Raw genomic sequence first — 53,063 nt, forward strand, 5'->3', positions numbered from 1 at the left:
AAGTTCGTTTCGCCAGAAAATCGCATCGGCCCAGAAAATCGCATCAGACATGTAGGATCGCCGCCGCCTCGTTCGTCCTAGGGTTCGCAAGGCCAACCAAGCGCCCAGACCAAACCCAAAGAGGAACAAGACATGACCGACCAGACCCCCATTCAGCCGGCCGCGAAAGTTCTCGGTGGATTGACCCCCTATCTGCAGCTGGACGGCGCCTTCAAGGCCGCCGAATTCTACAAGAAGGCTTTCGGCGCCGAACAGGTGTTCTTCTATCCGCCCGATGAGCAGGGCCGCACGATGCACATCCATCTCCACATCAACGGCTCGACGCTGATGATTTCCGATTTCTACCCCGAAAACGGCATGCCTGCCGTCAAGCCGCAGGGCTATACCATGCAGCTCCATCTCGGCGCCGACGAGATCGATGGCTGGTGGAAGCGCGCGGTCGGTGCCGGCTGCGAAGTCGCAGTGCCGCTGCAGCTGATGTTCTGGGGCGACCAGTGGGGCAACATGCGCGATCCCTTCGGGGTCGAATGGGCGATGAACGCGCCGGCGAAGAAAGACTGACCACCGCTGACAAAGCTCCTCACCGGCTGACGCCGGTAAGGAGCTTTGTGAGATACTCCAAGGAAAACCCAATGTCCTATGTCGATGGTTTCGTGCTCGCCGTGCCGAAGGCAAATATCGATGACTACAAGAAGCTGGCCAACCTCGCAGGCCCGATATGGAAGGAACACGGAGCGCTCGCCTATGTCGAATGTACCGCCGACGACGTGCCCTATGGTGAGTTGACCTCGTTTCCGCGTGCCGTTCAGGCAAAAGACGACGAGATCGTCGTCTTTGATTGGGCCGTCTATTCGTCCAGGCAAAGCCGCGACGCGGTAATGGCCAAGGTGATGGCCGATCCCCGTTTGACACCCGATTTGGGGCCCATGCCCTTCGATATGAAGCGCATGATCTTCGGCGGCTTCCAGCCCTTCATCGAGCTTTAGCCGCTGCTCAGGCCAGCTTGTCCAGCAGCGGCTTCAACCTGTCGCCATAGCGCTTCCAGAGATCGACCGAGCCCCGATACATCGGCTGGCGCACCTGCGCGGCCGAGGCCGTGCGCACCGGGCGGTCGGTCTCGTGGAACGACAGCGCCTTGTCGTCCCAGGACAGGCCGAGATGCCCGATCAGCGCCCGCGTCTGTCCCTCTTGGTCGGCCACGAAATCCTCGTAACGCACGTTATGCACGACGCCCGGCAGAACATCGTGCCAATGCGCCATGATGTCGGTGTAGATATTGTGGAAATCGGCGAGCTCGCCCAGATCATAGCCGTAGCGGTGGTTGTCGCCGCGGAAATGCACCTTGTAGATCGAAAGGCAGGTCGCCGCCGCATCGCGCGCGCAATGGATGATCTTGGCTTTCGGCAGCATCATATGGATGAAGCCGATGAGCAGGAAGTTGCCGGGCATCTTGTCGGTGACATGCCTGAAGTTGGGATAGCGCTCATGCAGCATGTCGAGATAGGCTTGGCCCGCCTCCGCAAACTCCGCGTCGGATACATCGACCAGTCCCCAGGGGAAACCTCCCGGCATGGTCAGCGGAAATTGCTTGCCGACCGCGGTTTTCAACATGCTGAGCTCGCCCGCGCCATAGACTTGTGGATGGCTGGCGATGATCTGTTCGACCAGCGTGGTGCCGGAGCGCGGCATGCCGACGACGAAAATCGGGGTGTCGTCGGAGATTGCACTTGGCTTGTGCTTTTCGAAAAAGCCGGCGTTGAACACCGTCTTCATCGCCTCGAATTCGGCCCGCGTCCTGACCGGATCATAATCGATGCCCTTGCGGCGGATCGCATTGCCTTCAGCGAAATAGTCGAAGGCCCTGTTGTAGTCCTTCAAATCGTCATTGGCCTTGCCGAGACCGAAGGACAGCTGCATGCGCGCCAGGCTGTCGGCCGGCGCCTTGGCATGCTGGGCCTCCATGCCGGCGAGTTCGGCGTCGCGCTCCTTCTGGCGCTTGACCTGCGTCAGCATCAGCCAGGCCTTTGCCATGCCTGGCGTGATCGCCAACGCCTGCCGAAACAGGTCTGCCGCTTCATCGAGCTTGCCTTTTTCCATCAGCCCGACGCCGAGCCCATGCAACAGGTCGGCATCCTTGGGCCGGATCGTCAGCGCCTCGCGAAAGGTCGCCAGCGCCTCATCCAGACGACCGGCTTCCTGCAACGTTTCGGCAAGCCCGATGCGGGCGCGGACATGGAAGGGATTGCGCCCGATTGTGCCGCGATAGATGTCCTCCGCAGCCTCGAACTGGCCGAGCTGTTTCAACGCCGAACCCAGATTGTCGCGTGCCGCGAGCTGGTCGGGCTTGAGATCGACCGCGCCGCGGAAGAAATCGGCGGACGCGGCAACGCGGCCGAGATCGCGCATCACCGTGCCGAGATTGTTGAGGAAATCGGGATTCTTCGGCTGCAGACGCACAGACTGCTCGATCAGCTCCAGCCCTTCGGGGCTGCGCCCGGTCTGGTGCAGCAACAGGCCCAGGAAATGCGCCGCTGCCGGGTGATTGGCCTTGCGCGCCAGCACCTGCCGGTACAGCGTCTCGGCCTCCTGCCGGCGCCCGGCCTGATGCAGCTGCAGCGCCTGCTGCACATATTGGTCGAGGCCCAGCGGCGGCTGTCCGCCAGCTCCAGCACCCGCCGCTCTTCTCTGATCTCTGTTGATGGGAAACCTGCCGTGTTTTGTCCGCTTGCCGCGATCTAGGCCATCGGCGCTGCAGGTTCAAGGGAAGAGTGGGCTCGCCAAGGGCGCGGACCTCTTCGAAACTCTAGAGGAATTCCAGGAAAATGTAGCGTTCAAATCAGCCGGTTGCTCTCGGCGAGCCGGCGCTCCCGCCGTTGCGTGCCGTCGGTGTCGGCAATCTTGCGCCGTGCCGCTTCGTCGCTTCTTATCGTCAGGCGCACTGACATTGCCTTGGGGAAGAGGACGATTGGCTCGATTGTTGCGGTCGGACGATCCGGCGTTTTCATGAATCTCATATATTTTTGCCTTTCGTAAAAAATAATCTTAGGGGCACCGGAATAATTATTCCGATGCGCTCTAAATAAGAAATTGGCTGATATTGTTCCACGATAGCAGATTTATTAGGGGTTTATACGAGAAATTTTTTATACCGGTCGAGCCGTGGCGGAAATCAGCTTGAATAGCCAACAATTTCGGATTATTGATCTGAGATCGTTTTTTGGGTCAAGCTTGGCATATAGCGGCGTCGGAGATACTCGACCCGCCAAACTCATTCCAATCGCCGATGGTTGAGTTCCCGGTTGATGCCGGAAAGCATCGACGAACCAGAGCCAAGCCAATGCCGGATCGCACCACCCGTTCCATCGCCCATTTCGCGGCACCCTTCGTGCTTAGCGGGCTGGAAGGGCAACTGCCGGCCGGCGACTATGACATCGATCACGACGAAGAGCTGATCGAGGGCATGTCGCGGCTTGCCTGGCGTCGCGTCGCCACCTTCATCCATTTGCCGGCAAGGGCGGTGAAGAACCCGGCCACCAGCCAGCTTGTCGCCATCGACTACCTCGAACTCGAAACAGCGCTGAGGCGCGACCAGGAGAACGCAGCATGATCCGCTTCCAGCAGAATGCGCGTCCGCGCACCGACACGCCCTCGCACCTCTTCGCCGTCGGCCAGACCGTGCGCATGAAGAGCCGCAGCGGGCTCGCCCAGAAGACCGCCGAGCTGTTTCAGATCAAGAGCAGATTGCCGGTCAAGGATGGCTCGCCGCAATATCGCATCCGCAGCGAGCAGGAGACCTATGAGCGGGTCACCACGGAAGACAACCTCGAAGTGGCGGACGCCCCGGCTGTCCCCGACAGCCCGGCCGTCTGACACCGCACCCACCCAGCACGTACGAAGGAGCAGACAGATGGCCAAGGGTCAGCAGCGCAGCAATCGCGAAACTCGCAAGCCCAAGAAAGACAAGGTGGTGGCCAAGGCCGCCTCCCCGTTCGGTTCCTCGGTCAAGCAAGCCGAGAGCAGCCTGAAGCCGAAGTCGAAGGGCTGACAAGGCAGGGACGCGCCTGGCGTACCTGCCAGCAATGGACTGACGATCTCGCGCAAAACTCTGCAACGGAGGCTTGCTTGACGTTCTTCGTCGAGCCGCTCGCGCGACGTCGACGAAGCCACGCTCGACAAGGTATCCTTCTTCCCTTGGAGGTGAGAAGCGGTCCGCGCAGCAGACGAAAAGCCAATTGTTGGCTTTTCGAGTTTCGAACGCCCTGAGCCTGCGAAGGACCAAGGGTGGTCCGGTCCACCCGCCCGGTCCCCGCTGCTTCGCAGGGTCCCGGCATTCGCCGCCTTTTTTATCGTGTCAGTGGGACGGTGAATTCGCCTCCGGCGGACTCACCCGACAGGGGAGAAGGAAAAATCAGCAGGGGCCGTCCTCGACGACGCGGTAGTCGGCGGCACGGGCCTCGCAGGCGTTGGGAAAGGTGCGCAGCTCGCCATGGCGGCGGGCGCAGACCGGGGCGTATTCGCGCGTGCAGAATGTCGGCTCTTCGCCACCACCGCCACCACCGCCGCCGTCGCGGCAAGGGCCGTCGCGAACGATGCGGTAGCCTTCCCGTTCGGCAAGGCAGGCATTGGCGAAGGTCTGGCGGTCACCGCCGCGCCGCGCGCAGACCGGCTCGTATTGCCTGGTGCAGAATTCCGGTTCCGGCCGTGGCGGGCGCGGACGTGGTCCCGGCCCGTCATCGACGACGACGGTGCAGGCCGCAAGAAGACCCGACAGGAAGAGAATAGTAAAACCCTGGCGCGAGAAGATCGTCGCAAGAAATCTCATGAATATGCCTCCCTCGAGACCCCCGTCCCCGGCGCAAAACGCGCCTGTCGATCCTCGCCATTGCCTTGCCAAATGCAACCCCCGTTTGCGGCGCGGGAGCCATGCGATGCCCGGCCCGCGCATTGGTTTGGCCCTGGACCAGACCGCTGGACCATGCGTGGCCGGGCTCTGGCTGATGAACTCTTAAGAACCCAGGTTTATCGAAGCGCCTTCGTTGGGATGCGTCGATGGACGCGGCCCGCGGCGCTATCTTGCAACGATCACGTTTCCGTGCGATAAATTTTGTGTTCGGGCATTTGCGACCCGGAGAGCGGAACGTTTTGGACGACCTTTCCCCGATACTGTGAATCTCTGACGGCCCCGTTTTCGGCGGGGGGTTTTACCATGCGCAAATGCAGGACTGCCGAAGCAACCACCGGGACTTGCCCACGATGCCAGGCGGCGGGCAAACCATAAGACTGACACGGGTGAAGGAGTTTCCCCAATGGCCCAGACCGGCACCGTTAAATTCTTCAACGCGACCAAAGGCTTCGGCTTCATCACGCCCGACGGCGGCGCCAAGGATGTGTTCGTCCACATTTCCGCGATCGAGGCCTCGGGCCTGCGTACCCTCGTCGACGGCCAGAAGGTCACCTTCGACGTTGAACCCGACCGCATGGGCAAGGGTCCGAAGGCGGTCAACCTCCGCGCGGCCTGAACCGGCGGTGCCCGCGCGCCCGTCGGGCGCTCGAAAAAGCACCTAAAGCGTGTTTGAACCGGCTTTGTCAGCCGTCCAGAGTTTCGAAGGCGCGACGTTTCCCGTTGCGCCTTTTTCATGACCGCCGTCGCCGGAGGCAAAGGACGCTTTATCGGTCAATGCCGTGGCTGATCGCCGGAGCAATCGTCTGGCGCGAATTGCCTTCGGTGCCACGATCTATTTGACCAGCCTTCAGCGTTGCCGCCGTCGCCAAAACTTTCTCTTGCCGATAGCGCTAAAATAAAGGACAAATTTCCCTTCGGGCATTTGCCGGCCCGAAACTGGACTTTATGGGATCAAAGGGAGCTTCCCATGCCGCAGACCGGCACCGTCAAATTCTTCAATCATGCCAAAGGCTTCGGCTTCATTACGCCCGACGACGGGCAGAAGGATGTCTTCGTTCATATTTCGGCCGTGCAGGCTTCGGGTCTTTCCGGTCTGGAGGATGGACAAAAAGTGACATTCGACACCGAGCCGGACAAGCGCGGCAAGGGTCCAAAGGCCGTCAACCTGTCGGTCGGCTAAGCCGGCTCAAGACAGTCCGGACGGAGATTGACGAGGCGGAGCGCCTTGCGTACGCGCTTGGTTTTGCCGCAAGAACTGGATCGTATCAGCCAATTCCGTTCAGCCCCCGTTCAGCCACGGTCTTCTATTAATCGTCCCCTAGGCTGGACCGCATCCCCGAAAACTATCCGGGCCGGCACGAAGGAGACCAAAATGAATCGCATTTTCAAGACCGCCATCCTGGGCGCCGCTCTCGCCGCGACCACCCTCGCCACCTTGCCTGCCGCCAATGCCAAGGACTGGAACCGCTGGCATCATGGCCATGGTCGTCATCATAATGGCGACGCGCTTGCGGCCGGTGTCGTCGGCCTTGCGGCCGGCGCTCTGATCGCCGGTGCGCTGAGCAACCCGCAGCCGCGCTACAGCAGCTATGATGACGATTACGACTACCGCGAAGTGCGGCCGGCGCCGGTGCGCCGTTACTATGCCGAACCGCGGGTCGTCTATGCCGACCGCTATGCCGAGCCGTGGACCCGCGACTGGTACGAATACTGCTCGGACCGCTACCGGAGCTTCAATGCCCGCAGCGGCACGTTCACCGGCAATGACGGTGAGCAGCATTTCTGCGTCGCGAATTGAGCTTCCCTGTCCCACAAAAAGCGCTGACCGCAAGGCCAGCGCTTTTTTTTGGCAGAAAGACATCGCTAAGTCAGGAAGGGATTGGTCCGCCTCTCCTCGCCAAAGCGGCCACCCGGGCCGTGGCCGCAGATGAAGCCGATCTCATCACCGAGCGGCAAAAGCTTGTTCTTAATCGAGGCGATCAGCGCCGCATGGTCGCCGCCCGGCAGGTCGGTGCGCCCGACCGAGCCGCGAAACAGCACGTCGCCGACATGAGCGAACTTCGCCGCGCGATTGTAGTATACGACATGGCCGGGCGCATGGCCGGGGCAGTGCAGCACCTCGAACATATGTGAGCCGAACGAAACCGTCTCGCCCTCTGCGAGAAACCGGTCGGGCACGCAGTTGCGCGCCCCGGCAATGCCGTAGCGCTGGCCCTGGTTCTCGAGATTGTCGAGCAATAGCTTGTCGGCTTCGTGCGGGCCGATGATCTCGATGCCGAGTGCTTCCTTCAGCTCCATGGCGCCGCCGGCGTGATCGATGTGGCCATGGGTGATCCAGATCGCAGCGGCGGTGATCGCATTGTCCTTCAGCACCGCCAGCACCTTGTCGATGTCGCCGCCCGGATCGACGACGACGCCATGCTTGTCATCCATGTCGAACAGGATGGTGCAGTTCTGCTGGAAAGGCGTGACCGGCACGATGCCGGCATTGAGCTGACCCATGATTGTCCTTTCGCTGTTCCAGCGTGATGTAGAGGCGCGGGCGAAGGCCGTCCACTGCTGAAAGGCAAACAGTCCGTCCTAAAACAGAAATGGGCGGCCCAACGGCCGCCCATTTGACGAAGCCTCAGTCTCAAGCAATTCCAGGAAAAGTGTAAAGCGGTTTTCCGTCCGGAATTGCGTAAAACAACAAACTAGATCATTCGCCGTGAAACGGTGAATGATCTAGTTGGCTTACTTCTTCATCGCGCCCATGACCGCACCGATGATGCCGGTCAGGATGGCGCCGCCGCCGGCGCCGCCGAGCAGGTTTTTGAGGTTCAGCGTATCGCCCAATCCGCCCGCTGCCGTTGCAGCCGCTGCCGGGTCGGCCGTGCCGCCGAGCAGGCTGCCGAGGATCGCCGCCCCGCCAACGCCGCCAACCGCGCCGCCGAGGATTTTGGTCAACTGGCCCATCGCCGCATTCTTCAGCGCAACGCCGACCGCCTGACCACCGACAACACCTGCAATTACCTGTACAACGAGCGCAATGAGCGTATTCGTATCCATGTACCTAGTCCCTCCATAGCTGCCAGCCTCCCGGGCCGACACCATCATGAGACGCTGAATTGTACGAAAGTCAAATGCACAGATGCTGAAATAAAGGGGCCGGCCTCAAAACCGCCCCTGCTTGCGAAAAAAGCTGTGACTTTCGTTATTCTGCGGCTATCGCATGCTTAGGTTGCACCGCAGCAGAATAGTCGTTCATCAAAGTCTTGTCGATCTCGCCGACCTCGAATCGGTACGGACCGATCTCGGAGACCGGCGTCACTTCCGCTGCCGTTCCGGTGAGGAAGCACTGTTCGAAGCCTTCGAGTTCCTCAGGCATGATGGCGCGCTCGACGACTTCAAGGCCGCGGTCCTTGGCGAGGCCGATGACGGTGCGGCGGGTGATGCCGTCGAGGAAGCAATCGGGCTTCGGCGTGTGGATCTTGCCATCCTTGACGAAGAAGATGTTGGCGCCCGTTGCTTCGGCGACCTGGCCGCGCCAGTCGAGCATCATGGCATCGGCATAGCCCTTGGCCTCGGCGGCATGCTTGGACATGGTGCAGATCATGTAGAGGCCGGCGGCCTTCGACTTCGACGGCGCGGTGCGCGGATCGGGCCGGCGCCATTCCGCCAGATCGAGACGGATGCCCTTGAGCTTCTGCGCCGGGTCGAAATAGCTCGGCCATTGCCAGATGGCGATGGCGCAGTTGATGCGGCTGTTCTGCGCCGACACCCCCATCTGTTCGCTGCCGCGCCAGGCGATCGGCCTGACATAGGCGTCCTGGAAACCCTGCTTCTTCAGAAGCGTGGTCGAGGCGTCATTGAGCTCGGCCACGGAATAGGGAATATTGAAGCCGAGCAGGCGCGCCGATTCATGCAGACGCTCGGTGTGCTCATTGAGCTTGAAGATGGCGCCGCCATAGGCGCGCTCGCCCTCGAAGACGGCGCTGGCATAGTGCAGGCCGTGGGTCAGCACGTGGATCTTGGCGTCGGCCCATTTGACGAACTCGCCGTTGATCCAGATGAAGCCGTCCAGTTGGTCGAAGGGAACGGATGCCATGGAAACCTCCCGCGGGCGGCGACCCGCACATCATTAGTGTTGTTTTTTGTTGCGCGACAGCCGCGTCGGGCGGCCCTTGAAGCGTAAGCGGAGAATCGAACTCTGGCAAACTCAGGAAGTTCCGGAAAAACCGCACTCCCTTGCCTTTTCGTTCGCATTCACCCGAAAAGCTTGTCAAAAATTACCATTGCGGGGAAATTACGTCAATAGTACTGACATAATTTCCCTCTATGGACGGAGAAATGATGACGGATCGAAGCCCAGCTGCCGGAAAACCGATCAAGACACCGATCACCGACGAGGACGGCATCGACTTCGCCATCATCGAACTGTTCTTCTTTGCGTATCGCGATTTCACTTCCGATCCGGACCAAATCCTGGCCGATTACGGCTTTGGCCGCGCCCATCACCGTGTGCTGCATTTCGTCAACCGCCGGCCGGGACTGACGGTCGCCGAACTGCTCGACGTGCTCAAGATCACCAAGCAGAGCCTGGCGCGGGTGCTCAAGCAGCTGATCGACACCGACCATGTCGTCCAATTGCAGGGTCCGCGCGACCGCCGCCAGCGGGAGCTCTATCCGACAGCCAAGGGCCGCGCCTTGGCGCTGGCCCTGGCGCGGCCACAGTCACGCCGCATCCGTGCTGCATTGGAAGATTCCGGAGCCAGCGAGCGTCCCTTGATCGAACGATTCCTGGAAGCCATGGTCAATCCGGAACTAAGGGCGCAGATCGACATTGTGCCTGCAAACATGTCAGGGAAAAGTCATGGAGACCATTGAGAGGGTGGACCAGCCGACGGCGCCGGACGATGACGCGCCGCATCTGCTTGTGGTCGACGACGACACCCGCATCCGCAATTTGCTCAAGCAGTATCTGACCGAAAATGGCTTTCGCGTCACTGTCGCCGGAAATGCCGGCGAGGCCAGGCGCAAGCTCGCCGGGCTCGACTTCGACCTCCTTGTCCTCGACGTCATGATGCCCGGAGAGACCGGCGTCGACCTCACCAAGGCGCTGCGGGCGGAGAAGAACGTGCCGATCCTGATGCTCACCGCGCTATCGGAAACCGACAGCCGCATCACCGGGCTCGAGGCCGGCGCCGACGACTATCTGCCCAAGCCCTTCGACCCGCGCGAACTGATCCTGCGCATCAACAACATCCTGCGCCGCGGCGGCCCGGCGACGACGCCCAAGGTCGAGCAGCTGGTCTTCGGCCCCTACACCTTCCAGATCGCCAGGCGCGAGCTGAAGCGGGGCGGCGAGGCTCTGAAGCTGACCGACCGCGAGCAGGAGATCCTGGCGATCTTTGCCGCGCGGGCCGGCGAAACCATCCCGCGCCATGAGCTTGTCGGTGACGATTCGGAAGTCGGCGAGCGCACCATCGACGTTCAGATCAACCGGCTGCGCCGCAAGATCGAGCGCGATCCGTCCAATCCGGTCTGGCTGCAGACGGTGCGCGGTATTGGGTATCGGCTCAGCGTGGAATAGAATGCCGCTGACGGCCGCCCTTTGGCCATAGATATGTGGCCATCGACCAGCGGCCATTGACCCAGCGGAAGGATAAATGGCGACCACGCAACTGGAACGGCCGGAACAAGGCGGCTTTGGCGCGCGCGTATCACGCGCGCTGAAAGCAATGCCGCGTGCCTGGAAGCGGTTCTGGCGGCTGGTTGCGTTCTATATGCCCAAGCGGCTTTATGCCCGCTCGCTGATCATCGTCATCGCGCCGATGATCCTTCTGCAGTCGGTCGTCGCCTTCGACTTCATGGAACGCCACTGGGCAACCGTGACGCAGCGCCTGTCGCAGGCCACCGTGCGCGACATCGCCGCGATCATCGACATGATCGAGACCTATCCGCATGATGGCGACTACGCCAACATCATCCGCATCGCCCAGGACCGCATGCAGTTGAAGGTCGACCTCTTGCCGCCCGACCCGTTGCCGGCGCCTGGACCCAAGCCCTTCTTCTCGATCCTTGACGACGTCCTTTCCACCGAGATCACCCGCCAGATCAACCGCCCGTTCTGGATCGACACGGTCGGCAATTCCAACATCGTCGAGGTCCGCATCCAGCTCGAGGGCAAGGTGCTGCGCGTCTTCGTGCGCCGCAGCCAGGCCTATGCCTCCAACACCCACATCTTCCTGATCTGGATGGTCGGGACGTCGCTGGTGCTGCTGACGATCGCCATCCCCTTCCTTCGCAACCAGATCCGGCCGATCCTGTCTCTGGCCGAGGCCGCCGAAAGCTTCGGCAAGGGCCGGCCGATGCCGCGCGATTTCCGCCCACGCGGCGCCGAGGAGGTCCGCCGGGCCGGCTTTGCCTTCATCCAGATGCGCGAGCGCATCGAACGCCAGCTGGAACAGCGCACCGCCATGCTGACCGGCGTCAGCCACGATCTCAGAACCATCCTCACCCGCTTCAAGCTGCAGCTGGCGCTGGCCGGCGGCAAGCCCGAGACCAAGGCCGCGCTCAACCAGGACATCGACGACATGCAGTCGATGCTGGAAGGCTATATCGCCTTTGCCCGCGGCGAAGCGTCGGAAGATGCCGGCCATTTCGATCTCGAGGCTTATTTCCAAAAGCTCGGCGAGGAGGCGTCGCTGCACAAGCGCAAGCTATCGACCGTGCTTGCCGGTGATCCGGACGTGCATGTGCGCCCGCACGCTTTCGCCCGGCTGTTGTCCAATGTCGCCGGCAATGCCTTGCGCTATGCCAAGACGGTGGAGATCAGCGCCGATCACGGCCGCGGCTCACTCGTCGTCACCATCGACGATGACGGTCCGGGCATCCCGCCGGAAAAGCGCGAAGACGTGTTCAAACCGTTCGTGCGGCTCGACGAGGCGCGCAACCTAGACGCCAGCGGCACCGGCCTTGGTCTCTCTATCGCCCGCGATATTGCCCGCAGCCATGGCGGCGACATCATGCTGGAAGACAGCCCGCTCGGCGGCCTAAGGGCGGTAATCAAGGTGCCCGCCTGACCAAAGCATGATCTGGAAGGCGGGGCTCGGCCAAAAACCACCTTCATCCGCCCGTCATGAAACCATGGTCAAGAGCGCGCATGAAGCGCGCGACCTCAGTTGATTCGGCTCAGCCGCCTTACTTCGACCTCGTGCCTGCCCGGGTGCGGTGGAGCGAAGCGAGGGCAGCCGGGCCGTACCGCTATCGCATCAAGGCAACCGTTGATCCGAGCAAAGGACCGCCATGCGCATCCTGATGGCCACCGACGCCTGGCGGCCGCAAGTCAACGGCGTCGTCCACACGCTGGAGCGGCTCACCGAAACGCTGAAAACCTTCGACGTTGCGGTCGACTTCCTGACCCCGAACATCTTTCGCACCTTGCCGTTGCCGACCTACCCCGACATCAGGCTGGCGCTGACCACGCCCGGTCATGTCGCGCGGCTGATCGAGGCTCGCAAGGCCGACCATATCCATATCGTCACCGAAGGCCCGCTCGGCATCATGGCGCGGCGCTATTGCCGCAATGCCGGCCGTCCCTTTACCACCAGCTATCACACCCGCTTTCCCGAATATCTGAGCGCCCGCCTGCCAGTGCCGGAGAGCTGGGCCTATCGCTGGCTGCGTGATTTCCACAATTCCGGACAAGGCACGCTGGTCGCCACCCAGTCGCTGGCGGAGGACCTTGCGTCGCGAGGCTTCACCAAGCTCAGGCCGTGGACGCGGGGCGTCGACACCGATCACTTCCGCCCGGACAAGAAGAAGGACCTCGGCTTTCCCGGCCCGGTATTCCTGTGCGTCGGCCGCGTCGCCATCGAGAAGAACCTGAGCGCCTTCCTCGATCTCGACCTGCCCGGCAGCAAGGTGATCGTTGGCGAAGGACCGGAACTGGCCAGGCTCAGGGCGAAATACCCGCAGGCGCATTTTCTCGGCCATCGCCCGAACGATGAGCTGGCCGAGATCTACGCCTCGGCTGATGTTTTCGTTTTCCCCAGCCGCACCGACACGTTCGGCAACGTCATCATCGAGGCGCTGGCCAGCGGGACGCCGGTGGCCGCCTATCCGGTCACCGGACCGATCGACATTGTCGGCGACGGCATCGGCGGCGCGGTGTCGACCGATCTGCGCAAGGCCTCGCTCGCCGCGCTCAATGTCGACCGCGCCGAGGCGCGCGAACGCGCCATGCGCTACAGCTGGAAAGCCTGCGCCGAGATGTTCATGGACACGGTCGAAGAGGCGCTCGGCACCACGCGCAAGCTGGCCGCCTGACGCAATCTTCCTAAAATAGTCGCCCGCCGTCCGGCACCTTGCGCTCGATGGCGCCAAGCACCACGGCGCCTTCTTCATCAGGGAAGCCGAGCGTGAGCACTTCCGACATGAACGGACCGATCTGGCGCGGCGGGAAATTCACCACCGCAAACACCTGCCGTCCCACCAGCGTTTCCGGCGCATAGTATTTCGTGATCTGTGCCGAGGATTTCTTCACGCCGATCTCAGGGCCGAAATCGATCTTCAGCTTGAAGGCGGGTTTGCGCGCCTCGGGGAAAGGCTCGGCCTCGACGATCGTGCCGGCACGGATGTCGACACGATCAAAATCGGCAAAGCTGATCTCGGGCTTGCGCGCGCTGCTCGAACTCATGGAAGCTCAAGCGTTGCCATAGGTCTCGAACAGGACACCGGCCAGCGCATCCTTGGCCGAGGTTCCCGACCAGACAACGAACTGGAAGGCCTGGAAATAGCATTCGCAGGCTTCAAGCGCCGACGACAAAAGCACCTCGACCTGCTGGCTCGACGGTTCGACCCCGCCGGCGAGCAGCAGTGACTGGCGAAACATGATCGCGCCCTCCTGCTCCCAGAGATCGAAATGGCCAAACAGCATCTGCTCGTTGATCAGCGACAAAAGCCGCATCACTTCCAGCGCGCGGGCTTCCGGCACCTTGATGTCGAAAGCACAGGCCAGATGCAGCGCCTCGAAGTCCTCCATCCACGAGAAGGAGACGTGATAATCGGTCCAGCTGCCGGCAACCGAGATCGAGATTTCGTCATCGCCGGCCCGTTCGAAGGACCAGTCATTGTTATGGGCGACCTGCTCGATGACATCCACCGGATGGATTTCGCGGGAGAATTCGAGTTCGAGAAGTTCCATGGAATGCTTCCTGTGTTCAGGGGAGCGCCACACGCTCCGCGGGGCACACACGACGAACAATCTTGTCTTGAACTCGGACGGCCAGGACTTCACGACACAAAGACCCCGGACCGGACCCCACCGCCCGGCCGCATGACCCTGCTCCGAATCATGCAACAAATTCAGTCTATTGATCGGGAGTCGCGTGAACAGCCTAATTTTTCGCACTGCGTCATCAGCATGTGGAAAGGCGCTGTCACAAAGATTCATGCATCGCCGGTAAACGATTCACGGCAAAGCATTTTTTCGGATTGTGCTTTGTGGAAAAGTTCAAATTTTATTTTTTTGCTTTGGGCTTTGCCGCAGCCACAGGTGCGGCCTGTCCGGTCAATTCGGCAAGCCTGGCCTCGAGCGCATCGATGCGGGCGGCCAGCCTGGTGTTTTCTTCGCGGGCCTTGGCAGCCATGTCGCGGGCAGCCTCGAACTCCTCGCGCTGCACCACATCCATGGTGTTGAGGATGCGCTCGGCCTGCCCCTTGAAGGCAGTCTCCACCTCGCGGCGCACGCCTTGTGCGGCACCCGCGGCATCGGTCATCAGCTTGGCGAATTCATCGAGAATGCGGTTCGGTCCGGTCGACATGGCAAATCCTCGCTTGCTGGAATTGACGTAGTGGCACTGCCTGCGGAATGCAAGAACGTTGAAGCTGGTGCGGCTTCATGTCGGACGCGATTTGGCTCAGGTCCGGCCGACAGATTGCTATTATCGCAAATGGATTCTTGGAACGACGGTTGCCGTGACGGACAGTGCGGACTTGGAGAAGCGCTTTGCAGCACTCGATGCAGCACTCGCAAAGGGCATTTCGGATGCCAGTGCGGGCCGGGTCTAGCCTGGCGACGAGGTGCTGGACAGGCTTGAAGCCAAATACAGGGCAATGGCAGAGAGAACCAAGTGAAGTTACTGGTCTTCACAGACCAGCGGCCTAGTTTTCCTCACGACTTGCTCCAGGCAAGAGTCACTCTCATTCAGGATCAACCAATGGCAACGCCCCCGCGCCGACCGACCAATCCGATGGAAGCCGCTGAAGCGGCCTTCAAGCCGGTCAAGAAACCCGCGCCTCCCATTCGCGAACCCTCCGCCGCACCAAACGTTCGCGAGCTTGTCTCGATCAGGATCGATCGCGCCGTGCTCGACCATTTCCAGGAAGATGGCCCCGGCTGGCAAGACAGGATCAACGATGCGCTCAGGCAATTGGTCGCCGGCAAGCCGCAGGGTTGAGCCCATTATCTCTGACGATCAGGCTGTCGTCACCTTGCCTTGACCCCGCCAAAACCCTGCCGCATGGTCCGCGCCCTAACGCGAGCCCTCCCAGGAGATCCTGTTGAACGACTATTTCCCGCTGCCGATGGCGTCGCTGTCCTTCCCCAACATCGACCCGATCCTGGTTCAGATCGGCCCGCTGGCTGTGCACTGGTACGGCATCGGCTATATCGTCGGCATCCTGTTCGCCTGGTGGTCCGCCAAGCGGCTCGTCACCAACACAAGGCTGTGGCCTGATGGCGTCTTGCCGATGAAGCCGATCGACCTCGACGATTTCATCGTCTGGGCCGCCGTCGGCGTCGTGCTCGGCGGACGCACCGGCTATGTGCTTTTCTACGATTTAAAGCGCTATATCGACCACCCGCTCGACATCTTCGCCGTCTGGCAGGGCGGCATGTCGTTCCATGGCGGCCTGCTTGGCGTCATCCTCGCCATGACGCTGTTTTCCCTCAAGCGCGGCATCCGCACCTGGACGCTGTTCGACGTGGTGGCAGCCGGCGTGCCGGTCGGGCTCGGCCTCGTCCGCATCGCGAACTTCGTCAATGCCGAACTCTGGGGTCGCGTGACCGACGTGTCGTGGGGCGTCGTCTTCTGCAACGAGCGTCTCCAGCAGACCGTGGCGGGTTGTGTCGCGGGCCTGGAGCCTCGCCATCCGAGCCAGCTCTACGAAGCGCTGCTCGAGGGCGCGGTGCTGTTCCTGGTCCTGCGCTTCCTCACCCATTCGCGGCTGAAGCTGAAGACGCCGCGCTTTGTCGGCGGCGCCTTCATTTGCGGCTACGGCCTGTCACGCATCTTCGTCGAGTTCTTCCGCGAGCCCGACCAGCAGCTCGGCTACCTCCTCGGCGGCTGGCTCACCATGGGCATGGTGCTGTCGCTGCCGATGGTGCTGGCCGGCATCTGGGCGATGGCCACAGCCAAACCGGCGCCGCAACCACAGCCGGCATGACACGGCTGAAGACCCGCATCGTCGACCTGATCGGCGCGCTCGGCCCCCTCCCCGTCAACGAGTACATGGCGCTCTGCCTGTTCGATCCCAGCGACGGCTACTACACCACGCGCGAGCCGTTCGGCGCCGCCGGCGACTTCGTCACCGCACCCGAGATCAGCCAAATGTTCGGCGAACTCGTCGCCGTCTGGCTCTATCAGGCCTGGCTGGCGATCGGCCGACCCCTGCCGGTCACCATCGCGGAGATCGGGCCTGGCCGCGGCACGCTGATGAAGGACATGCTTCGCACCCTGACGCGGCTCGATCCGGCTATCGCCGCCGGAGCATCCTTCGCTCTGGTCGAGACCAGTCCGCGGCTGACTGAAATCCAGAAGCAGACGCTTGCCGAAACTTCGGTTGAGCTCGGCTGGCACGAAACCATCGCCACACTACCGCAGGCGCCGTTGCTGATTGTCGGCAACGAATTGTTCGACGCTGTGCCGATCCGCCAGTTCATCCGCGCCGGCGCCGGCTGGCGCGAACGGGTGATCGGCCTCGATGTCTCAGACGAGTTGAGCTTCTTCGCCGGCGCCGGCTCGGTCGAGGCGACGCTGCTGCCGGAAGACGCCGCCGAGGCGCCACAAGGCTCTATTTTCGAAATAGCACCGGCCCGCGCGGCACTGATGGCGACCATTGCCGAACGCATAGCCGACCACGGCGGCGCCGGGCTGTTCCCCGATTACGGCCATCTCCAGCCCGGTTTCGGCGACACATTGCAGGCCGTGCGCAGGCACGCCCCCGAAGATGTGCTGGCCAATCCCGGCGAAGCCGATCTCACCGCCCATGTCGACTTCGCTGCACTGGCCGCCGTCGTGCGGGCGCATGGCCTCGATGTGGAATTGGCGACGCAGGGCGACTTTCTGCTTGGCACGGGATTGCTTGAGCGAGCTGGCCAGTTGGGCAGCCAGGCAAGCCAAGAGGCACGACAAACCATTGCCGATGCCGTCGAGCGCCTGGCCGGCCCCGACGGCATGGGCACGCTGTTCAAAATCCTGAAAATCCTGCCGCATCAGCCAGTCTGACCCTCAGAGATCGTTACAAGCCGTCTCGCCATGTCGCTTGTGGTCGCATGCCTGCTTTTGGCCAATGCAAAGTCGACGCGGCAGCACTGTCGCAATCACTCGGCCGAACTTCGCCTTGACGAAAACGCCGGCGCGGACAACAAACCCATCCATGCTGAATCAGACCAAACCGGATCCTGTTCGCTCGCCGCTGCTGGAAGCGGCCAAGCCGCGAGGTATCCGCCATGGCTATTTCACCCGTATCGGCGGCGTCTCCGGCGGCATCTATCAGGGACTTAACATCGGCACCGGCTCGGATGACGATCAGATGCTGGTCGCCGAGAACCGCCGCCGCGTCGCTGCCTGGATGGGTGTGCCGGCCAGCCATCTCCTGACCGCGCATCAGGTCCACTCGCCCGATGTCGTTATTGCCAGGGAACCCTTTCCCGGCCCGCGGCCCAAGGCCGACGCCATCGTCACCGACCGGCCGGGCATCGCCATCGGCGCCTCGACGGCCGATTGCGGCCCCGTGCTGTTCGCCGATGCGCAAGCGCGCATCATTGGCGCTGCACACGCCGGCTGGAAGGGCGCTTTTACCGGTGTGCTTGAAAACACCATTGCCGCGATGGAAAGCCTCGGCGCCCGCCGTGAGCGCATCATTGCGGTTCTCGGTCCTTCGATCGGCCCCGACAATTACGAGGTCGGGCCGGAATTCGTCGCCCGTTTCGTCGAAGCCGATGCCGAAAACATCGGCTATTTCGCGCCTTCGGCCAATCCGGCGCATGCAATGTTCGATCTCAACCTCTATACGGTCGACCGGCTGAAGAAGGCTGGCGTGACCGCGCAGGGGCTTGGCCGCTGCACCTATGCCGAGGAGGATCTCTTCTTTTCCTACCGGCGCGCGACGCATCGCAAGGAACCGGACTACGGTCGGCAGGTTTCGGCAATTGTTTTGGAGAACGGATAATGGCGCTGCATTTCGAACGGTCGGAATTTGACGCCCGGCGTGACCGGTTGATGATCGAGATGACGGAAAAGAAGCTCGATGCTGTACTGCTTTTCGCCCAGGAGAGCATGTACTGGCTAACCGGCTACGACACGTTCGGCTTCTGTTTCTTCCAGTGCCTGGTTGTGAAGGCTGACGGCTCGATGGTGCTGCTCACCCGCTCGGCCGATTTGCGCCAGGCGCGCCACACATCGATCATCGACAACATCGTGCTGTGGACCGACCGCGACGGCGCCAACCCGGCGGTCGACCTGCGCAACCTGCTCAACGACCTCAATCTCCTCGGCGCCCGCATCGGCGTCGAATACGACACCCATGGCCTGACCGCCTTCAATGGCCGCCGCGTCGACGAGCAGCTGCAGACCTTCGGCCAGATCGCCGACGCCTCCGGTATTGTCGGCCGTCTGCGCCTGTTCAAGAGCCCGGCTGAAATCGCCAAGGCCGAAAAGGCCGCCAACCTTTCCGACGACGCGCTCGACGCGGCCCTGCCGCTGATCAAGCAGGGCGGCGACGAAGCGCTGATCCTTGCCGCCATGCAGGGCGCGGTGTTTGCCGGCGGCGGCGACTATCCGGCCAATGAATTCATCATCGGCTCGGGCATCGACGCGCTGCTCTGCCGCTACAAGGCCGGGCGCCGCAAGCTGACCAAGAACGATCAGCTGACGCTCGAATGGGCCGGCGTGTTCCATCACTATCACGCGCCGATGATGCGCACCGTGCTGACCGGCAAGGCGTCGAAGCGCCATCAGGAGCTGTTCGACGCCGCCCGCGCGGCTCTTCTGGCGGTCGAGAAGGCGATGACGCCCGGCAACACCTTCGGCGACGTCTTCGACGCGCATGCCCGCACGCTGGAGGCGCACAGCCTGACCAAGCATCGGTTGAACGCCTGCGGCTATTCCGTCGGCGCCCGCTTCACCCCGTCCTGGATGGATATGCCGATGTTCTACCAGGGCAATCCCGAGCCGATCGCGCCCAACATGACATTGTTCGCGCACATGATCATCATGGACTCCGAAACCGAGACGGCGATGACGCTTGGCCGCACCTACCTGACCACCGAATCCCAGCCGAAGCCGCTTTCACGCCATGATCTCGACTTGATCGTACAGTGAATCCATAATGGTTGGTCCACGCGGGGGCGTTCGCGACTAAGGAGTTTTCGGGCAGATGAGACGATCGCATGTGACGACCGTGTCATTGCTCGCAGCGCTTGTGCTGGCCGCTTGCACCAATGCCAAGGAGGTCCTTGAGCCGTCCGCCATCACGCCGCCGGCAGCCTCGGCCCAACCGGCTCAGCCCTTGGCTGCCCCGGGCATCGCGCCCGCCGCCACACCAGCGCCGGCCGTCGGCGCCACGACACCCGCCAACCCCGCGCAGAGCGCCGCCGCTTTGTCGAAGACCCGGCTGCAGATCGCGCCGATCGTCGGCGCCTCCGTGGAAGCGGCAACGCCGCTGACGGCCGAACTGCAGACACGCGCCAAGCAGCGCGGCATCACCCTTGCCGGCAGCGCCGACCAGGCCGCCACCCATGTGCTGAAGGGCTACTTCTCGACCATGACGGAAGGCAAGGATACCACCGTTATCTATGTCTGGGACGTCTATGACCCCGCTGGCAACCGGCTACACCGCATCAATGGCCAGCAGAAGGCGCCCTCGGTCAATGCCGCCGAAGGCTGGCCCGCGGTTGCACCCGCTACCATGCAGGCGATCGCCGACCAGACGATCGACCAGTTCGCGGCCTGGCTCGGCGGCAGCGCCGGCTGATCCGCCTGTTACCGGCTTCCGTTCACTGTTGACGTTTTTGAGATTAGCCGGCGGATTCCCGTCAACGAGGCTTGCAATACCGGCACGGCTCGCTACAAGCCCGATTAAGAGGACCTCCCCATCCTTCGCCAGGAACGGTGCATGAAGCTTTTCGCGGGCAATTCCAACCGGGTGCTGGCCGAAGCGGTCGCCCGCTATCTCAATGTCCCGCTGGGCAAGGCCAGCGTCAGACGCTTCGCCGATCAGGAAATCTTCGTCGAAATCCAGGAAAACGTGCGCGGCGAGGATGTCTTCATCCTGCAGTCGACCTCGTTCCCGACCAACGATCATCTGATGGAACTGCTCATCATGATCGATGCCTTCATGCGCTCCTCGGCCAAGCGCATCACCGCGGTCATCCCATATTTCGGTTACGCCAGGCAGGATCGCCGGGCCTCGGGCCGCACACCGATCTCGGCGAAGCTGGTCGCCAACATGATCACCCGCGCCGGCGTCGACCGCGTCTTGACGCTCGACCTCCATGCTGGCCAGATCCAGGGTTTTTTCGACATTCCTACCGACAATCTGTTCTCGGTGCCGGTGATGGCCCGTGACGTGAAGGCAAAATACAAACAGCTTGCCAATGTCGTGGTCGTCTCGCCCGACATCGGCGGCGTGGTGCGCGCCCGCGCGCTCGCCAAACGCTTCGACGCACAACTGGCCATCGTCGACAAGCGCCGCGAACGTCCCGGTGAATCCGAAGTGATGAACATCATCGGCGCGGTCGCCGGCAAGGATTGCCTGCTGATCGACGACATCGTCGATTCCGGCGGCACGCTGTGCAACGCCGCCGATGCGCTGCTCGCCAACGGCGCTACCAGCGTCACCGCCTATATCACCCACGGCGTGCTGTCGGGCGGTGCGGTCGCCCGGATCAGCGGCTCGAAGCTGCAGGAACTGGTGATCACCGATTCCATCCAGCCGACGCAAGGCGTGCTCGACGCCCCGAATATCCGCGTCATCTCCATCGCCGACCTGATGGGCGAGGCGATTTCGCGCACAGCGACCGAAGAGTCCGTGTCGAGCCTGTTCGATTAATCCATGTTGCCCAAAAGCGTGCCCACGGGCCTGGCTCGGGGGTAATCTCCTTTTTGGAATCTGCCCCAAACCGTCGTGAAAGGAGCCAGCTGATGCGCAATCGAATCAAGGCTGCAGGCATCGCAGGAATGCTTCTCGCAATCGGCATCGCCAGCGCGGCCTATGCGCCGACAATCGCTCCGGTTTCGACCGCGCAGGCGCAAACGGAATATCTTCCCACCGAAAAGGATTTCATCGGCAAATGGAGCATCGCAGGGTCCGCAATCCGGCCACCGCGTGATCTGAAAGAGCCGGCGAAGCCCGACCAGGAAGCGTCTGCGACCGAATTTCAGCAGACTGTGACCGCCTTTTATGGCGCCTTCGACTATCTGGAGATCACGGCGGACGGCCGCTACAATTTTCACCAACCGGGTGACCCGGCATCGGGGCCTTGCGTCTGGTGCGGGACATGGTCGTTCAAGAACGATTCCCTGTGGCTCGAACTGGACACGGCGCCCAGGCTCGACATCTACGCCGAGGGCGGCGACATGCAGATGACCTACACGGCCGAGCCTGAAGAGACGTCACGATACAAATGGCTTGTTTTCAGCTGGACCAAGGCTGATTGAACTGAGGGGTGAGGCGTTCTCGCGCACGCCAACCGAAGCATCGGTGTCAAGCCCGATCTCCTGAGGCGGGCAGTCAGTCCATGGTTGCATTGTGCGAGGAGTTCACCATGGCCATACTGCCCCTCCAATCAACGGAGGAGTAGCAGATGCGGCGTAGGACTTTGCTCGGGCTCGCGGTTTCCATCGCAGCCACCCTTTCAGCACCGGCGGCCTGGGCCGCCGATTTTCCGGACCGGACCATCACCATGGTTGTCCCCTTTTCCGCCGGTGGCTCGACGGATCTGGTCGCGCGCCTGGTCGCCAACAAGATGTCCGAAAAGCTGGGCCAGCAGATTGTCGTCGAAAATGTCGGCGGCGCCGGGGGCAGCATCGGCGCTGCCCAGGTCGCCCGAGCCGAACCGGACGGCTACACGATCCTGATGGGCACGGTCGCAACCCACGCGCTCAACCCGCTGATCCTGAAGACAAAGCCCTACGACGCGGAGAAGGATTTTGCGCCGATATCGTTGCTCGTGCTGGTGCCAAACGTCCTAGTCGTAAACCCTGAATTCCCCGCCAAGGACGTCAAGGAACTGATCGAGATGCTGAAGAAGGACCCGGACAAATATGCCTACGCCTCATCAGGCAATGGCACCCCGCTGCATCTCTCCGGCGAGCTTTTCAAGACGATGGCCGGCGTCAGTATGCAGCACATTCCCTACAAGGGCGCCGGACCGGCCTTGAACGACGTTATCGGCAATCAGGTGCCGATGATGTTCGACAACCTCCCCTCTTCATCGGGCCATATCAAGAGCGGGACGCTGAGAGCGCTTGGCGTCACCACCAAGGAGCGCGTTCCCTCCTTCCCCGACATACCGGCCATTGCCGAAACCATTCCCGGCTATGAAACCTACAGCTGGAACGCTCTGTTCGCGCCCGCAGGCACGCCGCCGGAGGTCGTCGCCGTTCTTCAGAAGGCGGCAGTTGAAGCCCTGAAAGACCCTGATGTGATCGCCCGCATGGCCCAGTTCAGCGCCTCGATCGTGGCCTCCACCCCGGAAGAGCTTGGAGTGCATGTGAAGGCCGAACTCGCCAAATGGGAACCGATCGTCAAGGCCAGCGGCGTTCAGCTGGACTAGGGCCTACGGCAAAGTACTGCGGGCTTTTCCTGGCGCTACGGCGCCGGGGCCTCAAGTCGAGGCTGAGCCCGCCGCATGCCTTCGTCGCGGGCGCCGCGCATATAGCCGCGCGGCGAGGCGCCGAGCATGCGCTTGAACATGGTTATGAATGCCGGCACGCTGTCATAACCGAGGTCGAGCGCCACCCTGGTGATCGGCTCGCCATCGGCGAGCCTAGGCAGGGCCGCAAATAGGCAGGCCTGCTGGCGCCAAGTCGACAAGGACAGTCCGGTCTGGCGCTGGAAGGCGCGGGTGAACGAACGGCGGCTCATGCCTGCGGCATCCGCCCACTCGTCGATCGTGGCGTGCGGCGAAGGTGCCGCGACAAAGCGTCGGCAGAGCGCCGCCAGCTTCGGGTCGGACGGGAACGGCAGCCCGAGCGGCCGTTCCGGCAAGGTCGGGATCTCGTGCAGCAACAGGTTCATGATCAGCCCGCCGCGGCCTTCCAGTTCGCCGCCTTGCGGCAGCTTTTCCGATTCGACGATCAGGCTGTGCATCAGCTCGGTGATGCCGACGACGCGCAAACCTTCCGGCAGGCCGGGGATAGCGCCCGGCATGACATAGACCGAGCGCATCGAGACATCGCCCAGCATTTCGACAGAATGCTCGGTGCCGGCCGGTATCCACATTGCGTGGTCGGGCGGCACCATCCAGCGCCCGTACCTGGTCGTCACCAGCACGACACCGACCAGCGCATGCAGCAGCTGGCTGCGGCTGTGGCGGTGTTGCGGCACGAGGTAACCGTCGGGATATTCGGTCGGCAAAGCCACCGCCGGCCCGGAAACCTCCTCCAGCCACTGCCAGCGGCTTTCGTGCAATCGGCCGAGATCGGCATTGCCGGCGCGGAAGATGTCCCTGCCATGTGGCATCGGCTATGGCCCACTTGCGAAACTATTGGACCAAACCACGAAAGAAGTCGCCTCGCAAGCGGCTTATAAGGCAGCCATCCCCAAGGCGCTCCGCAGGGGCGTCGCCCAAGCGCTTCAGACGAGCGTCCTTAAGGCGGTCCGCGGGAGCGGCCGCCAAGCCTGCCCGCGGGCAAACACCCGCCAAAAAGACCTCGGAGCCTGCCTTGACCGATACGACAGCCACCAGCATTGCACCGCAGCCAAGCGCCAGCCTCCCTTCAGCCCAGGCGACCGCCTTCACCGTCATTCTGGCGGTGAGCTTTTGCCACGGCATCAACGACATCATGCAATCGCTGCTGCCGGCGATCTATCCGCTGCTGAAAGAGAATTACGGTCTCGATTTCTGGCAGATCGGTCTTCTGACCTTCACCTTCCAGGTCACGGCGTCGCTGCTGCAGCCGGTCATCGGCATGATCACCGACAAGCGGCCAATGCCCTATTCGCTGCCCTACGGCATGGCGTCCTCGCTGATTGGCCTGATCGTTCTGGCCTATGCCGGCCACTATGCGCTGCTTCTGGTCGGCGCCTCGCTGATCGGAATCGGCTCGGCGATCTTCCATCCGGAATCCTCGCGCATTGCCCGCTTTGCCTCCGGCGGCCGCTTTGGCCTGGCGCAATCTTTGTTCCAGGTCGGCGGCAATTTCGGCCAGTCGATGGGGCCGCTGCTCGCTGCCTTCATCGTTGTGCCCTTCGGCCAGACCAGCATTTCATGGTTCGCCGTCGGGTCTCTGATCGGCATCATCGTTTTGTCGCGGGTCGGCGGCTGGTACAGCCGGATGCGCGCCGCGCAGGGCAATCGCAAGGCGGCAAGCTTCGTCTCCCCCTTCCCGCGCAAGAAGGTGATGGGAGCGCTGGCGGTGCTGACGCTGCTGGTGCTGACCAAGAACGCCTACATCGCCTCGCTCTCCAGCTACTACACCTTTTATTCCATCCATAAGTTCGGCGTGTCGGTGCAGATGAGCCAGGTCATGCTGTTCCTGTTCCTCGGCGCCTCGGCGCTGGGCATCCTGCTCGGCGGACCGTTCGGCGACCGCTACGGCCAGAAGGCGATGATCTGGTTCTCGATCGTCGGCGTGCTGCCCTTCACGCTGGCGCTGCCCTACGCCAATTTCGAATGGACGATGGTGCTGACGGTGCTGATCGGCCTGATCCTGTCCTCGGCCTTCTCCAACATCGTCGTGTTTGCGCAGGAGTTGGTGCCGGGACGTGTCGGCACCATCGCCGGGATCTTCTTCGGCTTCGCCTTCGGCATGGGCGGCATTGCAGCCGCCGTGCTCGGCGTCGTCGCCGACATGAAGGGCATCGATTTCGTCTTCCAGATCTGCTCGTATCTGCCGCTGCTCGGCCTTCTGACGGTGTTCCTGCCCAACATGAAGGAAGCCAGGAAGGCGCAGGCGGCGACCAGTTAAAACCGCCGATCTTCAGCACTCGACATGAGGGCGTGGCAACTGCGACGCCCTCATGATTCTTTCCCCAAGCGCCAGGTGGAAACCCGGCTAGTGTTCGAACCGCGCGCGCGGGGTAACGCTGCCGCAGACACTTAACGTCTCTGGAGAATGACATGCATAAGATCGTGTTGGCCGTGTTGGGCGTGCTTCTTGTTACCTTGCCCGCTACGGCGCGCATCGTTCCTTTTCCACCGGGTTTCAAGACGCAGTCCGTCGGAACCAACGGCACCAAACTCTATGTGCGCGTTGGCGGCAAGGGTCCCGCCGTCGTGCTGCTGCACGGCTTTGCCGATACCGGAGACATGTGGGGCGCCGCGGCCATCGCCCTCGCAAAGGACCACACCGTCATCGTGCCGGACCTGCGCGGCATGGGTCTGTCGGCCCACCCGGAAGCGGGCTACGCCAAGAAGAACCAGGCCGTCGACATCGCCGGCGTGTTGGATGCCCTGAAGATCGACAAGGCAGATCTCGTCACCCACGACATCGGCAACATGGTCGGCTATGCGCTCGCCGCTCAGTATCCCAAGCGCATCACCAAATGGGTCATCATCGATGCGCCGCTGCCCGGCATCGGCGATTGGGAAAAGATCAAGCAAAGCCCGCTGCTTTGGCACTTCAACTTCCGCGGCCCGGATATGGAGCGGCTGGTCGCAGGGCGCGAGCGCATCTATCTCGATCGCTTCTACAACGAACTGTCGGCAGACCCCAAGAAGATCGACGAGGCCACGCGCAAGCACTACGCCAGACTCTATGCCCGCCCGCATGCGATGCATGACGCTTTCGAGCAGTTCAAGGCGTTTGACCAGGACGCGATCGACAACCAGGCGATGCTTGCCGCCGGCGGCAAACTGACCATGCCGGTGCTGGCTGTCGGCGGTGAAAAATCCGCCGGCACCACGCAGGCCGATCTCCTGCGGCTTGTTGCGACCGATGTCACGGGCGGCATCGTGCCCGCTTCCGGACACTGGATCATGGAGGAAAACCCCGACGACACCGTCAAACTGATCACTGGTTTTCTCGATAAATAGGCACTGTCCCGCTGACATTTCGACGAAAGCAAATGCACCCGCCCGGCGGCGGGTGCCTTGCCTATCCAACTGGACGATGTCTATTCAACTGAACGATTCTACGCCTTGAAGAACGCCAGCAGGTCGGCATTGATGACATCGGCATGGGTCGTCGCCATGCCGTGCGGGAAGCCCTTGTAGACCTTGAGCTCGCCCTTTTTGAGCAGCTTGACAGCCAGCAGCGCGGAGTCGGCGATCGGAACGATCTGGTCGTCGTCGCCATGCATCACCAGCACCGGCACCTCGATGGCCTTCAGATCGTCGGTGAAGTCGGTTTCCGAGAACGCCTTGATGCAATCGTAATGCGCCTTGGTGCCGCCCATCATGCCCTGGCGCCACCAATTCTCGACGACAGCCTGCGACACCTGGGCGCCGGGGCGGTTGAAGCCGTAGAACGGGCCGGCCGCAACATCGTGGAAAAACTGGGCGCGGTTGGCTGCCTGGGCGGAGCGGAAACCATCGAACACCTCGATCGGCAGGCCACCCGGATTGGCCGCCGTCTTCAGCATGATCGGCGGCACCGCGCCGAGCAATGCGGCCTTGGCGACACGGCCACCGGAGCCGTACTTCGCGACATAACGGGCCACTTCGCCGCCACCGGTGGAATGGCCGACATGGATGGCGTCTCTGAGGTCGAGATGCGCCGCAAGTTCCGCGACATCGGCGGCATACGTATCCATCTCGTTGCCGGTATCGGTCTGGGTCGAGCGGCCATGGCCGCGCCGGTCATGGGCAATGACGCGGTAGCCCTTGGACAGGAAGAACAGCATCTGGGCGTCCCAGTCGTCGCTGCTCAGCGGCCAGCCGTGATGGAAGACGATGGGTTGTCCCGTTCCCCAATCCTTGTAGAAAATTTCGGTGCCGTCCTTGGTGGTGATCGTGCTGCTGCCGGGCTTGGTCATCTCGCTCTCCATTGATTGCTTCCGCGATAATCAATATCGCGATAACCATAAGACTAGCGCAGGTCCAAATCCTTGTCTACAGAAAAATATATCGCGATATCATTTTTCGTGGTACATATTGATGTGCTCAGTCGGCAAAGGAATGCCTCGTGCCTCTCCCGTTGGACAACCAGCTCTGCTTCACGCTTTACGCCACCAGCATGGCAATCAATCGCACCTACAAGCCCATGCTGGACGAGATGGGCATCACCTATCCGCAATATCTCGTGCTGAACGCACTTGCCGAAGCCGGCGGGATGTCGGTCGGCTCGATTGCGCACAGGCTCGCTTTGGAATCGAGCACCATCACGCCGCTGTTGAAGCGCATGGAACAGGCCGGTCTCGTCACCCGCCAGCGCAGCCAGACGGACGAGCGCCAAGTGCAGGTCGACCTGACGCCTGCCGGCCGCGCGCTGCTCGTCCAGTGCAACTGCCTCAACGAAACCCTGATCGAACGCTCGGGCATGACGATGGCTGATCTCGATGCCTTGAATCGGCGGATCCAGGCGCTGCGCGAAGCGTTGAGCAGCAAGCCGGACTAGCTGCCCTACAAACACGCCAGGCTTAATCCTTGCCGGCCAGCCAGCGCATGATGTTGGCCATCAATATGCCGTAGAGCGGCCATCCCAAAAAATCCTGCGACAGCCAGTGCGGGCCGATGTCTGTCGCCCACGCGACGGTGCGGCCACGGCCATGCTCACGAACCGCCAGCAGCGGCCAGTCGGTGCCGCGATACTGGCAGGTCGCCAGAAGCTGGGACGAGCCGTCGCGCCTGAAATCGAGTTTGTTCATGCCGAGGATCGGCGGCAACGGGCCCGCGACACCGGCAAGGATTGGATGCGACGCCTGAAGGATCGACGGCTGCAGGCCTTGCGGCACTTCCAGCCCGTCCGAGAATGGCAGGCAGCGCACGGGCAGGATGTCCTCGACCGGGGTGTCGTGGAAACGCGCCGTGCCGAACATTCCCTGGAACCCCATATAGCCGCCGGCCAGCATCAGCCCGCCACCGCCTTCGACATAGGCCTTGAGGACATCGAGGCGGTTGACGCCGATGCGCCCGGCGCGGGCCTCCGGCGTGACCAGCAAGGTCAGCGCGCCGACATCGGAGATCACCACCGCCTGGTATTCGGCCAGCGCGTCGAGGTCATACGGAAATTCGGCCGCGCAGCGATCGCCACCGATCTGCGTCACCGCTATGCCCTCTGCGGCAAGTGCGGCATTGAAGGCCGTCGCGCCGTTTACCCACGTCGCACTCGTCAGCACATCGCCGCCGGCGGCGACCGAGGTCGTCGCCGCGAAGGTCTCGCCTGCCAGCAAGAGTTTCATCGTCGCCCTCACGCTTTTCGACTGACAATTGAACGAGCGGGCGCCGGCTTGAACCGGCGCCCGCCGGGCCTTGGGAGGCTTAGAACTTAAACTCGGCCAGGTTTTCCGGCGTCACGATCTTGGCCGGGCCAAGGATCAGTTCGCCGCTGGCCCCGATCGTGTATTCGCCGAGCCTGCCCGCCGTGAACTTCTCACCTTCCTTGCCGGTGATCTTGCACTGCGCCAGCGCCTGGGCCGCCTGATAGGTCAGGTAGCCGAGATCGGTGACATTCCACCAGATATCCTGGGCAGAGCCATCCTTGATGTATTTCGAAATCAAAGTGGCCGGCGCAAGGCCGGTCAGCTTGACCTTGCCGATCATGCCGGCTTCCTCGAGTGCGCGCGCGGCCGCCGGAAGGCCAATGCCTGCCGGCACGATGATCACCTTGAGATCCGGAAACGCCTGCACCAGCGCCAAGGCCTGCTGCTGGTTGACCTGCTCGCTCTCCTCGCCATAGGCGACCTGCACCAGTTTCATCTTGGCGTATTTCGGCTCTGCCGCCATCTTCGCCTTCATGAAGTCGATCCAGGCGTTCTGGTTGGTCGCCGTCGGCGTCGACGACAGGATGGCGAACTCGCCTTCGCCGCCGCTGAGGTTGAATGCGCTTTCCAGCATCATTTCGGCCAGACTGTCGCCCTTCACCTGGTTCACGAACACCGCGCGCGCATCGGCCGCGACGTCGGAATCGTACGAGATCACCCGGACGCCTTGCTGAACGGCGCGCTTCAGCGCAGGCGCAACCGCATTGGCGTCGTTGCCGGCGATAGCGATGACGCCGACCTTCTGCGACACAAGGCTGTTGATGAATTCGATCTGTGCCTCGGCCGTCGCTTGCGAAGGGGCAACCTGGGTGGCGGTGCCGCCAATTTCCTTCGCAGCCTCCTCGGCGCCGCCGAAAGCCACCTTGAAGTAGGGATCGGTGTCGAGCTTGGGCAGGAAGCCGACGGTCACCGGTTCCTTGGCGCATTCCTGGCTGTAGGCCAGCGAGGCCGGCGCAAGCAGAACCGCGGATGCGAGCAGGGCTATTCTAAACGCTTTCATTGTGTCTCCTCCGTCAGAATTCGGGCTTGAAGAAAGGGGCCCGAGATCACCCCTTGGTTTCGCGCAGGACGCGCGATCTTGACAGCCGCTCCTCCAGGGAGCGCCAGTAATTGCCGACCAGCAGCGAGCCGATCAGAAGCAGGCCGATGATCATGCCTTGAGCGTCGCCGCCGATCTGGTTGAGCGCCAGCACATTTCGGATGATGGCGATCAACAGCAGCGCCAGCATGACCCCCGTGAGCCGCCCCTTACCACCGAAGACGCTGACGCCGCCGAGCAGCACGATGGTGATGACATCGAGCTCCATGCCGAGCGCATTGTTGGCGCGGGCGTTGGAGAGGCGCGCGGTATAGACGATGCCGGCGATGGCTGCGACCATGCCCGAAACGACGAACAGCTTCAGCACCATTTTGCGCGTATCGATGCCGGAATAACGCGCCACTTCGGGGCTGCCGCCGAGCGCATAGATGCGCTTGCCGGTCGGCGTCTTCTGCAGCACCACCGCGAAGATCGGCGCCAGCAGCAGGAACGGCACGATGGTCCACGGGATTTGTGTGCCCGGCAGATTGCTGATGCCGAAATCGACGACCGCCGGCGGCAATATGTTGACCGAACCGGTGCCGAGCAGGATGTAGCCAATGCCCCGATAGAGCGCCATGGTGCCGAGCGTCACCACCAGCGACTGCAGCCCCAGCCCTGAAACCAGATAGCCATTGAAGGCGCCGAGCAGGCCGCCGAAGACCAGCGTCAGCGGAATGGCCGCCAGCGTCGGCACGCCGCCCTGGACGAGCAGGCCAAACACCACGGATGTCAGCGCCAGCACCGAGGCGATCGACAGGTCGATCTCGCGGGTGATGATGAGCAGCGTCATCGGCAGGATCAGCAACGCCTTTTCCGAGGCGCTCGCCGCCAGTTGAGAAAGGTTAAAGCCGGAAACGAAATTCGGCACGAAGACCGCCGCATAGACGAAGACAGCGAGGCAGGCGGTCGCCAGCAGCAGATCCCAGAAGTCGATCGAGCGGATAAACTTTCTCATCTCGCCCTCGGCTGTCTTGCCTGTTCGGCACGCCGCGCGATGAAGGTGTCGATGCCGATGGCAACCAGGATCACCAAGCCATAGACGCCCTGCAGCCAGAGCGGGTCGACACGCACCAGCGTCAGCCCGTTCTTGATGACCAAGAGCGTGAGCGCGCCAAGGATGATGCCGAGCAGCGTGCCCGAGCCGCCGCGGATGGCGACGCCGCCGACCACGGCGGAGGCGATCACGGTGAGCTCGAAGCCGAGCGCGACGCGGGCATCGATGGTGGCGTAGCGCGATGCCCACAGCGCCCCGCACAGGCCGCCGAGCAGGCCGGCCATGCCGAAGGCCAGCAGGATGCGCCGGTCGACCGGAATGCCGATCAGCCGTGCGCCGTCCGGGTTGGAGCCGGTGGCAAACAGCTCGCGTCCGGTTGCGGTGCGATAGAGCAGCACATAGCCGGCGCACAGGATGACAATAGCGATGACGACGATCAGCGGCACGCCGGCGATCTTCAGCCCGGTCATGTCGAGCCAGGCTTGCGTGACTTCGTCGGCGCTGACCTGGTCGCCCGCCGCCCAGATCGAGTTGAAGCCGCGGAAGATCGACATCGAAGCCAGCGTAACGACGATGGCCGGGATCTTTCCCCTGGTAACGACAAGGCCGTTGAGCAGTCCGGCAAAGCCGCCGACCGCGCAGGCGGTGATCAGGCCGATGCCGATGTCCAATCCGGGATAGGCCTGAACCATGCTGGCCGCCATATAGGCGGAGAGGCCGATCACAGCTGCGATCGACAGGTCGATGTTGCGGGTGATCAGCACCAGCATCTGCGCCAGTGCGGCGACAATCAGCAAGGCCGCGTCCATCGACACAGCGGTGAGGTTCGCCGCGCTCACCATGCGCGGGTTGATGATGGTGACCGGAATGGCGACGGCGAGCATCGCCGCAAGCAGGCCGAATTCCCGCCGCTTCAGAAAATCGAACGGTTCTTTTGCCTTTTCCTCCTCGGCGGCGCGTTCTATCTGCGCTGCCTGGCCGGCACGTTCATCGGTCCTGGTCGCCGCTTCCAGTACTTTTTCCTGCGTGGCTTGCCCGCGCGAAAACTCGGCAGTCTGGCGGCCTTCGCGCAGCACGATAATGCGGTCGCACATGCCGATCAGTTCGGGCATCTCTGACGAGATCAGCAGGATCGCCATGCCTAGCGCGGCAAGGTCAGCAATCATTGCATGCACTTCCGCCTTGGTGCCGACATCGATGCCTTGCGTCGGCTCGTCGAGGATGAGCACGCGCGGCTCGGTGCGCAGCCATTTGGCCAGCACCACCTTCTGCTGGTTGCCGCCGGATAACTCTTTCACCGGCTGCCCATAACCGGAAAAGCGCAGCTTCATGCGCTTCAGCCAGTCCGCCACCAGACCGATGGCGCGGTCGGTGCCGTAGAGACCGCGTTGTGCGGCCTTGTCGAGAACAGGTAGCACCGCATTGTCGAGGATGGAGAAATCCATCACCAGGCTCTGGCCCATGCGATCTTCCGACACATAGGCGATGCGCGCATCCATGGCGTCGCGCGCCGAGGCGAACTGCACGGGCTTGCCGTCGATCAGGATTTCGCCGGCGTCGGGCCGGTCGATACCGAACAGCACGCGCGCAATCTCGGTGCGTCCGCTGCCGACCAGACCGCCAAGGCCGAGCACCTCACCTGCGTGAAGCTTGAGGTCGATGCCGGTAAAGCCGCCGGCGCGCGAAAGTCCCTTCGCCTCCAGCACCAGCGCGCCTGAGGCATGGCGCCGTTCGGGATAGAGGTCGGTGACTTCACGCCCGACCATCATGCTGATGGCGGCAGCACGGCCAAGCTCGGCCTTCGGCTTGACGCCGATCAGGCGCCCGTCACGCAGCACGGCGATACGGTCGGCGATGCGGAAGATTTCATCCATGCGGTGGCCGACGAACATCATCGCCACGCCGTGCAGCCTGAGATCGGCAACGACGGAAAACAGCCGCTCGACCTCGCGCTGCGACAGCGCCGCCGTCGGTTCGTCCATGATCAGCACGCGCGCATCCAGCGACAGCGCCCGGGCTATTTCGACCAGTTGCTGTTCTGAGGTACGCAGGGTTCCCAGCCGCGTTGCCGCCGGCACGTCGAGGCCGACGGTCGCCAGCACCTTGCGCGCGCCGGCCAGCATGGCGGCGTTGTCGATGCCGCCGAAGCGGTCGCGCGGCATATGGCCGAGATAGATATTTTCCGCCACCGAAAGATCGGGAAACAGGCCCGGATGCTGGTGCATAACCGCAATGCCGGCCGCCTGCGCGTCATGCGGCGAATGGAAGACGGCTGATTTGCCGTCAACCTCGACATGACCGCTGGTGGGAGAATGCACACCGGCCAGAAGCTTCACGCAGGTGCTCTTGCCGGCGCCGTTTTCGCCAAGCAGCGCCAGCACCTCGCCCGAGCGCAATTCGAAGGAGGCGTCCTTGAGCGCAATCGTGCCGCCGAAAGCCTTCGCCGCCTGAACCAGCGCAACGGGAACAGCCCGCACCTCCGCAGCGTCGGCTTCGCTTTGTGTGCCCGAGTGCAGCACGTCTCCTCCCTGACTAGTTATTTTTTCAATTTGCTATATTAAATCGCGCAAAGGCGCAACGGCAAAATTGACTTCCATGGTTCCGACGCGCACTGTCGCCGCCAACATAGGCACCGCAGGGTGCGCTCGGCCGCAGGTGGTTTGCGGGCTTCGCGCCGGGAACGGGACATTTGGGGAGTGTGCGGGTTTTGTCAGGGAAAGGCAGCAATTCTGTCAAAGTTCGGCACTATAATGAGCGTTTCGTGCTCGACGCCATCCGTCGCCTCAAGGAAGCCTCCAAGTCCGATCTGGCGCGCGCGGCAAGCCTGACGCCGGCGGCCGTCGCTGCCATCGTCGACGGCCTGGAATCTTCCGGATTCGTAAAGCAAGTGGGAAAAAGGTTCGGGCAGCGCGGTTCGCCCTCCACGCTTTACCGGCTGACGCCGGAGCGCATCTACAGCGTCGGCATCAAGATCGGCCGGCGTGCGCTTGAAGCCGTTCTGGTCGACTTCGCCGGTGAAATCCGCGCAAGAGAGTCGCACGAATACCGCTTCCCCGATCCTGATTTGGTGCTGAAGGCCGGCAACATGGCGCTGGCCACCTTCGAAAAGCTGGTGGATGGGCTTGGCGATGCCAGCATCGTCGGCGTCGGCATTGCCTCACCCTATTTCCTCGGCGGCTGGAGCGAGGAACTCGGCTTTCCCGACGATCTCGGCAGCCGCTGGGAGGCGATCGACCTGACGACATGCTTTGCCACGCCGGCGAAGACGCCGGTGTTCGTGGAAAACGACGCCACGTCGGCGGCGCTGGCCGAACTTGTCCAGGGCGCCGGCGCCCGCTTTCGCGATTTCATGCACATCTCGATCGACACTTTTGTCGGCGGCGGCCTGGTGCAAGGCGGCAGGGTCCATACCGGGCCGCATGGCAACAGCGCTGCCCTCGGACCCTTGCCGGTCTCGCCCTCAAGCCTCGATTCGGTGGCGGCGAAGCCTGCGCGCTACCAGAGCCTGCTGCATCGCGCCTCGATCTATGTGCTGGTCAATCACCTGAGGTCGCGCGGCGTGGTGATCAATCGTGTGCGGGAACTCGATCCGTTGCCAGCCGAAGCGCGCGTGCCGCTGTTCGAATGGATCGACGATTGTGCGAGCGCGCTGGTCGAGGCGATCATCGCCATCACCTCCATCATCGACATCGAGGCCATCGTTCTCGACTCGATCCTGCCCAGGCCGATCCATCTCGAACTGCTGGCAAGGGTGCAGACCCAGTTCAACCAGGCCAGCGCAATCGGCATCGTGGCGCCGGAGATCGTGTCGGGGCAATTCGGCCCTGAGGCCTCCTCGATCGGCGCTGCCATGCTTCCGTTCTCGGCGCTGCTGGCGCCCGACAGCGGCGTGCTCATGATCGGCAAGGACCGGACGAAACTGCTGAGCGCTCTGTCCACGCTCGGTGGCGCCAAGGGAAACGGATCAAATCCGCCCACCGACCTGCCGGCCTGAGCGCAATGCGGCGCGCCCAACGCAGGCATCGGCCGCCCTTGCCCGCCATGGCTTGCACGCCTGCCCGCCTTCCGCTATAGAGCCGCCACCCGCGTAGACACCCTTGGAGGCAACGCGGCGGAAGGCTGCCTTCCCTTGTGATCCCGAACAAAGCTCCGCGTATGCGGTTTCTGGCATTCGGACATCCAGGCCTGGCGGCTTTCGACGTTTACGGTCCAGGCACACTGCCACCGCAAACGCTCCATAAAACGCGAAAGGAAATGCCATGAGCCACGATACTTACGAGCTCAAGGCCGAAGCGCGCGAACAGGTCGGTAAGGGGTCCGCCCGTGCAGTTCGCCGCAACGGTAAAGTGCCTGCAGTTATCTACGGCGACAGACAGCCTCCCCTGGCGATTGCGCTGAACTACAAGGACGTCTTCTACAAAATCCATGGCGGCGGGTTTTTGACCACGATCGCCACGATCGATGTCGACGGCAAGAAAATCCAGGTTCTGCCCAAGGATTTCCAGCTCGACCCGGTCAAGGATTTCCCGGTCCATGTCGACTTCCTGCGCATCGGCAAGGACACCGAGGTCAACGTCGACGTGCCCGTCCACTTCATCAATGAAGACAAGTCGCCCGGCATCAAACGCGGCGGCGTGCTCAACATCGTGCGTCACGAAGTCGAGTTCCACTGCCCGGCCAATGCGATCCCGGAATTCATCACCGTCGATCTCACCGGCGCCGACATTGGCGATTCGATCCACATCTCGGCGGTTACCTTGCCGGCCGGCGTCAAGCCGGTGATCTCCGATCGCGATTTCACCATCGCGACCATTGCCGGCTCCTCGGCGATGAAGCCGGAGACGGAAGAGACGGCGGAAGCGGCAGCCCCCGAAGCGGCGGCTCCTGCTGCCGAAGAGAAGTAATTTTCGGGCCCGGAGTTCACGATGCTTGTCTTTGCAGGCCTCGGCAATCCGGGCGCGAAATACGCTGATAACCGGCACAATGTCGGCTTCATGGCGGCGGACGCAATTGCCCGCCGCCATTCGTTTTCGCCCTGGTCGAAGAAGTTCCAGGGCCTGATCGCCGAAGGCACGATTGCCGGCGAAAAGATTCTTCTGATCAAGCCGCAGACCTTCATGAACCTGTCGGGACAGCCGGTCGGCGAAGCCCTGCGCTTCTACAAGCTCGGCCCCGAGGCGCTGACCGTCTTCTACGACGAGATCGACCTGCCGGCCGGCAAATTGCGGGTCAAGGTCGGCGGTGGCGCCGGCGGCCACAACGGCATCCGTTCGCTCGACCAGCATGTCGGCAAGAATTTTCGCCGCGTGCGCATCGGCGTCGGCCATCCCGGCGTCCGGGAAATGGTGCAGTCCCATGTGCTCGGCGACTTCGCCAAGGCCGACCGCGAATGGCTGGACGTGCTGCTCGACACCATCGCCGACGATGCCGGGCTGCTGGCCAAGGGCGACGACAGTTCCTTCATGAACCGCATTACTCTGGCCCTGCGTGACAAGCTGGTGCCGACCAGCGACGACGACCGGCCGCCGCCAAAGGCGCCGAAGGCTGAAGGTCCAAAGGCTCAAAGCCACATCCGCCAGGCACGGCCACAGCAGGCGCCGGCCAAGCTGCCGGAAAGCGGCCCGATGGCCGCCATGCTGCAGAAACTGTTCGGCAAGAAGTGAACCGCTTCCGCCGAATGAAGAATGAGCGTAAAAAGATAGTTATTCTGCCAGGTCTAGATGGCACAGGGCGCCTCCTGGTCGACTTCGCAGAGCAACTAGAACGTCACTTCTTTCAGGTTGAGGTGATTTCCTACCCCACGCAGGAACCGTACACCTATGACGCCTTATTGGACATTGTCAGAAGCCAACTGCCAAACGAAGACTTCATACTGATCGGCGAGTCGTTTTCTGGTCCTCTGGCTATTCGGATTGCTTCAGAAAATCCGCCCTTTCTCAAAGCAGTTGTCCTAGGGGCCTCGTTTGCGCGGGTTGACTTTCCATTGAAGCGCGTGATTGCTGGGGTGCTGCAATGGGTACCGTTTGCACTCATCCCATTCGTGTTTCTTAATGCGTTGCTGATGGGTGGGCGGGCCACACCCAATCAACGGCATGAGTTAAAAGGTGCCCTCGGAATCCTGCATCCAGACGTAGCAAGAATGCGCGTAAAAGAGGTCCTGACAGTTGACCTCACCAACTCAGGTCTCACCGTTTCCCAGCCTCTGCTTTATCTCAACGCCTCTGCCGACCTGTTGATCGGTGCACAGGCGACCGAAGCCCTCGCCACGATCGTTGAAGACATGTCTATCAAGGATATTCCCGCCCCACATTTCCTGTTCCAGATGGAGCCGGCCCTATGTGCGCAAGCCGTTATGGAGTTCAGCCGACCGCGGTTTGATAAGTCTTAAACATCTTAACCCTGTGGAATCTGCGCCTATCTCGCTGTTAGCCGATCCCCGACCAATGGATAGCTTTTCGTCAGCCACAGTCAGAACGCGCTGGGAGAATGGACGTCGGCACCGCGTCATGCGCCCTGTCGTCGAGTCTCCGTTCTCTCCAAAGCATGTGGCGCGCGTCTGGCAAGATCGACCAAGGGCTTGACGTTGCTCACCCCTATCGCCCATAGCCCTCATCAAATTTCTAGTTTCCCGATAGGACCGGACAAAATGGGTTTCAAATGCGGCATCGTTGGCTTGCCCAACGTCGGCAAGTCGACGCTTTTCAACGCGTTGACCAGAACGGCGGCGGCGCAGGCCGCCAACTATCCTTTCTGCACCATCGAACCGAACACCGGCGAGGTGGCGGTGCCCGATCCGCGGCTGCAGAAGATCGCCGCGGTTGCCAAGTCAAAAGAGATCATCCCGACCCGCATCTCCTTCGTCGACATTGCCGGCCTGGTGCGTGGCGCCTCCAAGGGCGAAGGGCTGGGCAACCAGTTCCTCGCCAACATCCGCGAGGTCGACGCCATCGTGCATGTGCTGCGCTGTTTCGAAGATGATGACATCACCCATGTCGAAGGCCGCATCGATCCCGTCGCCGACGCCGAGACGGTCGAGACCGAGCTGATGCTTGCCGACCTCGACAGCCTCGAGCGCCGCATCGTGCAGATCCGCAAGCGCGCCTCTACCAAGGACAAGGAAGCCACCACAGTCTTGCCGTTGATGGAGGCGGCACTCGAGCTGCTGCAGGCCGGCAAACCGACCCGCATCCTGCTCAAGGGCATTTCAGCAGAGGACCTGCGCATCCTGCAGGGGTTGAACCTCTTGACCTCGCACCCCGTTCTCTATGTCTGCAACGTCGCCGAAGCCGACGCCGCCACCGGCAACGAGCACACCAGGGCCGTGGAAAAGATGGCGGCCGCGCAGGGCGCCGGCACCGTGGTGATCTCAGCCGCGATCGAGGCCGAAGTCGCCCAGCTCTCCGACGAGGAAGAGATGGAGTTCCTGTCCTCGCTCGGCCTCGACGAACCTGGCCTCAACAAGGTCATCCGCGCCGGCTACGATCTGTTGCATCTCATCACCTATTTCACCGCCGGGCCGAAGGAGACGCGCGCCTGGACGATCCACAAGGGCGACAAGGCCCCGCAGGCGGCCGGCGTCATCCACACCGATTTCGAGCGCGGCTTCATCCGCGCCCAGACCATCGCCTATAACGACTACGTCACGCTGGGCGGCGAAGTGGCGGCCAAGGAAGCCGGCAAGGCGCGCGACGAAGGCAAGGAATATGTCGTCCAGGATGGCGATGTCCTGCTGTTCAAGTTCAACACCTGAGGCATCTCGCGGCTCGCGCGCTGACGGCGGCCGATCACGGCTTCGTCAAGTGGAGGAGCCGGCATGCCGCTTCGCTTGACTGCCCTTGGCACCGGGTCTATGGCCGTTTGCATGCGACTTGCCGTCCCCGTGGGAACGGCGGCGCGTGCAAGACCCATCGCTATTAAACGAAACCTTGGGCTCAACCAACGGAGACCGGCGATGATCAAGGCCTTCGTCGTCGACAATGATCGCCTGCGCCTCGCCGACGATCTCGTGGCCAATGGCGATCAGGTCGTCTGGGCCGACCTTCTCAACCCGACCAAGGAAGAAGAAACAACGATCGAGACTTGGCTCGGTGTTGCCATCCCGACGCGCGAGGAGATGGAGGAGATCGAGATTTCGAGCCGCCTCTACATCGAGGACGGCGCCTACTTCATGACCGCCACCTTGCCGGCGCAGACCGAAATCGATGATCCCTTGATGTCACCGGTTACCTTTGTGCTTGCCGGCCCGAGACTGGTCACCATCCGCTATCATGAGCCGAAGGCGTTCAAGACCTTTCCCCTGCGCGCCGAGAAGGTGGCGACAGGCTGCACCACCGGCAACACCATCCTGATCGGCCTGCTGGAGGCGATCGTCGATCGCCTAGCCGATATTCTCGAACGCGCCGGCCGTGACATCGAGACGATCTCGCGCGATATCTTCGAAGCGCGGTCGACCAAGGTGAACAAGCGCAATCGCGATTTCCAGGAACTGCTCAAGGCCATCGGCCGCAAGGAAGACATTGCCTCCTCGATCCGCGACAGCCTGATCTCGCTGCAGCGCCTCACCGGCTTCCTTGCCCACGTCGCGACCCAGATCAAGATGAGCAAGGACGTCCGCGCCCGCATCAAGACAGTATCGCGCGACGTGCTGTCGCTCGCCGACCATGCCACCTTCCTGTCGCAGAAGATCTCGTTCCTGCTCGACGCGACGCTCGGCATGATCTCGATCGAGCAGAACGCCATAATCAAGATCTTCTCGGTCGCCGCCGTCATCTTCCTGCCGCCGACGCTGGTGGCTTCGATCTACGGCATGAATTTCGACGTCATCCCGGAGCTGAAATGGGAGCTCGGCTATCCCTTCGCCATCGGCCTGATGATCCTGTCGGCGATCCTGCCGTTCTGGTATTTCCGCCGCCGCGGCTGGTTGTAGGCCCAATAGAATTCGCTTGACCAAACGCCGCCCGGACGGCATCCGGATGCCCGGTGATCGTACAACCGGATTGGGATCATGACCGCAAAAAGCTGGGCCTACGAGGATTTCACCGAGGGCGCATCGATCGACCTCGGCGCCAAGCAGGTGAGTGCGGCCGAAATCATCGAATTCGCCACCGAATTCGACCCGCAGCCGATGCATCTCGACGAAGCCGCCGGCAAGGCCAGCATCCTTGGCGGCTTGGCCGCCTCCGGCTGGCACACCTGCGCGATCTTCATGCGCATGCTGTGCGACGCCTTCCTGCTCGACTCGACCGCGCAAGGCGCGCCCGGCATCGACCAGGTCAAATGGAAGAAGCCGGTGCTGGCCGGCGACACACTGGCCGGCAGCACCAGCGTGCTTGCCAGGCGCCTGTCGAAATCCAGGCCTCAGCTCGGCCTCGTCACCTTGCGCAGCGAACTGTTCAACCAGCGCGGTGAAAGCGTCTTCGAACTTGAGAACACTGTCATGTTCTTGACCCGCGAGGCCGGCGCATGAGCCTCGACGCGTTCTTCCGCATCGGCGAAACCATCAACCTCGGTTCGCACACATTCGAAACCGAGGCGATCAAGGCGTTCGCCTGCAAATACGATCCACAGGTCTTTCATGTCGACGAGGAGGCGGCGAAGAAAAGCGTGTTCGGCCGCCTCTGCGCCTCAGGCTGGCACACCGCGGCCACCTGGATGAAGCTCAATCTCAAAAATCCTATGGACGCTTCTCAATGGACCGGACCCGGCCCGGTACCAGAATTCGGCCCCTCCCCAGGCTTCAGGAACCTGAAATGGCCAAAGCCGGTCTGTGCCGGAGAAACCGTCACCTTCATGCGCACGGCCCTGTCCCACCGCCCGCTTGCCACCCGCCCCGGCTGGCGCCTGCTGGCGCTGCGCTCGGAAGGTTCCGATTCGGCAGGCGACAAGGTGCTGGAGTTCGACAGCGCCGTGCTGGTGAAGGCTGGGTAGTGAATAGTGAGTAGTGAGTAGTGAGTAGTGAGTATCAGAGTGTGTGAGTAAGCCTAGCGCCTGTCATTGAACGCTGACATTCACTATTCACTATTCACTAATGCCCATCAAACCCGATCAACGTCCGCACCGGCACGCCCAGCGCTTCGAGCTTCGCCCGTCCGCCGAGATCCGGCAGGTCGATGACGAAGCACGCGGCAAGAATATCGGCGCCGATCTGCCTTAGCAGCTTGACCGCCGCCTCCGCCGTTCCGCCGGTCGCGATCAGGTCGTCAACCAGGATCACCTTCTCGCCCGGCGCAACGCCGTCCTTGTGCATCTCCATCTCGTCCAGCCCGTATTCCAGGCTGTAGGCGACGCGTACCGTCTCGTAAGGCAGCTTGCCCTTCTTGCGGATCGGCACGAAACCGGCCGAAAGCTGGTGCGCGACCGCACCGCCGAGGATGAAGCCGCGTGCCTCGATGCCGGCGATCTTGTCGATCTTCTGGCCGGCATAGGGATGCACCAGCTCGTCGATGGCGCGGCGGAAGGCGCGCGCATTGCCGAGCAAAGTGGTGATGTCGCGAAACAGGATGCCGGGCTTGGGGTAGTCCGGAATGGTGCGGATCGCGGCGAGCAGCGTGTCTTCGAGCGAGGATTTCATGGGTCGAGATTACCTGAAACGGAGGTTGTTGCGCGACAATTGTTCGATCGAACTGCAGCCCATCAGCTTCATGCCGCGCTCGATCTCGACCCGCATCTGCTCCAGCGCCCGCTCGACGCCCGGCTGTCCGGCCGCCGCCAAGGGGAACAGATAGTAGCGGCCGACGCCAACAGCCTTGGCGCCGAGCGACAGCGCCTTCAGCACATGGGTGCCGCGCTGCACGCCGCCATCCATGATGACGTCTATTCTGTCGCCGACGGCATCGACGATCTCGGCCAGTTGGTCGAACGCCGCCCGCGAGCCGTCCAGCTGCCGGCCGCCATGGTTGGACAGCACAATGCCGCTGCAGCCGATCTCGACGGCGCGCTTGGCATCCTCCACCGACATGACGCCCTTGAGACAGAACGGACCTCCCCACAGTCTGACCATCTCGGCAACATCGTCCCAGGTCATCGACGGATCGAGCATCTCGGTGAAGTAGCGGCTGATCGACATCGTGCCGCCGCCCATGTCGACATGCTCGTCGAGCTGCGGCAGCTTGAATCCCTCATGGGTGAAATAGTTGATCGCCCAACCCGGCTTCAGCGCGAACTGCAGCATGCCGGCAAGGTTGAGCTTGAAGGGGATGGCAAAGCCGGTGCGCTTGTCGCGCTCGCGGTTGCCTCCGGTGATGCTGTCGACGGTCAGCATCATCACTTCGACTCCAACCGCTTTCGCCCGCTGCATCATCGCCCGGTTGAGGCCGCGATCCCGGTGGAAATAGAACTGGTAGACCTGCGGGCTGCTGCTGATCTTGCGCGCTTCCTCAAGACTGACAGTGCCGAGCGAGGACACGCCGAACATCGTGCCGAATTTGGCCGAAGCCTTGGCCACCGCGCGCTCGCCTTGATGATGGAACAGCCGCTGCAAGGCGGTCGGCGAGCAATAGACGGGCATGGCCAGCTTCTGGCCCATCACCGTCACCGACATGTCGATCTCGCTTACCCCGCGCAGCACGTTGGGAACGAGGTCGCTGCGCTCGAAGCTCTCGGTGTTGCGGCGGTAGGTGACCTCATCGTCGGCCGCGCCATCGATGTAGTTGAAGATTGGCCCCGGCAACCGCTGCTGGGCCATGCGCCGGAAATCGGAAAAGTTGTGACAGTCGCGTAGCCGCATCATCGATCCCAAATGCCCCTTTAGCCGGCGATCCGCCGGGCGCGCGTGCAATACCAATCGCATGGCGGCGTGCCAACGGACTTCTTACTGGACGGCTGCTGCGCCAAGATGCGAACCATGTCCGGTTTGGCAAGCAAAAAGGGCGTCCGAAGACGCCCTTTCCATTTCCGAGGAATAAGATGCGGCTTAGTGCGCCACGCCTTCCCACACCTTGCGCTTGGTCAGATACATCAGCGCCCCGAACAGAAGCAGAAACACCAGCACGCGGAAGCCGGTCTTCTTGCGGTCTTCCATATGCGGCTCGGCCGCCCACATCAGGAACGCCGAGACGTCGCGCGAATACTGGTCGATCGTCTGCGGCGAACCGTCATCGTAGGTCACCTGGCCGTCGGAGAGCGGCTTGGGCATCTTCAGCGACACGCCGGACATGAAGTATGGATTATAGTGGGTGCCTTCGGGGATCACCATGCCGGCAGGTGGCGTCTCGTCGTAGCCGGTCAGCAGCGAATGGATGTAGTCCGGGCCGCCCTGCGCATATTGCGTGAAGATGTCGAAGACGAAGCGCGGGAAGCCGCGCTCGACGCCGCGCGCCTTGGCCAGCAGCGACATATCCGGTGGGGCAGCGCCGCCGTTGGAAGCGGCAGCCGCCTCCTCATTGGCGAACGGCGCCGGGAAATGGTCTGACGGCTTGCCCGGCCGGTCGAACATGTCGCCGGCATCGTTGGGTCCATCATGGATGGTGTACTCGGCCGACAGCGACTTGATCTGCGCTTCCGAATAGCCGAGGTCCTCCAGCGTGCGGAACGCCACCAGGTTCATCGAGTGGCAGGCCGAGCAGACTTCCTTGTAGACCTTCAAGCCACGCTGCAGCTGCGCCTTGTCGTAGGTGCCGAACGGACCGGCAAAAGTCCAGTCCATCTCCTTCGGCTCGTGGATCGGGAAATGCGTCGGTGCCGCCGCGTTGTGCGCCTCTTCAGCGGCGATCGCCACACTGCCGACGGCTCCGATGCCAGCGGCAAACACGCCTAGCAGGGCGAGCGAGGTGAGAATCTTTTTCATGCCAAATCCCCTTAGATTCTCACTCAGCCTTTGGTTTCCGGCGCCGCGGTCGCACCGGCCGGATGTCCCCCTCCGGCACCCTTGTTCTTCTCCAGCACCGCCTCGGTGATCGAATTCGGCAGTCTGCGTGGCGTCTCGATCAGGCCAAGCACCGGCAGGATGACGAGGAAGAAGGCGAAGTAGAACAGTGTCGCCGCTTGAGCGTAGCCAACGTAGTTGCCCGAGACCTCACCTATCAGGAGGGTCAACAGACCGCCGCCTTCCGCCGGCTGCGAGCCAAGCCAGCCAAGCAGGACAGCGTCGGCGACGAACAGCCAGAAGAACAGCTTGTACCAGGGCCGGTAGACCGCCGAGCGCACCTTGGAGGTGTCGAGCCACGGCACCAGGAACAGCATGACGATGGCGCCGAACATGCACAGCACGCCACCGAGCTTGGAGTTGATCGGCCCGATGTTGAAGGTGATCGCGCGCAGGATCGCGTAGAACGGCAGGAAGTACCATTCCGGCACGATGTGGGCCGGCGTCTTCAGCGGGTTGGCGATCGTGTAATTGTCCGGATGGCCGAGAAAGTTCGGCAGGTAGAAGACGAAATAGGCGAAGAAGAACAGGAACACGATCATGCCGAATGCATCCTTGATGGTCGCATAGGGCGTAAAGGCAACGGTGTCGGTCTTCGATTTCACCTCGATGCCGGTCGGGTTCGACTGGCCGACCACGTGCAGCGCCCAGACGTGCAGCACGACGACGCCGGCGATCATGAACGGCAGCAAATAGTGCAGCGCAAAGAAGCGGTTGAGCGTCGGGTTGTCGACGGCGAAACCGCCGAGCAGCAGTTCCTGGATCCAGTTGCCGACCAGCGGAATGGCACTGAAGAAGCCGGTGATGACGGTGGCGCCCCAGAAGCTCATCTGACCCCAAGGCAGCACATAGCCCATGAAGCCGGTCGCCATCATCAGCAGATAGATGATGCAGCCGAGGATCCACAGCAGCTCGCGCGGCGCCTTGTAGGAGCCGTAATAAAGCCCGCGGAAGATGTGGATGTAGACGGCGACGAAGAAGAACGAGGCGCCGTTGGAATGCATGTAGCGCAACAGCCAGCCCGAATTGACGTCGCGCATGATCTTCTCGACCGAATTGAAGGCGAGGTTGGTGTCGGCGGTATAGTGCATGGCCAGCACGATACCGGTCAGGATCTGCGCCACCAGCATGATCGTGAGGATGCCGCCGAAGGTCCACGCATAGTTAAGGTTGCGCGGCACCGGATAGGCGATGAAGCTGTCATAGACCATGCGCGGCAGCGGCATGCGGGCGTCGAACCAGCGTTCGATACCGGTCTTGGGCGTATAGGTCGAGTGTCCCTCGCTCATCGAATTATCCCCTGCCTCAACCGATAAGGATTTTGGTATCGGAAATGAACTTGAATACCGGCACGGCCATGTTTTCCGGCGCCGGGCCTTTGCGGATGCGGCCGGCGGTATCGTACACCGAACCGTGGCACGGGCAGAACCAGCCGCCGAAATCGCCTTCCTGGCCAAGCGGAATGCACCCCAGATGCGTGCAGACCTGCACCATCACCATCCAGGCTTCCTTGCCGGGCGTGGTGCGGTTGGCGTCGGTCGCCGGCGCATCGGCGGGCAGATTGGCGTTGCGGGCAATAGGATCCTTGAGGTCGGCAAGGTTCACGGCCTCGCCGTCCTTCATCTCCTGCTCGGTGCGGTTGCGCACCACGACCGGCTTGCCGCGCCATTTGACGATCAGCGACATGCCAGGCGTCAGCGAGGCGACGTCGACCTCGACCGAGGCCAGCGCCAGCGTCGAGGCATCGGGGCGCATCTGGTCGATGAAGGGCCAGGCAACGGCGCCTGCGCCAACCACTGCCGCCATGCCGGTGGCGACGTAGAGAAAATCACGACGGTTGGGATCCTGGGTGTCGGTTGCGCTCACGGGTGCCTGATCCTTTCGCCTCTTCCGAGCCGGCGGCCGAGCTTTGTCCCCGCTCCATCGCGCCGGCCCGACAGCGCATGGCGAACAAGCTAGCGAATTCCTCCGGCATTTGGATTTCGGTTTATGCGTGAAGCCCGTTTTTGTCCAGCGGGCTGAGGCCACAAGGGCAGATTGTCGCGGGCGTTCCGCACGAAGAGAAATTTGACGAGCTTGGCCGAATGTAGCAATATGTCTACATCTTCCGGATGGAGGTGTTGATATGAATATCTCGACGAAGACGATAACCATCATGTCGAGCCGTGAATTCAACCAGGACACGGCGCATGCCAAACGGGCAGCCAAGAACGGGCCGGTCATCATTACCGACCGCGGCAAGCCCTCCCATGTGCTCATGTCGATGGAGGAATATCAGCGTTTAGAGAAGAAGCCGAGAAGCCTCGCGGACGCGATTGCCGATGATCGCCCCGAAGCAGATTTCGACTGGGAACCACCTCGCCTGGAAGGACCGTTTTTCAAGATTCCCGAACTCGACTGATGTTCATTCTTGACACCAATGTCGTTTCGAATCTGCGTCGTCGGGACAAGGCCGATCGCAACGTTTTGGCCTGGTCAGAGACCCACGACATCGCCAGCTTTTTCATTTCGGTCATTTCGATCCTGGAACTCGAAATCGGAACATTGCTCTTGTCGAGGAAGGATACTCGCCAGGCCACCATGTACCGTGAGTGGTTGGATCAGACACTCATTCCACAGTTTGACGACCGGATATTGAGCATAGACACGGCTGTTGTCGTGCGTTGCGCAAACCTCCACGTTCCCGATCCAAAGCCGGAGCGCGACGCCCTCATAGCCGCTACCGCGCTCGTCAAAAACTTGACAGTCGTGACCCGCAACACCAAGGATTTTGAAGGCACCGGCGTGAAGCTTTTCAACCCCTGGATACCGACGAAGGGTTAGAGGCTATGGCACATATTATCGACCGCGAGACCTGGACCAGGACGCCCGGCCGCTGGCAGGGCGAACTGCAATGCGGCGCCTACGACTCCAACTCCTGCCTGATTTTCAACTATCAGGAAGAGATTGGCGGCGGCCCGCGCCTGCACACGCATCCCTATTGTGAAATCTTCATCATCCGGCAAGGCACCGGCCTGTTCACGATCGGCGACCAGCAGATCGAGGCCACGGCCGGCCAGATCCTGATCGTGCCGCCTGATACGCCGCACAAATTCACCAATCTCGGCCCAGGCCCGCTCGAAACGACCGACATCCACGAAAACGGCAGCTTCATCACCGAATGGCTGGAATGATTGTTGCCGGCTGGTGACCTCTAGCTTGCACCGAGCCTGACCAGCACGGCCCTTGGGATATCGTATTCGCGGATGACCGACTCATGCCGGCGCAGGCCGCAGAGTTCACGCTGGATGAAATAGGCGTGCACCGCCGCGGCAGCCTCCTTGAGCAGCCGCGGTCGCTGCTCCTCGTCGTCGTTGTTCTGACGGAGCTTGGCCAGCGTTTCCTCGACCCGTTGGCCGGCACGGCCGAGCGCTGCGGCCTTTTCAGCCAGTATCTCATGGCCGAGGGCGTCGAACGCGGCTTCGGCAGCCGAGGCGCCTAGGGATGGCGGACGCAGTGGCATCTCAGCCTCCTTTTCTGTCTTGAGAGAGCATCATGCGGTGCGTGACGAATTCTTCGCCCACCACCGGCTGGAAGCCAAGCCGTTCATAGAAACCAAAGGCTTCTTGTGGCGCGCGGGTGTTCAGCACGGCAAAATGGTGACGTGCCCTGTCAATGACGGTCTCGACCAGCATGCGCCCAAGGCCGCTGCGGCGGTGACGCGCGCTGACGAACAGGTGCCTGACCCGGCCGTGGTCCCGGCCTTCGAAATAAGGATCGATGTTCAACCCGCACACACCAGCGAGTTCTCGGCCATGCCATGCGCCAAACAGCGCCTCGCCTCGTTTCAGGAACTTGTTGCGGCCGCCTGCCCAGCCATCCGCCAGACGCACCAGCATCCAGTAGCCCTCCAGCCGGCTCTCCTCCTTCAGCGCGTCGAAGGCCGGCGCGGTTGGCCGCAGCCGCTTGAGGACGTAGCCGACATCAGGCGACGCTGCCATGCCCTACTCCGCCGGCCGTGTCTCTTCCAGCACGCTTTCCTCGTGGTAGAGGAAGCCGCCGGACTGCCGCTTCCACAGCCGCGCATAGAGCCCGTCGAGCGCCACCAGCTCGTCATGCGTGCCCTGTTCGACGATGCGGCCTCCGTCCAGCACCACAAGACGGTCGAGCGCGGCGATGGTCGACAGCCGGTGCGCTATGGCGATGACCGTCTTGTTCTCCATCAGCCTGGCCAGATTCTCCTGGATCGCCGCCTCGATGTCGGAATCGAGCGCCGAGGTCGCCTCGTCGAGGATCAGGATCGGCGCATCCTTGAGGAAGACGCGGGCGATCGCGACGCGCTGGCGCTGGCCGCCCGACAGTTTCACGCCGCGCTCGCCGACAAAAGCCTCGTAGCCGGTACGGTCCCGGTTGTCGCGCAGGCCCAATATGAACTCGTGCGCCTCGGCCTTCTTCGCCGCCGCGATCACCTCGGCCTCGGTCGCGTCCGGCATGCCGAGCTTGATGTTGTCGCGCAGCGAGCGGTGGAACAGCGCCGTGTCCTGGCTGACCACACCGATATTGGCGCGCAGCGAGTTCTGCGTCACCTCGGCGACGCCTTGCCCGTCGATCAGGATTTTGCCGCTCTCGAGGTCGTAGAGGCGCAAGATGAGGTTGGCGAGCGTCGTCTTGCCCGCGCCCGACGGCCCGACCAGCCCGACCTTCTCGCCAGGCTTGACCACAAGGTCGATGCCATTCAGCACGCCAAAACCCTTGCCGTAGTGGAACTCGACATTCTTCACCTCGATGCGGCCGCCGGCGACGACAAGCTCTTTCGCATCCGGCGCATCGACAAGGCCAAGCGGCTGCGAGATCAGCGCCTTGGAGTTTTCCAGGACGCCGAGATTTCGCAATATGCCGTTGAGCTGCATCATCACGCGCCCGAGCAGCATGTTGAGCCGCAAGACCAGCGACAGCGTGAACGCGACGGCGCCGACGGTGATCGACCCTTCGACCCAGAGATAGACGGCAAAGCAGCCAATTGCGGTGATCATGATGCCCGACAGCGTCGTCAGCGCCATGCGCACGCCGGTCAGCCGGCGGGTGAAGGGCCGTAGTGCATCGAGATAGATGTCGAAGCCGTTCTTGATGTAGCGGTCGTCGCCGTCGGCCGAGAATAGCTTCAGCGTCTGCACGTTGGAATAGGAATCGATGATGCGCCCATTGATCATCGAGCCAGCTTCAGCCGTGGCCTCGGCATGCCTGCGGATCGAGGGCAGATAGAGCTTGGCCAGCCAGGCGAACGCGAGGATCCAGATCACCACCAGCACGGCCAGGCGCAGATCCAGCCCGGCGACCAGCGCCAAGGTCGTCACCGTATAGATGAGCATGAACCAGATGACCTCGATGAAGCTCTCCATCAGGTCGCCGGTCGCCTGCCCCGCCTGCCAGACTTTTGTCGCGATACGGCCGGCGAAATCGTTCTGGAAGAAGGTGTAGGACTGGCGCGATACGTGCCGGTGCGCCTGCCAGCGCACCAGATTGTAGAACCCCGGCGTGATCGTCTGTTCGTTGACCAGCGCCGACAGGCCGACGACGATGGTGCGGATGACCAGCACCACTGCGATCATGAAGACAAGCTCAGGCCCGGCGGCGGTCCACAGCGCGTCCCAGGTGCGTTCACCGGGAAGCTGATCGAGAATATCGACCAGCCGCCCGACGAAGTAGAAAAGCCCGGCCTCGATCAGCGGCGCGATGCCGCCGATGACCAGCATGGCGAAGAAGGCGAACTTCGCCTGGCCGACATAGTGCCAGAGGAAGCCGCCGACGCTTGACAGTGGCCGAAGGTCCGCCGGCTCCCTGAACGGATAGACCCAGTCCTCGAACCAGCGATAGACGGCTGTCATCATGCTGACGTCATCACTCTGCGGCTTCACCCTTCACGCCGATGTCGTTGGCAACAGCGTCATTGGCGGCATCGACCGGACCGTCATCGAGCAGGAACCCGCCCGACTGGCGCTGCCAGAGCTGCGCGTAGAGCCCGCCGCTGGCGACGAGTTCCTCGTGCGACCCCTCCTCGATGACACGGCCCTTGTCGAGGACGACGAGCCTGTCCATCGCCGCAATGGTCGACAGCCGGTGCGCAATGGCGATGACGGTCTTGCCTTGCATGAGCTTGTAGAGATTCTCCTGGATGGCGGCCTCGGCTTCGGAATCCAGCGCCGACGTCGCTTCGTCAAGGATAAGTATCGGTGCGTCCTTCAACATAACGCGAGCAATGGCGATGCGTTGCCGCTGGCCGCCGGACAATTTGACGCCGCGGTCGCCGACATGAGCGTCGAGCCCTTTACGTCCGGTGTGATCCGAAAGCCTGCCGATAAACTCCAGCGCCTCGGCCCGCCCGGCTGCCTCGACAAGCATTTCCTCCGTCGCATCGGGCCGCCCGTAAAGGATGTTGTCGCGCACCGAACGATGCAGCAGCGAAGTGTCCTGCGTCACCATGCCGATCTGCGCGCGCAGCGAATCCTGCGTCACCGAAGCGATCTCCTGGCCGTCGATCAGGATCCGGCCGTTCTCGAGGTCGTAGAACCGCAACAGGAGATTGACCAGCGTCGACTTGCCCGCACCCGAGCGCCCGACAATGCCGACTTTCTCGCCGGGCTTCACCGTCAGCGACAGGTTCTCGATGACGCCCTTCTGCTTGCCATAGTGGAAACGAATGTCGTCGAAGCGGATCTCGCCCTTGGTGACGGCAATGTCCTTCGCCCCCGGCCGGTCTTCGACCAGGCGCGGCAGCGAGATCGAGGCGATGCCGTCTTGCACCGTGCCGATGTTCTCGAACAGGCTCGACATTTCCCACATGATCCACTGCGACATGCCCCACATACGGAGCACGAGGCCGATGACCACGGCGACGGCGCCGATCGTCACCGCCTGGCCGAGCCACAGCCACAGCGCCAGCGCCGTCACCGAAAACAGGAGCAGCGCGTTGAGGATATAGAGCAGCCCGTAAAGCACCGTCACCAGCCGCATCGACCGGTAGACCGTGTCGAGGAAGCCTGCCATGCCTTCTTTGGCGAACGTTGCTTCGCGCCGTGCATGGGAAAACAACTTGACCGTCTGGATGTTGGTGTAGCTGTCGACGACGCGGCCGGTCATCGTCGAGCGCGCATTGGCCTGCGCCTCGCCGACCTTGCCCAGCTTCGGGATGATATAGCGCAACAACCCGATATAGCCGAGCAGCCAGACGCCGAGAGGTGCCGCCAGCCGCAAGTCGGCCGAGCCGACGATGAACAGCATGCCGAGGAAATAGACGATGACGTAATTGAGCACCTCGATCACCTTGATGACGCATTCGCGCACGGCGAGTGCCGTCTGCATCAGCTTGGTGGCGATGCGGCCGGCAAATTCGTCCTGGTAGAAGCTCATCGACTGCTTCAAGAGATAACGATGCACCTGCCATCGGATGCGCATGGGGTAGTTGCCCATCAGCGTCTGCTGGTTGAGCAAAGAATGCAGCCATACCGTACCCGGCAGCGCGAACAGCACGACGAAGGCCATGCCGGCAAGCTTCCAGCTCTCGGTCTGCAGGAAGGTTTCGCGGTTCTGCCCGGACAGCCAGTCGACGATGTGGCCCATGAAGCCGAACATCCACACTTCCGCGATGGCAATCGCCGTCACCAGCACCGCGTCGACGATGATGTATGGCCAGGCGCCGCGCGTATAATGCACGCAGAAGGCAACCAGCGTCTTCGGCGGCTCGACCGGTTCCGCTGCGGGGAACGGATCGAGCCTTCTTTCAAACCAGCTAAACATAGTGATGCTCACAAAACTGTTGTCCGCTCATGCGGCGCGGGAAAAATCCCCGGGGCGCTCCGCGTCCCCAGACCGTACGTCGGCGGGGACTGACGGCCCGGAATCACCCGGGCCATCGGTCCTGCTTCGCGCAATATAGGGACTTGTGGGCTTTTCACCGACAGAAGCCTTCGACTGAGCTGACGGCACGCCGCCGCCAGTCCGGTTTTTCGCGCCCGGCCGGATCAGCCGGATGATCCGGCGCACCAGCGACGGCCGGCTGTGGTCGGGAACCGCACGCGAGAAATCGACATCCGGCAACATGCCGCGATGCGGACGCCGGCGCGTCTCGGCATGAACCGCCGACGAATAGGTCTCGCCGACTAGCAACGCCCAGGTCGCCGTCTTGCGTTCGTGCAGGCTTCTTGAACCAGGTATCTTATAGGGATCGAACATCGGTCCGTCCTCCGTGTGAAAATAGACATAAAAAGGCGAAGCAATGTCGTGCGCCGGCCTTCGGCCGGAGGCACGGATTGCATCCGTCGGGACACGAGGATAGGCCTCGGTCGCGACATGCTCAGCTGGGGCGCTTGGCCCCTTTGACCGTTTGAAAAACATCGCAGGATTCCTTCGAGAGCCGAAAATTGGGTTCGGCGGGAATCGGTGCGATCAGATCTAAGAGATCAGGTAAATCGTCGTACCGAAACCGCCAGCAGGCAGGTAAGCCCACGGGAGGGGCGCTGGATGTGCATGGTCATCATGAAATACCCCTCCATCGGTTCGGGTTGACAATGCGTGCGGTATAATCGACTTCGCAGAAAATGGCCACCCGCAGGTCCAGCAATTTCCAAAACCAGCCACCCGCTGTGGCCGATCTGCCACTTATTAGAAAGACGCGGAAATGAACCACCGTCTCCGCATCGCCCTCTACCAGCCTGACATCGCCGGCAACACCGGAACAATCCTGCGCTTCGCCGCCTGCCTCGGCCTTGGCGTCGACATTATCGAACCAGCCGGCTTTCCGCTCTCCGACAAAGCGCTCAAGCGCGCCGGGATGGACTACCTCGAAATGGCTGCCCTGACCCGGCATGTCGACTGGAACGCCTTCGAGGATTGGCGCAAGGGCCAAGCCTGCCGGCTGGTGCTGCTCACCACCAAAGCCGCGACCCCCTATACGGGCTTCAGCTTCGCCCAAGGCGACATCCTGCTGTTCGGCCGCGAATCCGCCGGCGTGCCGGATCCTGTCCATCAGGCGGCGGATGCGCGGCTGACGATCCCGATGCAGCCGGGCACGCGCAGCATCAACGTCGCGCTGTCCGTCGCCATGGTCGCCGGTGAAGCCATCCGGCAACTCGGCTAGAACCTTCAACGCGTTGTCGTCATCGCCAACGGCCCTTGCGTCTTGCATCATTCTCACCCAGGCGCACATCGCCTTCTCCTCAATTGCCCTATCGACATTTCCTGGCTACAAGCTCAACTTAAGTTGAGGTCAAGCGGAAAATCGAGATGGCTCCGGTAAAGGAATTGACGGTCGGCCAGTTGGCCATGCGCAGCGGCGTGGCGGTGTCGGCGCTGCATTTCTACGAGGCGCGCGGGCTGATCCGCAGCCACCGCACGT

At 62.3% G+C, this 53,063-nt stretch carries 62 protein-coding genes (1 of these 62 cut by a window edge); 37 read left to right on the forward strand and 25 right to left on the reverse strand.

Features of this window, described 5'->3' with window-relative positions; translation table 11 throughout:
• The first annotated feature begins 132 nt into the window (after window positions 1–132).
• On the forward strand, window positions 133–561 hold the full coding sequence (locus tag NKJ88_RS00285; protein ID WP_023691563.1) for a VOC family protein: 429 nt from the start codon (window positions 133–135) through the stop codon (window positions 559–561).
• 71 nt (window positions 562–632) lie between these two features.
• Complete coding sequence (locus NKJ88_RS00290; RefSeq protein WP_023701594.1) at window positions 633–986, forward strand: DUF1428 domain-containing protein; 354 nt, start codon at window positions 633–635, stop codon at window positions 984–986.
• Between the two features lie 7 nt (window positions 987–993).
• On the opposite strand, the gene NKJ88_RS00295 is transcribed toward NKJ88_RS00290, so the two are convergent.
• Together NKJ88_RS00295 and NKJ88_RS00300 are read right to left on the reverse strand one after the other, a co-directional pair.
• The gene (locus NKJ88_RS00295) at window positions 994–2,628 is read right to left on the reverse strand and encodes a tetratricopeptide repeat-containing sulfotransferase family protein (RefSeq protein WP_023701593.1); all 1,635 of its coding nucleotides are present in this window, start codon (window positions 2,626–2,628) and stop codon (window positions 994–996) included.
• 203 nt (window positions 2,629–2,831) lie between these two features.
• Window positions 2,832–3,014 (reverse strand): hypothetical protein, encoded by a 183-nt coding sequence (locus NKJ88_RS00300; protein WP_023705895.1) that lies wholly within the window; start codon window positions 3,012–3,014, stop codon window positions 2,832–2,834.
• Window positions 3,015–3,337: 323 nt separating this feature from the next.
• Here NKJ88_RS00300 and NKJ88_RS00305 point away from each other — a divergent pair, with 323 nt between their 5' ends.
• The 3 genes from NKJ88_RS00305 to NKJ88_RS00315 are packed head-to-tail and all read left to right on the forward strand — an operon-like array spanning window position 3,338 to window position 4,045.
• Window positions 3,338–3,607, forward strand: a complete 270-nt coding sequence (locus NKJ88_RS00305; RefSeq protein WP_023701590.1) for a hypothetical protein — start codon at window positions 3,338–3,340, stop codon at window positions 3,605–3,607.
• Window positions 3,604–3,870 (forward strand): hypothetical protein, encoded by a 267-nt coding sequence (locus tag NKJ88_RS00310; RefSeq protein ID WP_023683726.1) that lies wholly within the window; start codon window positions 3,604–3,606, stop codon window positions 3,868–3,870. The genes NKJ88_RS00305 and NKJ88_RS00310 overlap by 4 nt, the downstream gene beginning before the upstream one ends.
• 37 nt (window positions 3,871–3,907) lie before the next feature.
• Window positions 3,908–4,045, forward strand: a complete 138-nt coding sequence (locus NKJ88_RS00315; protein ID WP_023683725.1) for a hypothetical protein — start codon at window positions 3,908–3,910, stop codon at window positions 4,043–4,045.
• A gap of 363 nt (window positions 4,046–4,408) precedes the next feature.
• Here the strand turns inward: NKJ88_RS00315 and NKJ88_RS00320 are convergent, their stop codons facing one another.
• The gene (locus NKJ88_RS00320) at window positions 4,409–4,822 is read right to left on the reverse strand and encodes a Kazal-type serine protease inhibitor domain-containing protein (protein WP_023672018.1); all 414 of its coding nucleotides are present in this window, start codon (window positions 4,820–4,822) and stop codon (window positions 4,409–4,411) included.
• A gap of 484 nt (window positions 4,823–5,306) precedes the next feature.
• On the opposite strand from NKJ88_RS00320, the gene NKJ88_RS00325 reads away from it, so the two are divergent.
• The 3 genes from NKJ88_RS00325 to NKJ88_RS00335 all read left to right on the forward strand — a co-directional run bounded on the left by NKJ88_RS00325 (window position 5,307) and on the right by NKJ88_RS00335 (window position 6,701).
• Window positions 5,307–5,519 carry a cold-shock protein gene (locus NKJ88_RS00325; protein ID WP_006202520.1) on the forward strand — a complete coding sequence of 71 codons (213 nt, stop codon included), beginning with the start codon at window positions 5,307–5,309 and terminating at the stop codon, window positions 5,517–5,519.
• A gap of 351 nt (window positions 5,520–5,870) precedes the next feature.
• On the forward strand, window positions 5,871–6,083 hold the full coding sequence (locus NKJ88_RS00330; RefSeq protein ID WP_023672019.1) for a cold-shock protein: 213 nt from the start codon (window positions 5,871–5,873) through the stop codon (window positions 6,081–6,083).
• A 192-nt stretch (window positions 6,084–6,275) separates the two neighbouring features.
• Entirely contained in the window at window positions 6,276–6,701 is a 426-nt protein-coding gene (locus tag NKJ88_RS00335; protein ID WP_023672020.1) for a BA14K family protein, read from the forward strand.
• Between the two features lie 65 nt (window positions 6,702–6,766).
• On the opposite strand, the gene NKJ88_RS00340 is transcribed toward NKJ88_RS00335, so the two are convergent.
• The 3 genes from NKJ88_RS00340 to NKJ88_RS00350 form a co-directional block, all read right to left on the reverse strand.
• A complete protein-coding gene (locus tag NKJ88_RS00340; protein WP_023695789.1) occupies window positions 6,767–7,405 on the reverse strand; it encodes an MBL fold metallo-hydrolase in 639 nt (212 codons plus the stop codon).
• 231 nt (window positions 7,406–7,636) lie between these two features.
• Window positions 7,637–7,951: a hypothetical protein gene (locus NKJ88_RS00345; RefSeq protein ID WP_023672022.1), complete on the reverse strand. Its 315-nt coding sequence runs from the start codon at window positions 7,949–7,951 to the stop codon at window positions 7,637–7,639.
• 145 nt (window positions 7,952–8,096) lie between these two features.
• Window positions 8,097–8,990 (reverse strand): branched-chain amino acid aminotransferase, encoded by an 894-nt coding sequence (locus tag NKJ88_RS00350; RefSeq protein WP_023701589.1) that lies wholly within the window; start codon window positions 8,988–8,990, stop codon window positions 8,097–8,099.
• Between the two features lie 245 nt (window positions 8,991–9,235).
• On the opposite strand from NKJ88_RS00350, the gene NKJ88_RS00355 reads away from it, so the two are divergent.
• From NKJ88_RS00355 to NKJ88_RS00370, 4 genes are all read left to right on the forward strand, one after another.
• Complete coding sequence (locus NKJ88_RS00355; protein ID WP_023734975.1) at window positions 9,236–9,769, forward strand: MarR family winged helix-turn-helix transcriptional regulator; 534 nt, start codon at window positions 9,236–9,238, stop codon at window positions 9,767–9,769.
• Entirely contained in the window at window positions 9,756–10,475 is a 720-nt protein-coding gene (locus NKJ88_RS00360) for a response regulator (protein ID WP_023672025.1), read from the forward strand. The genes NKJ88_RS00355 and NKJ88_RS00360 overlap by 14 nt, the downstream gene beginning before the upstream one ends.
• 76 nt (window positions 10,476–10,551) lie before the next feature.
• Complete coding sequence (locus NKJ88_RS00365) at window positions 10,552–11,967, forward strand: ATP-binding protein (RefSeq protein WP_023672026.1); 1,416 nt, start codon at window positions 10,552–10,554, stop codon at window positions 11,965–11,967.
• 223 nt (window positions 11,968–12,190) lie between these two features.
• Complete coding sequence (locus NKJ88_RS00370) at window positions 12,191–13,213, forward strand: glycosyltransferase family 4 protein (protein ID WP_352443342.1); 1,023 nt, start codon at window positions 12,191–12,193, stop codon at window positions 13,211–13,213.
• A gap of 10 nt (window positions 13,214–13,223) precedes the next feature.
• On the opposite strand, the gene NKJ88_RS00375 is transcribed toward NKJ88_RS00370, so the two are convergent.
• From NKJ88_RS00375 to NKJ88_RS00385, 3 genes are all read right to left on the reverse strand, one after another.
• A complete protein-coding gene (locus NKJ88_RS00375; RefSeq protein ID WP_023672028.1) occupies window positions 13,224–13,583 on the reverse strand; it encodes a tRNA-binding protein in 360 nt (119 codons plus the stop codon).
• Window positions 13,584–13,589: 6 nt separating this feature from the next.
• On the reverse strand, window positions 13,590–14,090 hold the full coding sequence (locus NKJ88_RS00380; RefSeq protein WP_006202532.1) for a type III secretion system chaperone family protein: 501 nt from the start codon (window positions 14,088–14,090) through the stop codon (window positions 13,590–13,592).
• Window positions 14,091–14,406: 316 nt separating this feature from the next.
• Window positions 14,407–14,709, reverse strand: coding sequence for an accessory factor UbiK family protein (locus tag NKJ88_RS00385; RefSeq protein WP_023672029.1), 303 nt, complete (start codon window positions 14,707–14,709; stop codon window positions 14,407–14,409).
• A gap of 396 nt (window positions 14,710–15,105) precedes the next feature.
• On the opposite strand from NKJ88_RS00385, the gene NKJ88_RS00390 reads away from it, so the two are divergent.
• From NKJ88_RS00390 to NKJ88_RS00430, 9 genes are all read left to right on the forward strand, one after another.
• Window positions 15,106–15,345, forward strand: coding sequence for a BrnA antitoxin family protein (locus NKJ88_RS00390; protein ID WP_023683720.1), 240 nt, complete (start codon window positions 15,106–15,108; stop codon window positions 15,343–15,345).
• Between the two features lie 103 nt (window positions 15,346–15,448).
• Window positions 15,449–16,333 carry a prolipoprotein diacylglyceryl transferase gene (gene lgt / locus NKJ88_RS00395; RefSeq protein WP_023823417.1) on the forward strand — a complete coding sequence of 295 codons (885 nt, stop codon included), beginning with the start codon at window positions 15,449–15,451 and terminating at the stop codon, window positions 16,331–16,333.
• A complete protein-coding gene (locus NKJ88_RS00400) occupies window positions 16,330–17,394 on the forward strand; it encodes a class I SAM-dependent methyltransferase (protein ID WP_023683719.1) in 1,065 nt (354 codons plus the stop codon). The genes lgt and NKJ88_RS00400 overlap by 4 nt, the downstream gene beginning before the upstream one ends.
• A gap of 151 nt (window positions 17,395–17,545) precedes the next feature.
• Window positions 17,546–18,340 carry a peptidoglycan editing factor PgeF gene (pgeF, locus tag NKJ88_RS00405; protein ID WP_023695793.1) on the forward strand — a complete coding sequence of 265 codons (795 nt, stop codon included), beginning with the start codon at window positions 17,546–17,548 and terminating at the stop codon, window positions 18,338–18,340.
• Window positions 18,340–19,491 carry a M24 family metallopeptidase gene (locus tag NKJ88_RS00410; RefSeq protein ID WP_023683716.1) on the forward strand — a complete coding sequence of 384 codons (1,152 nt, stop codon included), beginning with the start codon at window positions 18,340–18,342 and terminating at the stop codon, window positions 19,489–19,491. The genes pgeF and NKJ88_RS00410 overlap by 1 nt, the downstream gene beginning before the upstream one ends.
• Before the next feature lie 55 nt (window positions 19,492–19,546).
• Entirely contained in the window at window positions 19,547–20,143 is a 597-nt protein-coding gene (locus NKJ88_RS00415) for a hypothetical protein (RefSeq protein WP_023823416.1), read from the forward strand.
• 141 nt (window positions 20,144–20,284) lie between these two features.
• Window positions 20,285–21,220, forward strand: a complete 936-nt coding sequence (locus tag NKJ88_RS00420) for a ribose-phosphate pyrophosphokinase (protein ID WP_023686119.1) — start codon at window positions 20,285–20,287, stop codon at window positions 21,218–21,220.
• A 92-nt stretch (window positions 21,221–21,312) separates the two neighbouring features.
• A complete protein-coding gene (locus NKJ88_RS00425; RefSeq protein ID WP_023686120.1) occupies window positions 21,313–21,828 on the forward strand; it encodes a hypothetical protein in 516 nt (171 codons plus the stop codon).
• 146 nt (window positions 21,829–21,974) lie between these two features.
• Complete coding sequence (locus tag NKJ88_RS00430; RefSeq protein ID WP_023683714.1) at window positions 21,975–22,946, forward strand: Bug family tripartite tricarboxylate transporter substrate binding protein; 972 nt, start codon at window positions 21,975–21,977, stop codon at window positions 22,944–22,946.
• Window positions 22,947–22,981: 35 nt separating this feature from the next.
• Here NKJ88_RS00430 and NKJ88_RS00435 read toward each other — a convergent pair whose 3' ends face one another.
• Window positions 22,982–23,854: an AraC family transcriptional regulator gene (locus NKJ88_RS00435; RefSeq protein ID WP_023733350.1), complete on the reverse strand. Its 873-nt coding sequence runs from the start codon at window positions 23,852–23,854 to the stop codon at window positions 22,982–22,984.
• 203 nt (window positions 23,855–24,057) lie between these two features.
• Between NKJ88_RS00435 and NKJ88_RS00440 the strand changes: the two genes are divergently transcribed.
• Both NKJ88_RS00440 and NKJ88_RS00445 read left to right on the forward strand, forming a co-directional pair.
• Window positions 24,058–25,302, forward strand: a complete 1,245-nt coding sequence (locus NKJ88_RS00440) for an MFS transporter (protein ID WP_352443343.1) — start codon at window positions 24,058–24,060, stop codon at window positions 25,300–25,302.
• Window positions 25,303–25,454: 152 nt separating this feature from the next.
• Window positions 25,455–26,369 (forward strand): alpha/beta fold hydrolase, encoded by a 915-nt coding sequence (locus tag NKJ88_RS00445; RefSeq protein ID WP_352443344.1) that lies wholly within the window; start codon window positions 25,455–25,457, stop codon window positions 26,367–26,369.
• Window positions 26,370–26,467: 98 nt separating this feature from the next.
• Here NKJ88_RS00445 and NKJ88_RS00450 read toward each other — a convergent pair whose 3' ends face one another.
• Window positions 26,468–27,310 carry an alpha/beta fold hydrolase gene (locus tag NKJ88_RS00450; RefSeq protein ID WP_155923731.1) on the reverse strand — a complete coding sequence of 281 codons (843 nt, stop codon included), beginning with the start codon at window positions 27,308–27,310 and terminating at the stop codon, window positions 26,468–26,470.
• Window positions 27,311–27,459: 149 nt separating this feature from the next.
• Here NKJ88_RS00450 and NKJ88_RS00455 point away from each other — a divergent pair, with 149 nt between their 5' ends.
• Window positions 27,460–27,891, forward strand: coding sequence for a MarR family winged helix-turn-helix transcriptional regulator (locus NKJ88_RS00455; RefSeq protein ID WP_023828119.1), 432 nt, complete (start codon window positions 27,460–27,462; stop codon window positions 27,889–27,891).
• A gap of 22 nt (window positions 27,892–27,913) precedes the next feature.
• Here the strand turns inward: NKJ88_RS00455 and NKJ88_RS00460 are convergent, their stop codons facing one another.
• The 4 genes from NKJ88_RS00460 to NKJ88_RS00475 all read right to left on the reverse strand — a co-directional run bounded on the left by NKJ88_RS00460 (window position 27,914) and on the right by NKJ88_RS00475 (window position 33,350).
• On the reverse strand, window positions 27,914–28,675 hold the full coding sequence (locus tag NKJ88_RS00460) for a glutamine amidotransferase (RefSeq protein WP_352443345.1): 762 nt from the start codon (window positions 28,673–28,675) through the stop codon (window positions 27,914–27,916).
• Window positions 28,676–28,754: 79 nt separating this feature from the next.
• A complete protein-coding gene (locus tag NKJ88_RS00465; RefSeq protein ID WP_031203833.1) occupies window positions 28,755–29,756 on the reverse strand; it encodes a rhamnose ABC transporter substrate-binding protein in 1,002 nt (333 codons plus the stop codon).
• A 46-nt stretch (window positions 29,757–29,802) separates the two neighbouring features.
• A complete protein-coding gene (locus NKJ88_RS00470) occupies window positions 29,803–30,792 on the reverse strand; it encodes an ABC transporter permease (protein WP_023695803.1) in 990 nt (329 codons plus the stop codon).
• Window positions 30,789–33,350: an ATP-binding cassette domain-containing protein gene (locus NKJ88_RS00475; RefSeq protein WP_352443346.1), complete on the reverse strand. Its 2,562-nt coding sequence runs from the start codon at window positions 33,348–33,350 to the stop codon at window positions 30,789–30,791. The genes NKJ88_RS00470 and NKJ88_RS00475 overlap by 4 nt, the downstream gene beginning before the upstream one ends.
• Before the next feature lie 242 nt (window positions 33,351–33,592).
• Between NKJ88_RS00475 and NKJ88_RS00480 the strand changes: the two genes are divergently transcribed.
• The 8 genes from NKJ88_RS00480 (at window position 33,593) to NKJ88_RS00515 (ending at window position 40,758) form a co-directional block, all read left to right on the forward strand.
• Complete coding sequence (locus tag NKJ88_RS00480; protein WP_023701572.1) at window positions 33,593–34,825, forward strand: ROK family transcriptional regulator; 1,233 nt, start codon at window positions 33,593–33,595, stop codon at window positions 34,823–34,825.
• Between the two features lie 265 nt (window positions 34,826–35,090).
• Window positions 35,091–35,735: a 50S ribosomal protein L25/general stress protein Ctc gene (locus NKJ88_RS00485; protein ID WP_023686131.1), complete on the forward strand. Its 645-nt coding sequence runs from the start codon at window positions 35,091–35,093 to the stop codon at window positions 35,733–35,735.
• 21 nt (window positions 35,736–35,756) lie between these two features.
• Complete coding sequence (gene pth, locus NKJ88_RS00490) at window positions 35,757–36,494, forward strand: aminoacyl-tRNA hydrolase (RefSeq protein ID WP_352443347.1); 738 nt, start codon at window positions 35,757–35,759, stop codon at window positions 36,492–36,494.
• Window positions 36,495–36,508: 14 nt separating this feature from the next.
• Window positions 36,509–37,219 (forward strand): alpha/beta fold hydrolase, encoded by a 711-nt coding sequence (locus NKJ88_RS00495; RefSeq protein ID WP_352443348.1) that lies wholly within the window; start codon window positions 36,509–36,511, stop codon window positions 37,217–37,219.
• 258 nt (window positions 37,220–37,477) lie between these two features.
• A complete protein-coding gene (gene ychF, locus NKJ88_RS00500; RefSeq protein WP_352443349.1) occupies window positions 37,478–38,581 on the forward strand; it encodes a redox-regulated ATPase YchF in 1,104 nt (367 codons plus the stop codon).
• Window positions 38,582–38,782: 201 nt separating this feature from the next.
• Window positions 38,783–39,757, forward strand: a complete 975-nt coding sequence (corA, locus tag NKJ88_RS00505; protein ID WP_023701569.1) for a magnesium/cobalt transporter CorA — start codon at window positions 38,783–38,785, stop codon at window positions 39,755–39,757.
• Window positions 39,758–39,835: 78 nt separating this feature from the next.
• Window positions 39,836–40,297 (forward strand): MaoC family dehydratase, encoded by a 462-nt coding sequence (locus NKJ88_RS00510; RefSeq protein ID WP_023670033.1) that lies wholly within the window; start codon window positions 39,836–39,838, stop codon window positions 40,295–40,297.
• A complete protein-coding gene (locus NKJ88_RS00515) occupies window positions 40,294–40,758 on the forward strand; it encodes a MaoC family dehydratase (RefSeq protein ID WP_352443350.1) in 465 nt (154 codons plus the stop codon). The genes NKJ88_RS00510 and NKJ88_RS00515 overlap by 4 nt, the downstream gene beginning before the upstream one ends.
• A gap of 97 nt (window positions 40,759–40,855) precedes the next feature.
• Here the strand turns inward: NKJ88_RS00515 and NKJ88_RS00520 are convergent, their stop codons facing one another.
• The 5 genes from NKJ88_RS00520 to petA all read right to left on the reverse strand — a co-directional run bounded on the left by NKJ88_RS00520 (window position 40,856) and on the right by petA (window position 45,559).
• Window positions 40,856–41,401: an adenine phosphoribosyltransferase gene (locus tag NKJ88_RS00520; protein WP_352443351.1), complete on the reverse strand. Its 546-nt coding sequence runs from the start codon at window positions 41,399–41,401 to the stop codon at window positions 40,856–40,858.
• A 9-nt stretch (window positions 41,402–41,410) separates the two neighbouring features.
• Window positions 41,411–42,556: an alpha-hydroxy acid oxidase gene (locus NKJ88_RS00525; RefSeq protein WP_023749787.1), complete on the reverse strand. Its 1,146-nt coding sequence runs from the start codon at window positions 42,554–42,556 to the stop codon at window positions 41,411–41,413.
• 186 nt (window positions 42,557–42,742) lie between these two features.
• Complete coding sequence (locus tag NKJ88_RS00530; protein ID WP_023670029.1) at window positions 42,743–43,615, reverse strand: cytochrome c1; 873 nt, start codon at window positions 43,613–43,615, stop codon at window positions 42,743–42,745.
• A 23-nt stretch (window positions 43,616–43,638) separates the two neighbouring features.
• Window positions 43,639–44,982: a cytochrome b gene (locus NKJ88_RS00535; RefSeq protein ID WP_023670028.1), complete on the reverse strand. Its 1,344-nt coding sequence runs from the start codon at window positions 44,980–44,982 to the stop codon at window positions 43,639–43,641.
• 16 nt (window positions 44,983–44,998) lie between these two features.
• Window positions 44,999–45,559, reverse strand: a complete 561-nt coding sequence (gene petA, locus NKJ88_RS00540) for a ubiquinol-cytochrome c reductase iron-sulfur subunit (protein ID WP_023670027.1) — start codon at window positions 45,557–45,559, stop codon at window positions 44,999–45,001.
• Between the two features lie 259 nt (window positions 45,560–45,818).
• Between petA and NKJ88_RS00545 the strand changes: the two genes are divergently transcribed.
• From NKJ88_RS00545 to NKJ88_RS00555, 3 genes are read left to right on the forward strand one after another with little or no spacing between them, the layout of a single operon-like run.
• The gene (locus tag NKJ88_RS00545) at window positions 45,819–46,094 is read left to right on the forward strand and encodes a type II toxin-antitoxin system Phd/YefM family antitoxin (RefSeq protein WP_023701566.1); all 276 of its coding nucleotides are present in this window, start codon (window positions 45,819–45,821) and stop codon (window positions 46,092–46,094) included.
• Window positions 46,094–46,516 carry a type II toxin-antitoxin system VapC family toxin gene (locus NKJ88_RS00550; RefSeq protein ID WP_023823404.1) on the forward strand — a complete coding sequence of 141 codons (423 nt, stop codon included), beginning with the start codon at window positions 46,094–46,096 and terminating at the stop codon, window positions 46,514–46,516. Before NKJ88_RS00545 ends, NKJ88_RS00550 begins: the two co-directional genes overlap by 1 nt.
• A 5-nt stretch (window positions 46,517–46,521) precedes the next feature.
• Window positions 46,522–46,866 carry a cupin domain-containing protein gene (locus tag NKJ88_RS00555; RefSeq protein ID WP_023683696.1) on the forward strand — a complete coding sequence of 115 codons (345 nt, stop codon included), beginning with the start codon at window positions 46,522–46,524 and terminating at the stop codon, window positions 46,864–46,866.
• Window positions 46,867–46,886: 20 nt separating this feature from the next.
• Here the strand turns inward: NKJ88_RS00555 and NKJ88_RS00560 are convergent, their stop codons facing one another.
• From NKJ88_RS00560 to NKJ88_RS00580, 5 genes are read right to left on the reverse strand one after another with little or no spacing between them, the layout of a single operon-like run.
• Window positions 46,887–47,195 carry a DUF6665 family protein gene (locus NKJ88_RS00560; protein WP_023823403.1) on the reverse strand — a complete coding sequence of 103 codons (309 nt, stop codon included), beginning with the start codon at window positions 47,193–47,195 and terminating at the stop codon, window positions 46,887–46,889.
• Between the two features lies 1 nt (window position 47,196).
• Window positions 47,197–47,673, reverse strand: a complete 477-nt coding sequence (locus NKJ88_RS00565; RefSeq protein ID WP_023823402.1) for a GNAT family N-acetyltransferase — start codon at window positions 47,671–47,673, stop codon at window positions 47,197–47,199.
• A gap of 3 nt (window positions 47,674–47,676) precedes the next feature.
• Entirely contained in the window at window positions 47,677–49,560 is a 1,884-nt protein-coding gene (locus NKJ88_RS00570) for an ABC transporter ATP-binding protein (RefSeq protein WP_023823401.1), read from the reverse strand.
• 10 nt (window positions 49,561–49,570) lie between these two features.
• A complete protein-coding gene (locus NKJ88_RS00575; protein WP_023705915.1) occupies window positions 49,571–51,466 on the reverse strand; it encodes an ABC transporter ATP-binding protein in 1,896 nt (631 codons plus the stop codon).
• 27 nt (window positions 51,467–51,493) lie between these two features.
• Window positions 51,494–51,901 carry a hypothetical protein gene (locus NKJ88_RS00580; protein WP_352443352.1) on the reverse strand — a complete coding sequence of 136 codons (408 nt, stop codon included), beginning with the start codon at window positions 51,899–51,901 and terminating at the stop codon, window positions 51,494–51,496.
• Between the two features lie 445 nt (window positions 51,902–52,346).
• On the opposite strand from NKJ88_RS00580, the gene NKJ88_RS00585 reads away from it, so the two are divergent.
• Window positions 52,347–52,805, forward strand: coding sequence for a tRNA (cytidine(34)-2'-O)-methyltransferase (locus NKJ88_RS00585; RefSeq protein WP_023670018.1), 459 nt, complete (start codon window positions 52,347–52,349; stop codon window positions 52,803–52,805).
• 146 nt (window positions 52,806–52,951) lie between these two features.
• Window positions 52,952–53,063: the start of a redox-sensitive transcriptional activator SoxR gene (gene soxR / locus NKJ88_RS00590; RefSeq protein WP_023691595.1), read on the forward strand. 335 nt of this gene lie beyond the right edge of the window; the window shows 112 of its 447 coding nt (coding positions 1–112); the start codon lies at window positions 52,952–52,954; the stop codon falls past the right edge of the window.

This window comes from Mesorhizobium sp. M0016, from assembly GCF_040324035.1.
GTDB lineage: Bacteria > Pseudomonadota > Alphaproteobacteria > Rhizobiales > Rhizobiaceae > Mesorhizobium.

What these genes read in the sequence shown, in the direction of transcription:
- NKJ88_RS00285 (WP_023691563.1), top strand. Translation starts at nt 133, where the DNA reads ATGACCGACCAGACCCCCATTCAGCCGGCCGCGAAAGTTCTCGGTGGA.
- NKJ88_RS00290 (WP_023701594.1), top strand. Translation starts at nt 633, where the DNA reads ATGTCCTATGTCGATGGTTTCGTGCTCGCCGTGCCGAAGGCAAATATC.
- NKJ88_RS00300 (WP_023705895.1), bottom strand. Translation starts at nt 3,014, where the DNA reads ATGAGATTCATGAAAACGCCGGATCGTCCGACCGCAACAATCGAGCCA.
- NKJ88_RS00305 (WP_023701590.1), top strand. Translation starts at nt 3,338, where the DNA reads ATGCCGGATCGCACCACCCGTTCCATCGCCCATTTCGCGGCACCCTTC.
- NKJ88_RS00310 (WP_023683726.1), top strand. Translation starts at nt 3,604, where the DNA reads ATGATCCGCTTCCAGCAGAATGCGCGTCCGCGCACCGACACGCCCTCG.
- NKJ88_RS00315 (WP_023683725.1), top strand. Translation starts at nt 3,908, where the DNA reads ATGGCCAAGGGTCAGCAGCGCAGCAATCGCGAAACTCGCAAGCCCAAG.
- NKJ88_RS00320 (WP_023672018.1), bottom strand. Translation starts at nt 4,822, where the DNA reads ATGAGATTTCTTGCGACGATCTTCTCGCGCCAGGGTTTTACTATTCTC.
- NKJ88_RS00325 (WP_006202520.1), top strand. Translation starts at nt 5,307, where the DNA reads ATGGCCCAGACCGGCACCGTTAAATTCTTCAACGCGACCAAAGGCTTC.
- NKJ88_RS00330 (WP_023672019.1), top strand. Translation starts at nt 5,871, where the DNA reads ATGCCGCAGACCGGCACCGTCAAATTCTTCAATCATGCCAAAGGCTTC.
- NKJ88_RS00335 (WP_023672020.1), top strand. Translation starts at nt 6,276, where the DNA reads ATGAATCGCATTTTCAAGACCGCCATCCTGGGCGCCGCTCTCGCCGCG.
- NKJ88_RS00340 (WP_023695789.1), bottom strand. Translation starts at nt 7,405, where the DNA reads ATGGGTCAGCTCAATGCCGGCATCGTGCCGGTCACGCCTTTCCAGCAG.
- NKJ88_RS00345 (WP_023672022.1), bottom strand. Translation starts at nt 7,951, where the DNA reads ATGGATACGAATACGCTCATTGCGCTCGTTGTACAGGTAATTGCAGGT.
- NKJ88_RS00350 (WP_023701589.1), bottom strand. Translation starts at nt 8,990, where the DNA reads ATGGCATCCGTTCCCTTCGACCAACTGGACGGCTTCATCTGGATCAAC.
- NKJ88_RS00355 (WP_023734975.1), top strand. Translation starts at nt 9,236, where the DNA reads ATGACGGATCGAAGCCCAGCTGCCGGAAAACCGATCAAGACACCGATC.
- NKJ88_RS00360 (WP_023672025.1), top strand. Translation starts at nt 9,756, where the DNA reads ATGGAGACCATTGAGAGGGTGGACCAGCCGACGGCGCCGGACGATGAC.
- NKJ88_RS00365 (WP_023672026.1), top strand. Translation starts at nt 10,552, where the DNA reads ATGGCGACCACGCAACTGGAACGGCCGGAACAAGGCGGCTTTGGCGCG.
- NKJ88_RS00370 (WP_352443342.1), top strand. Translation starts at nt 12,191, where the DNA reads ATGCGCATCCTGATGGCCACCGACGCCTGGCGGCCGCAAGTCAACGGC.
- NKJ88_RS00375 (WP_023672028.1), bottom strand. Translation starts at nt 13,583, where the DNA reads ATGAGTTCGAGCAGCGCGCGCAAGCCCGAGATCAGCTTTGCCGATTTT.
- NKJ88_RS00380 (WP_006202532.1), bottom strand. Translation starts at nt 14,090, where the DNA reads ATGGAACTTCTCGAACTCGAATTCTCCCGCGAAATCCATCCGGTGGAT.
- NKJ88_RS00385 (WP_023672029.1), bottom strand. Translation starts at nt 14,709, where the DNA reads ATGTCGACCGGACCGAACCGCATTCTCGATGAATTCGCCAAGCTGATG.
- NKJ88_RS00390 (WP_023683720.1), top strand. Translation starts at nt 15,106, where the DNA reads ATGGCAACGCCCCCGCGCCGACCGACCAATCCGATGGAAGCCGCTGAA.
- NKJ88_RS00400 (WP_023683719.1), top strand. Translation starts at nt 16,330, where the DNA reads ATGACACGGCTGAAGACCCGCATCGTCGACCTGATCGGCGCGCTCGGC.
- pgeF (WP_023695793.1), top strand. Translation starts at nt 17,546, where the DNA reads ATGCTGAATCAGACCAAACCGGATCCTGTTCGCTCGCCGCTGCTGGAA.
- NKJ88_RS00410 (WP_023683716.1), top strand. Translation starts at nt 18,340, where the DNA reads ATGGCGCTGCATTTCGAACGGTCGGAATTTGACGCCCGGCGTGACCGG.
- NKJ88_RS00415 (WP_023823416.1), top strand. Translation starts at nt 19,547, where the DNA reads ATGAGACGATCGCATGTGACGACCGTGTCATTGCTCGCAGCGCTTGTG.
- NKJ88_RS00420 (WP_023686119.1), top strand. Translation starts at nt 20,285, where the DNA reads ATGAAGCTTTTCGCGGGCAATTCCAACCGGGTGCTGGCCGAAGCGGTC.
- NKJ88_RS00425 (WP_023686120.1), top strand. Translation starts at nt 21,313, where the DNA reads ATGCGCAATCGAATCAAGGCTGCAGGCATCGCAGGAATGCTTCTCGCA.
- NKJ88_RS00430 (WP_023683714.1), top strand. Translation starts at nt 21,975, where the DNA reads ATGCGGCGTAGGACTTTGCTCGGGCTCGCGGTTTCCATCGCAGCCACC.
- NKJ88_RS00435 (WP_023733350.1), bottom strand. Translation starts at nt 23,854, where the DNA reads ATGCCACATGGCAGGGACATCTTCCGCGCCGGCAATGCCGATCTCGGC.
- NKJ88_RS00445 (WP_352443344.1), top strand. Translation starts at nt 25,455, where the DNA reads ATGCATAAGATCGTGTTGGCCGTGTTGGGCGTGCTTCTTGTTACCTTG.
- NKJ88_RS00450 (WP_155923731.1), bottom strand. Translation starts at nt 27,310, where the DNA reads ATGACCAAGCCCGGCAGCAGCACGATCACCACCAAGGACGGCACCGAA.
- NKJ88_RS00460 (WP_352443345.1), bottom strand. Translation starts at nt 28,675, where the DNA reads ATGAAACTCTTGCTGGCAGGCGAGACCTTCGCGGCGACGACCTCGGTC.
- NKJ88_RS00465 (WP_031203833.1), bottom strand. Translation starts at nt 29,756, where the DNA reads ATGAAAGCGTTTAGAATAGCCCTGCTCGCATCCGCGGTTCTGCTTGCG.
- NKJ88_RS00470 (WP_023695803.1), bottom strand. Translation starts at nt 30,792, where the DNA reads ATGAGAAAGTTTATCCGCTCGATCGACTTCTGGGATCTGCTGCTGGCG.
- NKJ88_RS00485 (WP_023686131.1), top strand. Translation starts at nt 35,091, where the DNA reads ATGAGCCACGATACTTACGAGCTCAAGGCCGAAGCGCGCGAACAGGTC.
- pth (WP_352443347.1), top strand. Translation starts at nt 35,757, where the DNA reads ATGCTTGTCTTTGCAGGCCTCGGCAATCCGGGCGCGAAATACGCTGAT.
- NKJ88_RS00495 (WP_352443348.1), top strand. Translation starts at nt 36,509, where the DNA reads ATGAAGAATGAGCGTAAAAAGATAGTTATTCTGCCAGGTCTAGATGGC.
- ychF (WP_352443349.1), top strand. Translation starts at nt 37,478, where the DNA reads ATGGGTTTCAAATGCGGCATCGTTGGCTTGCCCAACGTCGGCAAGTCG.
- corA (WP_023701569.1), top strand. Translation starts at nt 38,783, where the DNA reads ATGATCAAGGCCTTCGTCGTCGACAATGATCGCCTGCGCCTCGCCGAC.
- NKJ88_RS00510 (WP_023670033.1), top strand. Translation starts at nt 39,836, where the DNA reads ATGACCGCAAAAAGCTGGGCCTACGAGGATTTCACCGAGGGCGCATCG.
- NKJ88_RS00515 (WP_352443350.1), top strand. Translation starts at nt 40,294, where the DNA reads ATGAGCCTCGACGCGTTCTTCCGCATCGGCGAAACCATCAACCTCGGT.
- NKJ88_RS00520 (WP_352443351.1), bottom strand. Translation starts at nt 41,401, where the DNA reads ATGAAATCCTCGCTCGAAGACACGCTGCTCGCCGCGATCCGCACCATT.
- NKJ88_RS00525 (WP_023749787.1), bottom strand. Translation starts at nt 42,556, where the DNA reads ATGCGGCTACGCGACTGTCACAACTTTTCCGATTTCCGGCGCATGGCC.
- NKJ88_RS00530 (WP_023670029.1), bottom strand. Translation starts at nt 43,615, where the DNA reads ATGAAAAAGATTCTCACCTCGCTCGCCCTGCTAGGCGTGTTTGCCGCT.
- NKJ88_RS00535 (WP_023670028.1), bottom strand. Translation starts at nt 44,982, where the DNA reads ATGAGCGAGGGACACTCGACCTATACGCCCAAGACCGGTATCGAACGC.
- NKJ88_RS00545 (WP_023701566.1), top strand. Translation starts at nt 45,819, where the DNA reads ATGAATATCTCGACGAAGACGATAACCATCATGTCGAGCCGTGAATTC.
- NKJ88_RS00550 (WP_023823404.1), top strand. Translation starts at nt 46,094, where the DNA reads ATGTTCATTCTTGACACCAATGTCGTTTCGAATCTGCGTCGTCGGGAC.
- NKJ88_RS00555 (WP_023683696.1), top strand. Translation starts at nt 46,522, where the DNA reads ATGGCACATATTATCGACCGCGAGACCTGGACCAGGACGCCCGGCCGC.
- NKJ88_RS00560 (WP_023823403.1), bottom strand. Translation starts at nt 47,195, where the DNA reads ATGCCACTGCGTCCGCCATCCCTAGGCGCCTCGGCTGCCGAAGCCGCG.
- NKJ88_RS00565 (WP_023823402.1), bottom strand. Translation starts at nt 47,673, where the DNA reads ATGGCAGCGTCGCCTGATGTCGGCTACGTCCTCAAGCGGCTGCGGCCA.
- NKJ88_RS00570 (WP_023823401.1), bottom strand. Translation starts at nt 49,560, where the DNA reads ATGATGACAGCCGTCTATCGCTGGTTCGAGGACTGGGTCTATCCGTTC.
- NKJ88_RS00575 (WP_023705915.1), bottom strand. Translation starts at nt 51,466, where the DNA reads ATGTTTAGCTGGTTTGAAAGAAGGCTCGATCCGTTCCCCGCAGCGGAA.
- NKJ88_RS00580 (WP_352443352.1), bottom strand. Translation starts at nt 51,901, where the DNA reads ATGTTCGATCCCTATAAGATACCTGGTTCAAGAAGCCTGCACGAACGC.
- NKJ88_RS00585 (WP_023670018.1), top strand. Translation starts at nt 52,347, where the DNA reads ATGAACCACCGTCTCCGCATCGCCCTCTACCAGCCTGACATCGCCGGC.